This window comes from Promicromonospora sukumoe (assembly GCF_014137995.1).
GTDB classification, from domain to species: domain Bacteria; phylum Actinomycetota; class Actinomycetes; order Actinomycetales; family Cellulomonadaceae; genus Promicromonospora; species Promicromonospora sukumoe.
In genome coordinates this window covers 631,760-687,760 of the sequence record NZ_JACGWV010000003.1, presented here as the reverse complement: position 1 = coordinate 687,760, position 56,001 = coordinate 631,760, and the positions used below count along the sequence as shown (strand labels likewise).

The window sequence follows — 56,001 nt, the reverse complement described above, 5'->3', positions numbered from 1 at the left end:
CGACGACGGCATGGAAACCGTGTCGTGGTGCGCCGAGTTCGCGTTACGCAGACGGGTCAGCATGTCTGCGATCGGGTCGGTCATAGTCATCGGGCTCTTGCCCTTCCTCGCCGGGGTATCCGAACGACCTTGTTTGGCCGGACAGACCTACGGCGTAGTTGTGTTACCAGCTGCTCTTGGTGACGCCGGGAAGCTCGCCGCGGTGGGCCATCTCCCGCACGCAGATGCGGCACAGGCCGAACTTGCGGTAGACGGAGTGCGGACGACCGCACTTCTGGCACCGGGTGTAGGCGCGAACCGCGAACTTCGGCTTGCCGGCCGCCTTGTTGATCAGGGCCTTCTTCGCCATGTCAGTTCTCCTTGAAGGGGAAGCCGAGACGGCGCAGCAGGGAGCGGCCCTCGTCGTCGGTCGTCGCCGTCGTCACGACCGTGATGTCCATACCGCGGACGCGGTCGATCTTGTCCTGGTCGATCTCGTGGAACATCGACTGCTCCGTGAGACCGAAGGTGTAGTTGCCGTGCCCGTCGAACTGCTTGGGCGACAGGCCGCGGAAGTCGCGGATACGCGGCAGAGCGGTGGACAGCAGGCGGTCGAGGAACTCCCACATGCGGTCGCCGCGGAGCGTGACGTGCGCACCGATCGGCATGCCCTCGCGCAGCTTGAACTGAGCGATGGACTTGCGAGCCTTGGTGACCTGCGGCTTCTGACCGGTGATCGCCGAGAGGTCGCGGATCGCGCCCTCGATGAGCTTCGAGTCCTTGGCCGCGTCGCCGACACCCATGTTCACGACGATCTTCGTGAGACCGCCGGCCTGGTGCAGGTTCTTGTGGCCGAACTCCTCGATCAGCGCCGAGAGGATCTCCTCGCGGTACTTCTGCTTGAGGCGCGGCAGGGCCGGAGCCTCGATGGTCGTCTCGGTCATCAGATGTCCTTCCCGGAGCGCTTCGCGACGCGGATCCGGACGGTCTTGTTCCGACCGTCCCGCTCCACCTGCTCGAGGCGGTACCCGACGCGGGTGCCCTTCTTGGTCTCCGGGTCGACGATCATCACGTTGCTCACGTGGATCGGCGCCTCGACCGTCTCGATGCCACCGGTGCGGGTGCCGCGCTGCGACTGGCCCACCTTGGTGTGCTTCGTGACGCGCTGAACACCCTCGACCACGAGGCGGTCGGAGTCCTTGAGGACCTCGAGCACACGGCCGGTCTTGCCCTTGTCGCGACCCGAGATCACGATGACCTGGTCGCCCTTCTTGATCTTCGCCATGGTCAGAGCACCTCCGGAGCCAGCGAGATGATCTTCATGAACCGCTTGTCACGCAGCTCACGGCCGACCGGGCCGAAGATGCGGGTGCCGCGAGGCTCACCGTCGTTCTTCAGGATGACGGCGGCGTTCTCGTCGAACTTGATGTAGGAACCGTCGGGACGACGGCGCTCCTTGGCGGTCCGGACGACGACGGCCTTGATGACGTCGCCCTTCTTCACGTTGCCGCCCGGGATCGCATCCTTGACGGTGGCGACGATGGTGTCGCCGATTCCGGCGTAGCGACGGCCGGAGCCACCGAGAACGCGGATGCAGAGAATCTCCTTGGCACCCGTGTTGTCGGCGACCCGAAGTCGCGACTCCTGCTGGATCATTTGAGTGAACTCCTGTCGTCGAACTGGTTCTCGCGCGGACTGCTTCCGGCGAGCCTGGCCGAACGGATAGTTGCTGTGCTGGGGGCGCCACGCGTACGTGTGTCACGCACCGCCCCCAGCGGGAAGAGAAGTCTTACTTGGCCTTCTCGAGGATCTCCACGAGCCGGAACCGCTTGGTGGCGGACAGCGGGCGGGTCTCCATGATCAGAACGAGGTCGCCGATGCCGGCGTCGTTCTGCTCGTCGTGCACCTTGACCTTGGTGGTGCGACGGATGACCTTGGCGTAGAGCGGGTGCTTCACCCGGTCCTCGACCTCGATCACGATGGTCTTGTCCATCTTGTCGCTCACCACGTAGCCGCGGCGCACCTTACGCGTCGCGCGCTGGGCCTCGGGGGCCTCAGCGGCAGTCGTGTTGTCGCTCATTGCCTCACTCACTCACGCTCGGAGCCGTACGGATGCCGAGCTCGCGCTCGCGCAGGATCGTGTAGATCCGGGCGATGTCGCGACGCACGGCCTTGAGACGACCGTGGCTCTCGAGCTGGCCGGTCGCCGACTGGAAGCGGAGGTTGAACAGCTCCTCCTTGGCTTCCTTCAGCTTGGCAACGAGAGTCTCGTCGTCCATGCCGTCCAGATCGATCGGGGCGAGCCCCTGGGTACCGATAGCCATCAGACACCACCCTCGCGCACCACGAAACGGCACTTCATCGGGAGCTTGTGCATCGCGCGGCGCATGGCCTCGCGTGCAAGGGACTCGTCCACACCGGCCAGCTCGAAAACGATGCGGCCCGGCTTGACGTTGGCGACCCACCACTCCGGCGAACCCTTACCGGAACCCATGCGGGTCTCGGCAGGCTTCTTCGTCAGCGGACGGTCGGGGTAGATGTTGATCCACACCTTGCCGCCACGCTTGATGTGGCGGGTCATCGCGATACGCGCCGCCTCGATCTGGCGGTTGGTGACGTACGCCGGCTCCAGAGCCTGGATGCCGAAGTCGCCGAACGCGATCTGGGTGCCACCCTTGGCCGCGCCGGAGCGCGACGGGTGGTGCTGCTTGCGGTGCTTGACCCTGCGCGGGATCAGCATGGTCAGGCCTCCGTTCCGGTCTCTGCGGCCGGAGCTGCGGGCGCCTCGGCCGCGGGAGCGGACTCTGCGCTGCGCTCGGCCGGACGCTCGTTGCGACGGCCACCGCCACGACGGTCTCCGCCGCGCTCGCCACGCTCGGGGCGGTCGCCCCGGCCACGACCCTGACGGGGTGCGGCTGCAGCCTGCTGAGCGGCGAACTCCTTCTCGGTGGTCTCGCCCTTGTAGATCCACACCTTCACGCCGATACGGCCGAAGGTGGTGCGGGCCTCGTAGAAGCCGTAGTCGATGTACGCACGGAGCGTGTGCAGGGGCACGCGGCCCTCGCGGTAGAACTCCGAACGGCTCATCTCGGCGCCACCGAGGCGGCCGGCGACCTGGACGCGGATGCCCTTCGCACCGGCGCGCTGGGCTGACTGCATGCCCTTGCGCATGGCGCGACGGAACGAGACACGGCTGGCGAGCTGCTCGGCAATGCCCTGAGCAACGAGCTGCGCGTCGATCTCCGCGTTCTTGACCTCGAGGATGTTGAGCTGGACCTGCTTGCCCGTGAGCTTCTCGAGCTCACCGCGGATGCGGTCTGCCTCAGCACCCCGACGGCCGATGACGATGCCCGGACGCGCCGTGTGGATGTCCACGCGGACGCGGTCGCGGGTGCGCTCGATCTCGACCTTGGAGATGCCGGCACGCTCGAGGCCGGTGCCCATGAGCTTGCGGATCTGAACGTCCTCACGGACGTAGTCGCGGTACCGCTGACCAGGCTTGGTGCTGTCGGCGAACCAACGCGACCGGTGGTCGGTGGTGATACCGAGGCGGTACCCGTGCGGGTGAACCTTCTGTCCCACTATCGGGCCCCTTCCTTGTCGGCGAGCACCACGGTGATGTGGCTGGTGCGCTTGAGAATGCGCGTTGCACGTCCCTGAGCCCGCGGGCGGAACCGCTTGAGCGTCGGCCCCTCGTCGACGAGCGCGACGGAGACGAACAGGTCGCCCTCGTCGAAGCGCTCGCTGGCGCGGTCGGCCTTCACCCGAGCGTTGGCGATCGCGCTCTCCACAACCTTGCGGATCGGCTCGCTGGCGGCCTGCGGTGCGAACTTCAGCACCGCGACGGCCTCAGAGGCCTGCTTGCCACGGATGAGGTCCACGACGCGCCGGGCCTTCTGGGGCGTGACACGGACGAACCGCGCCTGCGCCTTGGCTTCCATTGCTGTCCTGCTTCCTTTTCTCAGACAGTCCAGATCATCACTGCTGTGGGTAGGGAGATCCCTACGCCTCAGCGGCGACGACCCTTCCTGTCGTCCTTCACGTGGCCGCGGAAGGTCCGCGTGGGAGCGAACTCGCCGAGCTTGTGGCCGACCATCGCCTCGGTCACGAAGACCGGGACGTGCTTACGACCGTCGTGCACGGCAAAGGTGTGACCGAGAAAGTCGGGCGTGACAACCGACCGACGGGACCAGGTCTTGATGACTGTCTTGGTCCCCTTCTCGTTCTGGACGTCCACCTTCTTCTGAAGGTGTCCGTCTACGAAGGGGCCCTTCTTCAGGCTACGAGGCATGTTTCAGGCTCCTATCAGCGCTTCTTGCCGGTACGACGACGACGGACGATCATCCGGTCGCTCGACTTGTTCGGACGGCGGGTACGACCCTCGGCCTGGCCCCAGGGGCTGACCGGGTGACGACCACCGGACGTCTTACCCTCACCACCACCGTGGGGGTGGTCGACCGGGTTCATGGCGACACCGCGGACGGTCGGGCGCTTGCCCTTCCAGCGCATACGGCCGGCCTTGCCCCAGTTGATGTTCGACTGCTCGGCGTTGCCCACCTCGCCGACCGTCGCGCGGCAGCGCAGGTCGACGTTGCGGATCTCACCGGACGGCATACGCAGCTGGGCGTAGGGGCCGTCCTTGGCGACGAGCTGCACCGACGCACCAGCCGAACGGGCGATCTTCGCACCGCCACCGGGCCGCAGCTCGATGGCGTGGATGACCGTACCGGTCGGGATGTTGCGCAGCGGCAGGTTGTTGCCGGGCTTGATGTCGGCGCCTGCACCGGCCTCGATGCGGTCGCCCTGCGACAGCTTGTTCGGCGCGATGATGTAGCGCTTCTCGCCGTCCGCGTAGTGCAGGAGCGCGATGCGTGCCGTGCGGTTGGGGTCGTACTCGATGTGAGCGACCTTCGCGGGCACGCCGTCCTTGTCGTGACGACGGAAGTCGATGACGCGGTAGGCGCGCTTGTGGCCGCCACCCTTGTGCCGCGTCGTGATGCGACCGGTGTTGTTACGGCCACCGGACTTGCTCAGCGGGCGGACCAGTGACTTCTCCGGCTGCGAGCGCGTGACCTCGACGAAGTCGGCGACGCTGGAGCCTCGACGGCCGGGCGTCGTCGGCTTGTACTTACGGATTCCCATGGAAACCTGTCCTCAATCGTCTCTCGTCAGCTCAGCCGACCGGACCGCCGAAGATGTCGATCGTTCCCTCGCGGAGGGTGACGATCGCACGCTTCGTGTCCTTACGCTTGCCGAGGCCGAAACGCGTGCGACGCGTCTTGCCCTTGCGGTTGATCGTGTTCACCGAGGCGACCTTGACGCTGAAGACCTTCTCGATCGCGATCTTGATCTCGGTCTTGTTGGCGCTCGGGTCCACGATGAAGGTGTACTTGCCCTCGTCGAGAAGGTTGTAGCTCTTCTCGGAGACGACCGGCGCGAGCAGGATGTCGCGCGGGTCCTTCACGGTGACGGTCACTTTGCGGTCTCCTCGGTCTCGGCCTCGGACTCCGTGGCGACAGCCTTCCCGGCCTTGGCCGGACCCTCGAGGAACGCGGCGAGCGCGCCCTCGGTGAAGATGACGTCGTCGGAGACGAGCACGTCGTAGGTGTTCAGCTGGTCAGCGACCAGGAGGTGCACCTCGGGCACGTTGCGAAGGGACTTGACCGTGGCCTCGTCGTCACGCTGCGTCACGATGAGCACGTGCTCACGCGTGGTCAGCTTCGTGATCGTCGAGAGCGCCGTCTTGGTCGACGGGACACCGTCGATGCCGAAGCCGGCGACGACGTGCACGCGACCCGCGCGAGCGCGGTCGGAGAGCGCACCGCGCAGGGCGGCGGCCTTCATCTTCTTCGGGGTGCGCTGGTCGTACTTGCGCGGCTGCGGGCCGTGGACGGTGCCACCACCGGCGAACTGCGGGGCGCGCGTCGAACCCTGGCGGGCGCGACCGGTGCCCTTCTGCTTGTACGGCTTGCGGCCACCACCGCGGACCTCGCCACGAGTCTTCGTGGAGGCGGTGCCCTGGCGGGCGGCTGCGCGCTGCGCAACGACCACCTGGTGGATCAGCGGGATGTTCACGGCGACGTCGAACACCTCAGCGGGGAGCTCGGCAGTGCCGGACTTCTTGCCCTGGGCGTCCAGGACGTCGACAGTCAGAGCGGTCATCGGGTTCACGCTCCCTTCGCGGCGTTACGCACGAGGACGACGCCACCCTTGGGGCCGGGAACCGCGCCCTTGACGAGCAGCAGACCCTTCTCGACGTCGACCGCGTGAACGGTCAGGTTCTGGGTGGTCTGACGGTCATTACCCATCCGACCGGCCATCCGCACGCCCTTGAAGACTCGCGACGGCGTCGAGGCGCCACCGATCGAGCCCGGCTTGCGGTGGTTGCGGTGCGCACCGTGCGAGGCGCCCACGCCGGAGAAGCCATGACGCTTCATCACACCGGCGGTGCCCTTGCCCTTGGTGGTACCGATGACGTCGACCAGGGCGCCGGCCTCGAAGGCCTCCGCGGTGATCTCCTGGCCGAGCGTGAACTCGGCGGCGTTCTCGGTACGAACCTCGGCCACGTGACGGCGCGGCGTCACGCCGGCCTTCTCGAAGTGGCCCTTGAGGGGCTTGGTGACCTTACGGGGGTCGACCTGGCCGGCCGCGAGCTGAACAGCCGCGTAGCCGTCGGCGTCCACCGTACGGATCTGGGTCACCACGTTGGTGCCCACGGAGACCACGGTCACCGGCACGAGGCGGCCTGCCTCGTCCCAGAGCTGGGTCATACCAAGCTTCGTGCCGAGCAACGCGGTCACGTTCTTCTGCTGGTTGGTCATGATGTCCTCCAGCCTCAGAGCTTGATCTCGATGTTCACGTCCGCCGGCAGGTCGAGTCGCATGAGCGAGTCGACGGCCTTGGGCGTGGGATCGATGATGTCGATGAGCCGCTTGTGCGTACGCATCTCGAAGTGCTCGCGGCTGTCCTTGTACTTGTGAGGCGACCGGATCACAACGAAGACGTTCTTCTCCGTCGGCAGCGGCACCGGACCCACGACCGTCGCACCAGCGCGAGTGACCGTGTCGACGATCTTGCGCGCCGAACTGTCGATCACCTCGTGGTCGTAGGACTTGAGCCGGATGCGGATCTTCTGTCCCGCCATGGCGTCGTCTGACTCTCTCTCTCGAACCGCTACTGTCCGACCCACGCACTCGGGCGTGTCGCTTAAAGCGGCACAGCCGGGCGCAGAACACCATTGCTGGTGCCGGGGCCGTTGGGAAGTGATCTGACCCAGCTCTGAAGCTGGACCGACCACGACGTTTGCCGAGCCTGCTCGGAACAGTGCCTCCGGAAAACCGGAGAACGTGTGCTCCGCGGGGCGCTCCATACGCATCGAATAGCAAGCGATAAACCCCGCGACCCCTCGTCCGGATTACCCCGGGAGGGTGACCGCTCCAGCCTCTGCCGGCCCCGAACGATCCGGGACCTGGGCTGCGGTTCTGCACACTGTTCGACACTTGAAAGAGCGCGCCTGTGACAGGCAACTATGCAATCTTGCCATACGTCTTGGCATGCGCCAAACGCAAGGCGGTGTGATGCCCACTACTCAAGCAACAGGGCCCGGGCGCCGAAGCGCCCGGGCCCCATCGTTCAGCTGACTTCCGTCAGATGAGTCCGTGCACCAGGATCACTTGATGATCTTGGTGACGCGGCCCGATCCGACCGTGCGGCCACCCTCGCGGATGGCGAAGCCCAGGCCCTCCTCCATGGCGATCGGCTGGATCAGCTCGACCGACATCTCGGTGTTGTCGCCCGGCATGACCATCTCGGTGCCCTCGGGCAGCGTGATGACGCCGGTGACGTCCGTGGTACGGAAGTAGAACTGCGGGCGGTAGTTCGAGTAGAACGGGTTGTGACGGCCACCCTCGTCCTTGCCCAGGATGTAGACCTGAGCCTCGAAGTTCGTGTGCGGGGTGATGGAACCCGGCTTCACGACGACCTGGCCACGCTCGACGTCCTCGCGCTTGATGCCACGCAGGAGGAGACCGGTGTTGTCGCCGGCCTGCGCCTGGTCCATCTGCTTGTGGAACGTCTCGATGCCCGTGACGGTGGTCTTCTGCGGGACGCGGATACCCACGATCTCGACATCGGAGTTGATGTCCAGGGTTCCACGCTCGACCTTGCCGGTGACGACGGTGCCACGACCGGTGATCGTGAAGACGTCCTCGATCGGCATGAGGAACGGCTTGTCGAGGTCGCGCTCCGGCTCCGGAACGTTCTCGTCGACGGCGTCCATCAGCTCGACGATCTTCTCGACCCACTCCGGGTCGCCCTCGAGAGCCTTGAGGCCCGAGACGCGAACGACCGGGGCGTTGTCGCCGTCGAACTCCTGCGACGACAGCAGCTCGCGGACCTCCATCTCGACGAGCTCGAGGATCTCCTCGTCGTCGACCATGTCGGACTTGTTGAGCGCGACGAGCAGGTAGGGCACGCCGACCTGACGGGCGAGCAGCACGTGCTCACGCGTCTGGGCCATCGGGCCGTCGGTCGCGGCGACCACCAGGATCGCGCCGTCCATCTGGGCGGCACCGGTGATCATGTTCTTGATGTAGTCGGCGTGACCCGGGGCGTCGACGTGCGCGTAGTGGCGCTTCGGCGTCTCGTACTCGATGTGCGCGATGTTGATCGTGATACCGCGCTGCTTCTCCTCCGGCGCGGCGTCGATCTCGTCGAAGTTGCGCTGCGTGTTCGCCGGGAGCTCCGGGTACTTGTCCGCAAGCGTCTTCGAGATCGCGGCGGTCAGCGTCGTCTTACCGTGGTCGACGTGACCGATCGTGCCGATGTTGACGTGCGGCTTGGTCCGCTCGAACTTGGCCTTAGCCACTGGGGTCCTCCTGGGACTTGGGTAGATGTTCCGAACGTTGCAGATGCTCGGCCAAGAAGCCTACAACTGCGGGGCGTGCGGTTTTTCCTACAGGTTGGTTGTGCGGGTCGACCTGTGGGGACTCACTCGCCCCGGGTCTTCTTGATGATCTCTTCGGCAACTGCCTTGGGAACCTCGGCGTAGCTGTCGAACTGCATCGAGTACACCGCGCGACCCTGGGTCTTCGACCGGAGGTCACCGATGTAGCCGAACATCTCGCTGAGCGGCACCTGGGCGCGAACGACCTTCACACCGGTCGCGTCCTCCATGGACTGGATCATGCCACGTCGAGAGTTGATGTCGCCGATCACGTCGCCCATGTACTCCTCGGGCGTACGCACCTCGACGGCCATGACCGGCTCGAGCAGGACAGGGTCGGCGCGCTTGACGCCTTCCTTGAAGACCATCGAACCGGCAATCTTGAACGCCATCTCCGAGGAGTCGACGTCGTGGTACGCACCGTCGATCAGCGACGCCTTGACGCCGACGACCGGGAAGCCCGCCAGCACACCCTGCTGCATGGCCGACTGGATACCGGCGTCGACCGACGGGATGTACTCGCGCGGGATGCGGCCACCGGTGACGGCGTTCTCGAACTCGTAGAGCTCGCCCTCCGACGTCTCCAGCGGCGCGAAGGTCACCTGGACCTTGGCGAACTGGCCGGAACCACCGGTCTGCTTCTTGTGCGTGTAGTCGACCTTCTCCGCGACGCGGCGAATGGTCTCGCGGTAGGCGACCTGCGGCTTGCCGACGTTCGCCTCGACCTTGAACTCGCGACGCATACGGTCGACGAGGATGTCGAGGTGGAGCTCGCCCATGCCGCCGATGACGGTCTGGCCGGTCTCGTCGTCCAGCTTCACGCGGAAGGTGGGGTCCTCCTGCGCGAGCTTCTGGATGGCGGTCGACAGCTTCTCCTGGTCGGCCTTCGTCTTCGGCTCGATCGCCACGTCGATGACGGGCTCCGGGAAGCTCATCGACTCGAGGATGACCTGGTTCTGCGGGTCCGACAGGGTGTCACCGGTGGTGACGTCCTTGAGCCCGATGAACGCGTAGATGTGGCCGGCGTGCGCCTCTTCGACCGGGTTCTCCTTGTTGGAGTGCATCTGGAAGAGCTTCCCGATGCGCTCCTTCTTGCCCTTGGTCGAGTTCTGCACCTGGGCGCCCTGCGCGACCTTGCCCGAGTAGACGCGGACGTAGGTCAGCTTGCCGAAGAACGGGTGCGTGGCGACCTTGAAGGCGAGAGCCGAGAACGGCTCCGACTCCTCGGGACGACGCACGACGACCTTCTCGGCGTCCTTGACGTCGTGGCCCTCGACGGCCGGCACGTCGAGCGGCGACGGCAGGTAGTCGATGACGGCGTCGAGCATGGGCTGCACGCCCTTGTTCTTGAACGCCGAGCCGCACAGGACCGGGAAGGCCGCGGACGAGATGACGAGCTTGCGGATGCCGCTCTTGATCTCGGCGATCGTGAGCTCCTCGCCACCGAGGAACTTCTCGAGCAGGTCGTCGTCGGCCTCGGCGACGGCCTCGATGAGCTCGGCACGGTACTGCTGCGCCTTCTCGACGAGGTCGGCCGGGATCTCCTCGACCTCGTACTCCTCGCCCATCTTGGTGTCGCCGCGCCAGGTCAGCGCCTTCATCTCGATGAGGTCGACAACGCCCTCGAAGTCGTTCTCAGCACCGATCGGGAGCTGGATGACGAGCGGCTTCGCCTTGAGGCGGTTGATGATCGTGTCGACGGTGAAGTAGAAGTCGGCGCCGAGCTTGTCCATCTTGTTGACGAAGCAGATGCGCGGGACGTCGTACTTGTCCGCCTGCCGCCACACCGTCTCGGACTGGGGCTCGACACCCTCCTTGCCGTCGAACACGGCAACCGCGCCGTCCAGCACGCGGAGCGACCGCTCCACCTCGACCGTGAAGTCGACGTGGCCCGGCGTGTCGATGATGTTGATCTGGTTGTTCTTCCAGTAGCAGGTCGTCGCGGCGGACGTGATCGTGATGCCGCGCTCCTGCTCCTGCTCCATCCAGTCCATCGTCGACGCACCGTCGTGCGTCTCACCGATCTTGTAGTTCACACCCGTGTAGAACAGGATGCGCTCGGTCGTCGTGGTCTTTCCGGCATCGATGTGGGCCATGATGCCGATGTTGCGGACCTTGTTCAGGTCGGTCAGCACGTCGAGTGCCACGGTGTCTTACCCCTTGGTCTAAAGGTGGGCTGGGGGCCGGCGGTCAAGCATCCACCGACGGCCCCGGGGGTGACCCGGGGCCGCTCGGAAGCTACTACCAGCGGTAGTGCGCGAAGGCCTTGTTGGAGTCGGCCATCTTGTGCATGTCCTCGCGGCGCTTGACCGCGGCACCGAGACCGTTCGACGCGTCGAGGATCTCGTTCATGAGACGCTCCGTCATCGTCTTCTCGCGGCGAGCGCGGGAGAAGTCGGTGAGCCAGCGCAGCGCGAGCGTGGTGGCGCGCGTCGGACGCACGTCGACCGGCACCTGGTAGGTGGCGCCACCGACGCGGCGGGAGCGCACCTCGAGGGCGGGGCGGACGTTGTCCAGCGCACGCTTCAGCACCACGACAGGGTCGCCGTCGGTCTTGGAGCGGACGCCCTCGAGGGCGCCGTAGACGATCGCCTCGGCGGTCGACTTCTTGCCGTCGAGCAGGACCTTGTTGATCAGCTGCGTGACAACCGGGGACCCGTAGACCGGGTCGACGATGAGCGGCCGCTTCGGGGCCGGACCCTTACGGGGCATTAGCTCTTCTCCTTCTTGGCGCCGTAACGAGACCGAGCCTGCTTGCGACCCTTGACACCCTGGGTGTCGAGCGCGCCGCGGACGATCTTGTAGCGAACGCCGGGAAGGTCCTTCACACGGCCGCCGCGCACGAGCACGATCGAGTGCTCCTGCAGGTTGTGACCGACACCGGGGATGTACGCGGTGACCTCGACCTGCGAGGAAAGCTTCACACGGGCGACCTTGCGGAGGGCCGAGTTCGGCTTCTTGGGGGTGGTGGTGTACACACGGGTGCACACGCCGCGCCGCTGGGGGGAACCCTTGAGGGCCGGAGTCTTCGACTTCACGGCCTTCGAGGTCCGCCCCTTGCGGACGAGCTGCTGGATCGTAGGCACTACGTCTCCGTCGTCTTCTTGAGCTTCGGCGACGCCCTGCCGGCGTCCCCGTCGATGGTTCTGGCTTGTGCGTGCCGATCGCATGCGGCACCCACAGCCCCGCACGGGGACTGCTACGCCACTTACCACCGGCTCGATGGCCCGGCTCCACCATCGGGGCACGTACGTGCTCCGGGAGGTTCTCGCCGGGGTGCCCACGCACTCACATCGGCCGCTTCCGAAGCCACCTTGCGGCGGCCTTCAAGAGGTGCGGCCTGACGGCGCAGGCACGGATTCCTAGGTTACCCGCGTGTCTACGGGGGGTCAAAACGAATCGGGTGTGAGATGCGCCCGAAGATCCGCCAAGCAGAGCGCCTGCCCGGCTCCCGCACGGGACGAACCCGTGCGGAGCAGGACAGGCGCTCTACCTCACGATCAGAGGATCAGGTCAGCGGAAGTCGCCGAGGTCCAGGTCCTCCAGCGGGATCGCCTCGCCCGAGCCCATACCCAGGGTCGGGAAGTCGATCTCGTCGTAGCCGAAGCTCGGGTAGAGCTCGGCCTTGGCCTGCTCGGTGGGCTCGACCTCGACGTTGCGGTAGCGGGGCAGACCCGTACCGGCCGGGATGAGCTTACCGATGATGACGTTCTCCTTGAGGCCCAGCAGCGGGTCACGGCGACCGCTCATCGACGCCTCGGTGAGCACTCGGGTGGTCTCCTGGAAGGAGGCCGCCGAGAGCCACGAGTCGGTGGCGAGCGAGGCCTTCGTGATACCCATCAGCTCCGGACGGCCGGCGGCCGGCTGGCCACCCTCCGACACGGCCTTGCGGTTGGCGTCCTCGAAGCGCATGCGCTCCGCGAGCTCACCCGGCAGCAGCTGCGAATCACCCGAGTCGAGCACGGTCACGCGCCGCAGCATCTGCCGCACGATGACCTCGATGTGCTTGTCGTGGATGTCCACACCCTGGCTGCGGTAGGTCTCCTGGACCTGGTCCACCAGGTGCGTCTGCGTGGCACGGGGGCCGAGGATGCGCAGCACCTTCTTCGGGTCGACAGCACCCTGGACGAGCTGGGTGCCCACGGTGACGTGGTCGCCGTCCGCGATCTTGAGGCGCGCACGCTTCGTGACCGGGTACTTGATCTCCTCGCCACCGTCGTCCGGCGTCAGCACGAGGTGACGCGTCCGCTCGGTGTCCTCGATCGTCACGCGACCCGTGTACTCCGCGATGGGCGCCTCACCCTTGGGGGTGCGGGCCTCGAAGAGCTCGGTGACACGCGGCAGACCCTGCGTGATGTCCTCGGCGGCGGCCACACCACCGGTGTGGAAGGTACGCATCGTCAGCTGCGTGCCCGGCTCACCGATCGACTGCGCCGCGATGATGCCGACGGCCTCGCCGATGTCCACGAGCAGGCCCGTGGCCAGGGAGCGGCCGTAGCACTTGGCGCAGGTACCGACGCGGGACTCGCAGGTCAGGACCGAACGGACCTTGACGCTCTCGATGCCCGCGGCGATCACCTGGTCGATGATGACGTCGCCCGCGTCCGAGCCGGCGGTCGCGATGACGTTGCCGTCGGCGTCCACCACGTCGGTCGCGAAGGTGCGCGAGTAGATGCTGGTCTCGACGCGGTCGTCCGGGACGAGCGAGCCGTCCGCGAGCTTCTCCGCCACCGGCAGCGTGAGGCCACGCTCGGTGCCGCAGTCCTCCTCGCGGATGATGACGTCCTGCGAGACGTCCACCAGACGACGGGTCAGGTAACCCGAGTCCGCCGTACGGAGGGCCGTGTCGGCCAGACCCTTACGGGCACCGTGCGTCGCGATGAAGTACTCGAGGACGGACAGGCCCTCACGGTAGTTGGACTTGATCGGGCGAGGGATGATCTCGCCCTTCGGGTTCGCCACCAGACCGCGCATACCGGCGATCTGACGAACCTGCATCCAGTTACCACGAGCACCCGAGCCCACCATGCGCATCACGGTGTTGCGCGCGTTGCTCTCGAGGTTGACCCGCATCGCCTGCGCGACCCGGTCGGTGGCCTGCGTCCAGATCTCGATGAGCTCCTGACGGCGCTCGTCGTCGGTGATCAGACCCTTGTCGAACTGCTGCTGGACCTTGAGGGCCCGAGCCTCGTGCTCGTCGAGGATCTCGCCCTTGACCGTCGGCGCGGCGACGTCCGAGATGGCGATCGTGACGCCCGAGCGCGTGGCCCAGCGGTAGCCGGCGTCCTTCAGCGCGTCCAGCGCCGCGGCCACCTCCACCTTCGGGTAGCGCTCGGCGAGGTCGTTGACGATCGTCGACAGACGCTTCTTGTCGGCGATCCCGTTCTCGTACGGGTAGTCGACGGGCAGCGTCTCGTTGAACAGGTACCGACCCAGGGTGGTGTCGAACAGGAGCTGCTGCCCCTGCTCCCAGCCCTCGGGCGCCTCGAAGTCCTTCAGCGGCGGAACCAGGTCCGACATCCGAAGCTTGATCTTGGCGTTGATGTCCAGCTCGCCACGGTCGAAGGCCATGATGGCCTCGGCCACGGAGCCGAACGCACGGCCCTCGCCCACGGCGCCCGGGCGGTCGCTCGTGAGGTGGTGCAGACCGATGATCATGTCCTGCGAGGGCATGGTCACCGGACGGCCGTCCGACGGCTTCAGGATGTTGTTGCTCGAGAGCATGAGGATGCGGGCCTCGGCCTGCGCCTCGGCGCTCAGGGGCAGGTGGACCGCCATCTGGTCACCGTCGAAGTCGGCGTTGAACGCGCCGCAGACGAGCGGGTGCAGGTGGATGGCCTTGCCCTCGACGAGCTGCGGCTCGAACGCCTGGATGCCCAGACGGTGCAGCGTCGGCGCACGGTTCAGGAGCACGGGGTGCTCCGTGATGACCTCTTCGAGCACGTCCCAGACCACGGGACGCGTGCGCTCGACCATGCGCTTGGCGCTCTTGATGTTCTGCGCGTGGTTGAGCTCGACGAGCCGCTTCATGACGAACGGCTTGAACAGCTCGAGTGCCATCTGCTTGGGCAGACCGCACTGGTGCAGCTTGAGCTGCGGGCCGACGACGATGACCGAACGGCCCGAGTAGTCGACGCGCTTGCCGAGCAGGTTCTGACGGAACCGGCCCTGCTTGCCCTTGAGCATGTCGGAGATCGACTTCAGCGGACGGTTGCCGGGGCCCGTCACCGGGCGACCACGACGGCCGTTGTCGAACAGCGAGTCGACGGCCTCCTGGAGCATCCGCTTCTCGTTGTTGACGATGATCTCCGGCGCGCCCAGGTCCAGGAGCCGCTTGAGGCGGTTGTTCCGGTTGATGACGCGGCGGTACAGGTCGTTCAGGTCCGACGTCGCGAACCGGCCACCGTCGAGCTGCACCATCGGGCGCAGGTCCGGCGGGATGACCGGGACGGCGTCGAGCACCATCGCCGTGGGCGAGTTGGTGGTCGTCAGGAACGCGTTCACGACCTTGAGGCGCTTCAGCGCACGGGTCTTGCGCTGGCCCTTGCCCGACCGGATGGTCTCGCGCAGCGACTCGGCCTCGGCGTCCAGGTCGAAGTTCTGCAGGCGCTGCTGGATCGCGTTCGCGCCCATCGCACCCTCGAAGTAGGTGCCGTAGCGGTCCTGGAGCTGGCGGTACAGCATCTCGTCGCCCTCGAGGTCGGCGACCTTGAGGTTCTTGAAGCGGTCCCAGACCTGCTCGAGGCGGTCCAGCTCCTGGTCCGCACGCTTGCGGAGCTGAGCCATCTCGCGCTCGGCGGAGTCGCGCACCTTGCGGCGCGCGTCAGCCTTGGCACCCTCGGCCTCGAGCTCGGCCAGGTCGGCCTCGAGCTTCTGGGCGCGGGTGTTGATGTCGTTGTCCCGGCGGTCGGAGATCTCCTTCTTCTCGAGATCGATCTCGTTCTGCAGGTTGGGGAGGTCCTCCTGGCGCGCCTCGTCGTCGACCGACGTGATCATGTAGGCCGCGAAGTAGATGACCTTCTCGAGGTCCTTCGGTGCCAGGTCCAGCAGGTAGCCCAGACGGGACGGCACGCCCTTGAAGAACCAGATGTGCGTGACGGGGGCGGCGAGCTCGATGTGGCCCATGCGCTCACGGCGCACCTTGGAGCGCGTGACCTCCACGCCACAACGCTCGCAGATGATGCCCTTGAAGCGCACGCGCTTGTACTTGCCGCAGTAGCACTCCCAGTCGCGGGTCGGACCGAAGATCTTCTCGCAGAAGAGCCCGTCCTTCTCCGGCTTGAGGGTGCGGTAGTTGATGGTCTCTGGCTTCTTGACCTCACCGTGCGACCAGGCACGGATGTCCTCGGCCGTGGCCAGGCCGATACGCAGCTCGTCGAAGACGTTGACGTCGAGCAAGGTGTCCTACTTCCTGAAGTTCTCGAAAATCCTCGGGTGTCCAGGCCCGCGCCCGCTCGCACGGGCGCGGCCTGGTATCAGATCTCGTCGACGCTGGAGGCGGCGTTCGGCCGCCGGGAGAGGTCGATGCCGAGCTCCTCAGCGGCGCGGTACACCTCGTCGTCGGACTCCTTCATCTCGATGGAGACACCGTCGCTCGAGAGCACCTCGACGTTCAGGCACAGCGACTGCATCTCCTTGAGAAGCACCTTGAAGGACTCCGGGATACCCGAGTCGGGGATGTTCTCGCCCTTGACGATCGCCTCGTAGACCTTGACACGGCCCGGGACGTCGTCGGACTTGATGGTGAGGAGCTCCTGGAGCGTGTACGCGGCGCCGTACGCCTCGAGTGCCCAGACCTCCATCTCACCGAAACGCTGACCACCGAACTGCGCCTTACCACCCAGCGGCTGCTGCGTGATCATCGAGTACGGGCCGGTCGAGCGCGCGTGGATCTTGTCGTCGACCAGGTGGTGCAGCTTCAGGATGTACATGTAGCCGGTGGAGACGGCCTCGGGGAACGGCTCGCCGGAGCGGCCGTCGAACAGCATCGCCTTGCCGTCGTGGTTGACCATGCGCTGGCCGTCACGGTTGGGCAGGGTGGCGCCGAAGAGACCGCGGAGCGCGACCTCCTCCAGGCCGTCGAACACCGGCGTGGCGACGGGGCGACCCGGCTCGCTCTGGTGAGCGACCGCGGGAAGGCTCTCGAGCCACTCGCCGCCCTTGTCCTCCGCCAGCGAGACGTCCCAACCCTGCTTGGCGATCCACCCGAGGTGGGTCTCCAGCACCTGGCCCACGTTCATGCGGCCCGGCACACCCAGCGGGTTCAGGATGACGTCGACCGGCGTGCCGTCCTCGAGGAACGGCATGTCCTCCTGCGGGAGGATCTTCGAGATGACGCCCTTGTTGCCGTGGCGGCCGGCCAGCTTGTCGCCGACGGTGATCTTGCGGCGCTGGGCGATGTAGACCCGCACCAGCTGGTTCACGCCGGCGGGCAGCTCGTCGCCGTCCTCCCGGTTGAACTCGCGCACCGCGATGACCGTGCCCTGCTCGCCGTGGGGCACCTTGAGCGAGGTGTCGCGCACCTCGCGCGCCTTCTCGCCGAAGATGGCGCGCAGCAGGCGCTCCTCCGGGGTCAGCTCGGTCTCACCCTTGGGGGTGACCTTGCCGACCAGGATGTCGCCCGCGCCGACCTCGGCACCGATGCGGATCACGCCGCGCTCGTCGAGGTCCGCGAGGACCTCCTCCGAGACGTTGGGGATGTCCCGCGTGATCTCCTCGGGGCCCAGCTTGGTGTCGCGCGCGTCGACCTCGTGCTCCTCGATGTGGATCGAGGAGAGGACGTCGTCCTCCACGAGGCGCTGCGACAGGATGATCGCGTCCTCGTAGTTGTGGCCCTCCCACGACATGAACGCGACCAGCAGGTTGCGGCCGAGCGCGAGCTCGCCCTCGTCCGTCGCCGGGCCGTCCGCGAGCACGGAGCCGACCTCGACCCGCGCACCCTCGTCGACCAGCACGCGCTGGTTGTAGCTCGTGCCCTGGTTGGAGCGCACGAACTTGTGCACGCGGTACGAGCCCGTCGTGCCGTCGTCGTTCGCCACGAGCACCAGGTCGGCCGAGACCTCGGTGACCACACCGGGCTTGGTCGCCACGATGACGTCGCCGGCGTCGACCGCCGCACGGCGCTCCATGCCGGTACCGACCACGGGGGCCTCGGACCGCACCAGCGGCACGGCCTGACGCTGCATGTTGGCACCCATGAGGGCGCGGTTGGCGTCGTCGTGCTCGAGGAACGGGATCAGGGCCGTCGCGACCGACACCATCTGGCGCGGCGAGATGTCCATGTAGTCGACCTCGGCACCCGGGATGTCGTTGGTCTCGCCACCCTTCGTGCGCACCAGGACGCGGTCGAGGACGAACGTGCCGTCCTCGAGCAGCGGCGTGTTGGCCTGCGCGATGATGTAGCGGTCCTCGTCATCGGCCGTGAGATAGTCGATGTTGTCGGTGACCTTGCCGTCCTCGACCCGGCGGTACGGCGTCTCGATGAAGCCGAACGGGTTGATGCGACCGAACGACGCGAGCGAACCGATCAGACCGATGTTCGGACCCTCAGGGGTCTCGATCGGGCACATGCGGCCGTAGTGCGACGGGTGGACGTCACGGACCTCCATGCCGGCGCGGTCACGGGACAGACCACCCGGGCCCAGCGCGTTCAGACGCCGCTTGTGCGTCAGACCGGCCAGCGGGTTGTTCTGGTCCATGAACTGCGACAGCTGCGAGGTACCGAAGAACTCGCGGATCGACGCCACGACCGGGCGGATGTTGATCAGCGTCTGCGGCGTGATGGCCTCGACGTCCTGCGTGGTCATGCGCTCGCGAACCACGCGCTCCATGCGGGACAGACCCGTACGCACCTGGTTCTGGATGAGCTCACCCACGGCGCGGATACGGCGGTTGCCGAAGTGGTCGATGTCGTCGGTCTCGACGCGCACCTCGACGGGCTGGCCGTTGCGGACGCCGTCCATGGTGGTCTTGTCCGCGTGCAGCGACGCAAGGTACTTGATCGTGTGGACCACGTCGGTCACCGACAGCGTGGACTCGGCCAGCTCCGCGTCGACACCGAGCTTCTTGTTCGCCTTGTAGCGGCCGACCTTGGCGAGGTCGTAGCGCTTCGGGTTGAAGTAGAAGTTCTCGAGCAGCGCGCGACCGGCCTCGACCGTGGGCGGCTCACCCGGGCGGATCTTGCGGTACAGGTCGACCAGGGCCTCGTCCTCGGTGTGGACGTGGTCCTTCTCCAGCGTGTCGAGCACCGACGGGAAGTCGGCGAACTGCTCGCGGATCTCCGACTCGGGCATGCCGAGCGCCTTGAGCAGCACCGTGACGGACTGCTTGCGCTTGCGGTCGACGCGCACGCCGACGGCGTCGCGCTTGTCGATCTCGAACTCGAGCCAGGCGCCACGCGAGGGGATGATCTTCGCGGAGAAGACGTCCTTGTCGCTGGTCTTGTCCGGGGTGCGCTCGAAGTACACGCCCGGGGAACGCACCAGCTGCGAGACGACGACGCGCTCGGTGCCGTTGATGATGAAGGTGCCGCGCGCCGTCATGAGCGGGAAGTCGCCCATGAAGACCGTCTGGCTCTTGATCTCACCGGTGGTGTAGTTGACGAACTCCGCGGTGACGAACAGCGGCGCCGCGTAGGTGAAGTCCTTCTCCTTGCACTCGTCCGCCGTGTACTTCGGCGGCTCGAAGCGGTGGTTCGAGAAGGAGAGGGACATCGAGGAGCCGAAGTCCTCGATCGGGGAGATCTCCTCGAAGATCTCTTCCAGTCCGGAGGTTTCCGGGACATCATTACGACCAGCCGCCTTGGCAGTTTCTACCCTGCCCTGCCAGGCTGGGTTACCAAGGAGCCAGTCGAAGCTCTCGGTCTGCAGGCCAAGCAGGTCGGGGACCTCGAGTGGCTCATAGATCTTTGCGAAGGAAACGCGACGGGAAGCGGTACGGTTCGCAATGGCTTCGGCGGACGGAGCTGAAGGGGTGCGCGAGGCAGCCAAGAGGGGTCCTTCCCTGCAGTTCGGGTGAACGCTGTACGCTCTGCGGTGCTGCAGGATGCTCTGCCGGATTCACCGGTCACCGGTGGGCATCCCCTGAGAGGGGATGCGACCAGGACTTTCGGGAAGCAGGGGGAGGCGTCGAGGGCACACGCGGGCGCAAAGCGCTAGCATACCTATCTGGTTCTAGTATGTCCAGTCGCCCCAAGGCGTGCACCTTGAGACCGTGGTAAACCTCGAATCGTTGCGTATCCGCACTGGCGCGGCGCGACGGCCGGACGAGCCGGCATGCGGGGGTTCAACGGGTGGGCCGCGGGTGATATTCCCGCCCGACCTCGCCGGACCACCCGCGCACGCGAGAGGCCCGCACCCCGAGGGGTGCGGGCCTCTGCAGTCGGCGGACGGTGCCCGGGACGAGCCCGGGCGACCGTCACACCAGCCCGAAGGCGGTGGAGCCTGAGGTCACTTGAGGGTGACGGTGGCGCCGGCGCCCTCCAGGGCGGCCTTCGCCTTCTCGGCGGCGTCCTTGTCGGCGCCCTCGAGAACCGGCTTCGGCGCGCCGTCGACCAGGTCCTTGGCCTCCTTGAGACCGAGGGACGTGAGCGCGCGCACCTCCTTGATGACCTGGATCTTCTTGTCGCCGGCAGCCTCGAGGATGACGTCGAACTCGGTCTTCTCCTCGGCGGCCTCGGCCGGCGCGCCACCCGCGGGGCCGGCAGCAACAGCGGCGACCGGAGCAGCGGCGGTGACGTCGAACTTCTCCTCGAAGGCCTTCACGAAGTCGGAGAGCTCGATGAGCGTGAGCTCCTCGAAGGCGGACAGGAGCTCGTCGGTGGAGAGCTTCGCCATGATGGCGTTCCTTTCAGTTGGCGCTTCGCGGGCCGGTGCGGACCCGCGAGAAGCAGGGGGTTGTGAACTGGTACTGCCACCTGGTCAGGCGGCAGCACCCTCCGATTCCTGCTTCTGACGCAGGGCATCGATGACACGGGCGACCTGGGCGGGCTTGGCGGTGAAGGCGTAAGCAGCACGCGTCAGCGTGGCCTTCAGACCGCCGGCCACCTTGGCCAGCAGAACCTCGCGGGACTCGAGGTCCGCGAGCTTCGTGATCTCTGCAGCGGACATCGCGGCGCCGTCCAGCACGCCGCCCTTGATGACCAGAGCAGGGTTCGCCTTGGCGAAGTCACGCAGACCCTTCGCAGCCTCGACCGGGTCCCCGGTCACGAATGCGATGGCGGAGGGGCCCTTCAGGTCGGCGTCGAGACCCTCGACACCGGCCTCCTTGGCCGCGATCCCCGTAAGCGTGTTCTTCACCACGGCGTAGGTTGCGTTGCCGCTGAGCGACCGACGCAGCTCCTTGAGCTGCGCGACGGTGAGCCCGCGGTACTCGGTCAGCACGGCCGCGTTGGAGTCACGGAACTTGTCCGCGAGCTCTGCGACAGCGGCTGCCTTGTCCGGCCTCGCCATGGCAATCCTTCCGGTGGTGGTACCACCGTCCCCTGGGGCACTGGGCCCCGGGCGTCGCCCCGGAACGAGAAAAAGAGCCCCGGCGCAGGTGCACGGGGCTCGGTTCGCGCGGCAGGGCCGCACTCGAGTTCGTCACCTGCGCAGGCCCCCGCTCTCAGCGGGACTTCGGTCTTCTTCCGTCCTGTGCTCGGAACGAGCGGGCGGCGTCGGACGACCGGCGGTCTTGGGTTACCCGAGAACTATACATGGTTCCGTGTGCGCCTACGCGCAACGGGCGGTGGCCTGTGCCACACGGGCCCTCCCCCACCCGGGCACCCGGTCGCGGGCCTCAGCGCTCCAGCCCCTCCAGGGACGCGAAGCAGACCAGCGGCACCGGCTCGGGCTCGTCCGCGAGCGCCGCGGCGAGGGCCGCCTCCGGGTCGTCCGTGGCGCGCAGGTGGGCGTGGAACCGGGGCATGACGCGGGCGGCGACGGCGTCGGACAAGGGTGCGACGGCGGCGACGACGGCGCGGGCACCGAGCCGCAGGAGCACGGACGACAGGCCGAGCACCTCGCCGCCGACCACCTGGGAGGAGCCGCCGACCTCGCACGCCGAGAGGACGAGCACCGATCCGGGCAGGCGGGTGCCGTCGAGCTCGTGGGCGTAGAGCGGGCCGTCGGCAAGGTCGACGAAGGCGAAGAGCGGGTTGTCGGCGTCGTGCCGGCCGTGGGTCGCCAGGTGCACGATGTCGTGAGTGGTGAGCACGGCCCGGACGGCCGCCGTGGTGGCCGCCGCGCCGGTGAGCACGGTGGCGCCCGGCCACACCTGGCCGACGGCCTGGACCTCGGTCGCGCCGAGGGTGACGCCGGGGCCGTAGGCGGCGAGGAGGCGGTGCCGGCAGCCCGGGCGGGGGTGCGCGCGGCCGCGCGCCATGTAGGACCGGACGGTGGTGCGGCGGCCGCGTCGTGACGGGAGCGCCGTCCACGGCACGCTCAGGACGGGCTCCCTACCCACGACGTACAGCGGGCCGTCCGCGGCCAGCGGCACGGCGAGGAGCCGGTCGAGCGCGTCGAGGTTGCGCCTCAGGGAGCGGCGGGCGGCGGTGCGCAGGACCGGGGGCACGTGCTCGTTGGCGCACGCCCCGAAGTCGGCGCGGACGCGCAGCGCCCGTTCGGTGACCTCGGCGAGGGAGCCGAGGACGACGGTGCGGGCTCCGTGCGCGTCCACGCGGACGCAGCGGAGGACGCCGTCGAGCACCAGGTAGTTGGCGACGACGGCACCGTCGTCGCGGGCGGTGAGCAGCTCCCGGACCTCGTCCGCGCTGGCGGGGCGGTCCTCGACCGCGCCCTGCTCGGCGCCGGTCCGGTGCCAGGCGCGCTCGCGCGCCGTGGCGAGCAGCCTGCGTGACCGCTCGAACAGGTGGGCGCGCTCGGCGGCGCTGTCCCGGTCGGTGAGGGTTCGGGCGCGGACGACGAGCCCGCGGGCCTCGGTGACGAGCGCGCCGACGGCGGGCTCGTCCGGGGCGACGGCGCCGCCCATCCCGGCGAACGTGGCCCGGCCGCGTTCGAGCGCCTCGAACAGCCAGTCGGGCCGGCCGGTACGTACCGCGGCCTCGACGTCGGTGCGCTGCAGGTCCACACCGTGCGCCGCGGCGGCGGTCACGGACTCGACCGAGCCGAGGCCCACGCGGTGGTCGGCGAGCAGCTCCAGGCCGGTGCGCACGGCGTCGACGCCCCCGGCGCGGTCGCCCGACGCGAACGCGAGCTGCGCGAGGACGGTCTGCCGCTGGATGCGGGTGGACAGCGGCGCGTCGGCCATGCCGTCGGGAAGGCTGTCGAGGACGGCGCGGGCGGCGGCGACGTCGTCGGCCAGGAGGTACCAGTGCGCGGCGACGAACCGCGCGGTCAGGCCGGGGTACTGCCCGAGCAGCGGGTCCACCTCGTCGCCGGCCTCGGCGGCCTGGATGGCCTGCTCGGCGCGCTCCCGGGCGTCGTCGGGCACGGGGGCCTCGCCGCGCCGGATCGGCAGGAGGATCGCCTCCAGCTCGGCGACCCGCGCGACGGCGGCGCGCTGCGGGTGCCCGACGCCGGCGTAGTACCGCCGGGCGAAGGCGGCGGCCGCCTGCGCCTCGGCCCAGCGGTGCAGGGCCATGAGGCAGCGCGCGCGGAAGTACTCGGCTTCCGCGCGGTGGTGGGCGCGGCCGGGGACCACCATGCGGGAGATCGCCTGGGTCAGGACCTGCTCGGCGTCCTCCAGCAGCCCGGCCTCGTAGAGGACGGCGCCGCGGCCGATGTCGAGCACGCCGTCGGCGCGTTCCGGGTCGACGGCGCGGGCGGCGGCCATGGCCTGCAGCGCGCCGGGCAGGTCGCCGAGCGCGTACCGCACGAAACCCGTGTTGTGCAGCGCGAGGGACGCGATGCCGGGCAGGTCGGCCCGTCCCGCGGCCTCGTGGCACGCGTCGAAGTCGGCGAGCGCCGCGTCCAGCCGGCCGAGCTCGATGGCGGCAGCGCCTCGGTTGAGCAGCGCCGTCGCGTGGTCGCGCGGGGAGATCTGGTCCACGACCGCGAGCACCTGGTCGAAGGCGGCCACGGCGTCGGTGAGCCGCCCGGAGCGTTGCAGCAGGAGTCCCCTGTGCCCGTCGACGACGGCGGCGAGCCGCCTGCGGACGCGCTGCGGTGCCGCGTCGGCGCGGGCGTCGGCGTCGCCGAGAAGGGCGAGCGGCTTCTCCAGCGTGTCCTCGACCGCGTGGACGGCGACGGCCTCCCCTGCCAGCGAGCGGACCATGCCCTCGGCCCAGCGTTCGCGGTCCACCGGGCCGAGACCCGCGAGGTCCACGACCCGGAGGCGGTCGAGCACGTCCCGGAACCGCAGCAGCGCGTCACCGGGCAGCGACCGGGAGCTGAGTTCCCGGGCAGCCGCCAGCTCCGCCTCCAGTTCCGGCCACATACCCGCGCCCCCTCGCCTCACCGGGCCCCACGGGGCGCCGGGCGGGCCACGATAGCGGGGTGCGGGGCGCCCTGTCATCGCCCGGCGCGACGGCGCAGGTCAGGGGTTCGGGCGCGACGCGGCGCCCGGGATCATCCCGCCGTCAGCCCTTCGACCGAGCTGAAGCAGACCAGCGGGACGGGCTCGGCGACGTCGCGGAGCGCGGCCGCGAGCGCCGCCTCGGGGTCGTCGGTCTCGCGGAGGTGCGCGTGGAGGCGGGGCATGACGCGGGCGGCGAGCTCGTCGGAGAGCTTGGCGACCGAGGCGATGACGGCACGGGCGCCCAGGCGCAGCAGGACCGACGTCAGGCCCAGGAGCTCTCCGCCCAGCACCTGGGAGGAGCCCCCGACCTCGCACGACGACAGGACCACGACCGAACCGGGCAGCGGGGTGCCGTCGAGCTCGTGGGCGAACAGGGGGCCGTCGGCGAGCTCGATCCTCGCGAACAGCGGGTTGTCGGCGTCGTGCCTGCCGTGGGTCGCGAGGTGGACGACGTCGTGGGTGGCGAGGGCCGTGCGCACCTCCTCGGTGACGGCGTCCTTGCCGGTCAGCACTGTCGCGCCGGGCCATTGCCGGCCGACGGCGTGCGCCTCGTCGGTGCCGTGCCGGACGCCCGGTCCGGCCGCGGCGAGCAGCCGGCGCTGCCCCGTGGGCCGCGCGTGGGTGCGACCGCGGGCCACGTACGAGTTCACGGAGGTGCGCAGGCCGCCGCGGGACGGGAGAGCCGCCCAGGGGACGCTGAGCAGCGGTTCGCGCGCGACGACGTAGAGGTCGCCGTCGGCGTGCAGCGGGGCGAGCAGGACGGCGTCGAGCGCCTTGAGGTTGCGCGCCAGCGAGGCCGACGCCGCGGCGCGCAGGGGCGCCGGGATGAGGTCGTTGGCGGCCATCGTGAAGTCGGCGTTCAGGCGCCGGACGTGCTCGATCACGTCGTCGGCCGAGCCGATGTCCACGGTGGTGACGCCGTCGGCGTCGACCCGGACGCAGCGCAGCACGCCGTCCATGGCCACGAAGTTGGCCACGACGACGTCCCGGCGGCTCTGGGCGAGGACGCCGCGCAGCTCGCGGACCGTGACGGGGCGCTGCACCGCGCCCGCGTTGCCGGCGTGCCGCCAGGAGCGTTCGCGCACCTCGTCCTGGATGCGGCTCGCACGGCGGGTGAGCCGTTCACGCTCCTTGGCGTCGGCCGCGCCGAGTTCCCGGGCCCGGACCAGGAGCCCGCGCGCCTCGGTCAGCAGCGCCGCCGCCTCCGGGTCGTCGGGCGGGGTGACCCGGCCCGTGCCCGCGAACGTGGCGCGACCGCGTTCCAGCGCGTCGAACAGCGCGGCGGGGCGGCCGGTGCGGACGGCCGCCTCGACGTCGACCCGCGTCAGGTCGACGCCGTGCGCGGCGGCGGCCGTGACGGACTCGACGGAGCCGAGCCTGCTGCGGTGGTCGGCGAGCAGACCCAGGCCCGCGCGCACGGCGCGCAGGCCCTTGGCTCGGTCGTCGGTCGCGAAGGCGAGCTCCGCCTGGACCGTGTAGTGCTGCACTCGCATGGTCAGCGGTGCGCCGGCCATGCCCCGGGGCAGCGCGGCGAGGGTGTCTCGTGCCTCGTCGAGATCGCCCGCCAGGACCGACCAGCGCGCGGCGACCAGCCGGGCCGCATGTCCCGGGTGGTAGCCGAGCGTGGGGCCGGCGGCGTCGCCCACCGCGGAGACGCTCCTGCCCTCTCGCGCACGACGGCGGGCGACCGCCCGGGACGGGGTCTCCGTGGACAGGAGCGTCTCCGAGAGCAGGGAGTCGAGCTCGAGGACCTGGGCGAGCGCGGCCATGGACCGCTGCCCGCCGCGCTCGAATCTCCGCCGCGCCTGGGCCGCCTGGGTGCGCGCGTCGTCGAAGCGCCGCAGACCCATCAGTGCGCGGGCCCGGAACCACTCGGCCTCGGCGTGCTCCAGCCGAAGCGCCGCGCGGGAGAGGCGTTCCGCGGCAATGGCGAGAAGTTGTTCGGCGTCCTCCAGAAGGCCGCTCTCGAAGAGCACCTCGGCCCGGCCGAGCTCCGGGATGCCGTCATCCTGGTCGGGGGCGGCGTCGACGGCCCGCTCCATCGACTCCAGGGCGCCGGGCAGGTTGCCCAGGGTGTACCGGGCGTACCCGATGTTGTGCAGCGCGAACGCGATGTACTGGGCGTGACCCAGGGCAGCGGCGTGCTCGTGGGCCGCCCGGTAGTCGCTCAGAGCCTCGGCGAAGTCGCCGAGCTCGCTGTAGACGGCCCCGCGGTTCAGCAAGGTCGTGGCGAGGTCCCGGTGCGCCGCGAGGCCCGGACCACGAAGCGCCTGCGTGAAGTTCGAGAGCGCCTGCCTGGGCTGGCCGGCTCGCGAGTGCAGGACCCCTCGCTGGACGAGCACGAGGCTCGCCATCGAGGGGTCCGGCACCCTCCGCTCGACCGCCGCCGCCCGGTCGCAGAGCGCGAGCGCGTCCCCGAGGGACCCGGCCAAGGCGTGGACCGGGTTCGACAGCCCCAGGAAGCTTCGCACCATGAGCTCGGCCCACTGCGCCCTGCCCAGGGGGTCGAGCTGGGCGGGGTCATGCTCCTGCAGGTCCGCCAGTAGCACGCGGAAGTCCGACTCCGCGGCCGACCACTTCGCTCGCGCGTGCAGGTCACGAGCGACCTCCAGCCGCTCGAACAGTCCCGCCCACGGTTCGCGGCGATCGGTCGCCTCCACGCTCATCCCATCGTCGTCAGTGCGGGATCGGCAGTCCCGTCGCCTGGTGTGCAGCCTCCCACGCCGCGGCAACCCGATTCGCGGGACTCTCCGTGACACGGCCGTCCAGCAGGTGCTGGGCCAGCTCGCCCGCCAGGATGGGCGACGAGAACGAGGTACCGCTCCACGTCGCGAACCCGCCGGTGAAGTCGTCCGGGTCGACCGACTCACGGCCGCCCGCGGACACCTCCTGCGGCTCCAGCGCCCCGTCGGCGGTCACCGGCATGGTGCTGTGCACCTTGGTCCCCGGCCGCACGCTGGTGACCCACGGTCCGTCGTTGGCGAAGTCGGCGAGCGTACCGTTCGGGTTCGCGGCCGTGACGACCAGCAACGGCGTGTAGTCGGCGCGCAGGTCTGAAGGCTCCAGCGGCTCCGCCCGTCCGCTGACCCGTTGCACGTGCGGCGCCCAGGCGGCGGGGAACACCGGCTGCTCGCCGCCGTCGTTGCCCGCCGACGCGACGACGAGCACCCCGGCGCGGCGCAGGTCGCGCAGGGACCCGCGCAGCACTCCCTCGTAGTCGTCGTCGAGGAGCTCCGGCTGGAAGCCGAGCGCCAGCACCACGATGTCGACGGGGGTGTGCCCCGGGACGCCCGCCACACCACGCAGGTGGTACTCGAGGAGCCGCTCCAGCGAACGGACGAGGTCCCACTCGCGAACCTCGCCGTCGGTGTACATGACGCGGACGGGCAGGATCGCGGCATCGGGGCACACCTGGTGCACCAGGCCCGCGATGAACGTGCCGTGCCCCAGGTAGGGGGCCAGCTCGGCGGCCGGCTCGTGGCCCGTCGCCGGCTCCTCCTCGGTGAAGGTGCCGATCGGGCCGCCGTCGACCTGGGCGTCCCTGATCACGACGTGCGAGCCGTCGAACCAGGGGTGCGCGCCGATCCCCGTGTCGACCAGGGCGACGACCGGCCGCTGCACGCCGTCGGCGGACAGCCACGGCACGGGACCCGCCCCGAGAGAGCGCCGGGGCTGCGGTCCGACGTGCAGGGACGGCTCCCGGTCCCCCGGGATGCCGACACCCGGCTTGTTGCGGTGACCCTGCAGCACGTGGTCCAGACCGATCCGCTTGCGGTCGTCCGCGCCCGCGCTGGACGCGACGTCGTCCAGCAGGTCCCACACGTCCGCGTTCTCGGTGCCGCCCGCGGCCACGTGCAGCGCGACCCCCGTGCGCGGTACGTCCGACCGCATGGGCGCCGGCGTGAGCTCCTCCATCTCCAGCGACAGACCGCGGTCGGCGGCGCGCTCCCGGAGCAGCTCCAGCAGGCCGTCGTCCTCCCCCGGCGTGCCCCGCACGATCAGGCGGTCTGCTACGTATCGGGTCGGCGCCAGCCGCACGTCACGGCGGCAGCGGGCCTCGGCCGGATCGAGCTCTCGGACGGGCCGCCAGCCTCCGGCGTGGTCCCGGACGCGGAGCTCCTCGGGCATGGGTTCAGTCACAGCAATACCTCTCCATCGACGACGATTGCTCGACAGATCCCGCCGCGCCCCTCGGCCAGATCACACACAGTGGTAGTTCGGTGGTGCGGTGGTTCAGCGGTTCACAGCTCGATGATGGGCGTGCTGACGGCACCGCCGCCGCCGTCGGTCCTGCGGACCACCAGGCTCGCCCGGCCGCGCTCGACGGCGTCGAAGGCGAACCGGCCGTCCTCGTCCGACGCGGTGGTGAGCATGTCGACGCCGGGCCGGTGCAGCTCCACGTCCAGGCCGGCCGCCGGGGCAGCCCAGCCGTCGATGCGGACCCGTCCGCCGCTGGACGGGGACAGCGTGATCATCACGGTCAGCGAGTCGTGCGTGAAGGTGATGGTCTTCGCCTCGGCGGGCGCGGTGTCGTCGGCCCGGGCCGCCGCGGCGGCCCCCCGGACGCCCGCGAACGGCGCGTCGAGATAGACGGCCTCCATCAGCTCGGCCTCGAGCCCCGCCAGCGTGATCGCGAACAACGACCGCTCGACGAGTCCTTCCGGCACCGGGTCCACCGCCCCGACGGCGCGGGCGAGGCGGGTCAGCACGGCCCCGTCCTCGGCGTCCAGCGCGCCCTTCGGGTCGAACGAGAGGTGCCCCACGACCTCGTCGTTCTTCTTGGGTTCCGGCGTCAGGTCCACGAGAAGTCCCCTTGCTCATCGAGGAGGGTGCGCAGCTTCGCCAGGCAGCGGCCGCGGGTCGAACCGATGGAGCCCATCGGCATACCGATCGCCGCCGAGATGTACCGGTAGTCCGGCCGGTCGGCGAGCGAGACAAGACGCAGCAGCTCCTGGCAGCGTCCGGGAAGTTTCTGGAGCGACGTCCACAGGATGCGGTCGCGCTCGTCGCGCAGGACCTCGGCATCGGGCGGCGGATCGTTCGCAGGGAGAGCCATCGGATGCTCGGGGCTGTCGTCCGGCAGCTCGGTGCGGCGCTTCTCGTCGTCACGGTGCTTGCGCACGGCCTCCCAGGCGGCGCGCTTCGCGGTCACCAGGAGCCACTTCAGCACGGCCTTCGGCTCGGCGATCGACTCGGCGTGGCGCACCAGCGCGACCCAGGTGCTCTGCACGACGTCGTCCGCGGCGTCGCGGTCGACCCCCTGTGCGCGGACCGTGTGCCACAGCAGCGGCGTCGCCTCGCGAACCAGGTCGCCGAGCGCCTGGTGGTTGCCCGCGCGGTACTCGGTCAGTGCGATCGCTGCACGATCGCCGAGAGTGAGACCGGAGCCGTCGACGTCGGGCAGGGCCTCCCTTGATCCTGTCATTGCACCACGGGATTCTCTGCTGGCGGATGTTTCCACGTCGCGAACCGGACGTGGAGCACTTGGACCAACCGAGTCTACGGCCGAGCTCGCGGATCGGGGGAGGTCGAAAATGGTGCCCACCAGGCACTCCCCTCTCCTCGCATCACGTCGGCTTCCTGCCGCCCATCAGACAAGAGGTGCCCGGACCGGGTTCGATACATCTTTCTGATGAAAATTCAAAAAGACCCGCACCCCGTGAGGGGTGCGGGTCTTCTTGCGCTCAGAAGGGCTCGGCTCAGGCCGGGAGCTCCTCCAGCAGCTTGGTGGTCTTGCTCTGGTCCAGCGGGATGCCGGGGCCCATCGTGGTGGTCATGGTCGCCTTGCTGATGTAGCGACCCTTCGACGACGACGGCTTGAGGCGCAGGACCTCGTCGAGCGCTGCGGCGTAGTTCTCCAGCAGCTGGGCCTCCGTGAAGGAGGACTTGCCGATGATGAAGTGCAGGTTCGCGTGCTTGTCGACACGGAACTCGATCTTGCCGCCCTTGATGTCGGACACGGCCTTGGTGACGTCCATGGTCACGGTGCCGGTCTTCGGGTTCGGCATGAGGCCACGGGGACCGAGCACCTTACCGAGACGACCGACCTTGCCCATCAGGTCCGGCGTGGCCACGGCCGCGTCGAAGTCGGTGTAGCCGGCGGCCACCTTCTCGATGAGCTCGTCGCCACCGACCTCGTCGGCACCGGCCGCACGGGCCTCCTCCGCCTTGGCGGCGTTGGCGAACACGATGACCTTGGCGGTCTTACCGGTGCCGTTCGGCAGGTTGACCGTGCCACGGACCATCTGGTCGGCCTTGCGGGGGTCCACGCTCAGGCGGAACGCGACCTCGACGGTCGCGTCGTACTTGACCGTGGCGGTCTCCTTGGCCAGACGGATCGCGTCCAGCGGGGCGTACAGCGTGTCGCTGTCGATCTTCTCGGCGGCGGCGAGGTACGCCTTGCTGCGCTTTGCCATGTTTCCACTCCTTGTGTGGTCGTAGCGGGCCCGGTCGGCCCTGCCACTGTGGTGTTTCGGTCCGGGGCGGGTGCCCCGGGTGGGATCACTCGGAAACGGTGATGCCCATGGAGCGGGCGGTGCCCGCGATGATCAGCGACGCGGCGTCGAGGTCGTTCGCGTTGAGGTCGGGCAGCTTGGTCGTGGCGATCTCGCGGACCTGGTCCTTGGTGATCGACGCGACCTTGACCGTGTGCGGCGTCGCGGAGCCCTTGGCCACACCGGCGGCCTTCTTGATGAGCTCGGCGGCCGGCGGGGTCTTGGTGATGAAGGTGAACGAGCGGTCCTCGTACACGGTGATCTCGACCGGGATGACGTTGCCGCGCTGCGACTCGGTCGCGGCGTTGTACGCCTTGCAGAACTCCATGATGTTCACGCCGTGCTGACCCAGGGCAGGGCCGATCGGCGGAGCCGGCGTCGCGGCGCCGGCCTGGATCTGCAGCTTGATGAGGCCGGAGACCTTCTTCTTCGGGGGCATGCGTTCACTACCTTCTGTCGACTGGGCCTACGCCGTGGGCGATGACCCGGTTGCAAGTGCTGGGGACGGACGAATCAGATCTTGGCGACCTGGTTGAACCCCAGCTCGACCGGGGTCTCCCGGCCGAAGATGGAGACGAGGACCTTGAGCTTCTGGGCCTCGACGTTGATCTCGGAGATCGAGGCGGGCAGCGTGTCGAACGGACCGTCGGTCACGGTCACCGACTCGCCCACCTCGAAGTCGACGTGGACCGGAGCCTTGCCACCGGAGGTGATCGTGCCGCCACCGGCGGTCTGCTGGCCCACCTGGGCGGGCTGCGGCAGCATCGACGGGGCGAGCATCGAGTAGATCTCGTCGAAGCTCAGCGGCACCGGCTGGTGCGTGTGCCCGACGAAGCCCGTGACACCGGGCGTGTGGCGCACGGCGCCCCACGACTCGTCGGTCAGGTCCATGCGCACGAGGACGTAGCCCGGGATGCGGACCCGGCTCACGATCTTCTTCTGCGCGTTCTTGATCTCGGCGACCTCTTCCATCGGAACCTCGACCTGGAAGATGTAGTCCTCCATGTTCAGGCTCTGGATGCGGTTCTCGAGGTTGGTCTTCACGCGCTTCTCGTAACCGGCGTACGAGTGGATGACGTACCAGTCGCCGAACTGGCCGCGGAGGGTTCGCTTGAACTCCTCGACCTCGTCCACGATGACGTCGCCGTCGGCGTCAGCGGGGCGCTCGTCGGTGGCGTCGTCCTCGACCTCGTCGTCGACGGTCTCGGCCGGGGTCTCGGCGTCCGCAGGCACGTCAGCGTTCTCGGCGTCCAGGGGCGCGTCGACAGCCGTCTCGTCGCCGTCGGCCGGCGAGACGTTCTCCGTCTGGTCCAGAGAGTCCTGGGACACGAACGAACCTGCTTTCTCTTCGTGCGCCGGGGCTGCGCCCGGCACGGGTGTGCGTACTTCTACGAGCTGTGTCCGGCCATTGTCGCGCGAAAGTACCGCGAAGGGACAATCAGCGACGGGCGAGAACCATCACAGCGAAGTACTGCGCAGCGTGCCCCATGAGCTCGTCCGGCGCACCCGGACCGGCGCGGACCCGCTTGACCGGGCCCCTCGACGGCTGTGTCAGCCGCCGTCTCCGCGAGGGAGGATCAGCCGAAGACCCAGCCCGCGAGCATGCCGAAGGCGTAGTCCAGGATCACCACGAAGATCATGACGACGACCAGGAAGACGAGCACGACGGTCGTGTACGTGAAGAGCTCGGAGCGCGTCGGCGAGACGACCTTCTTGAGCTCGGCCACCACCTGGCGCACGAAGAGCGCGATTCGGGCGAAGATGTTGCCGCCGCCCTTGCTCGGACGCTCCGCAGCGCTCTGGATCACCTCGGTGTCGCTCACTGCTACCCCACTCCTGTGGCCCGGCGCGCCGGGCGGCGCGGACTGCCGTTCCAGGTCCACTCACGTGGGCCCGCTGCGCGCGGCCCCGCTGGGGTTCACGCTGGCAGGGTAGACAGGACTCGAACCTGCAACCTGCGGTTTTGGAGACCGCTGCGCTACCAATTGCGCCACTACCCTTTGTGTCCGATGCCTGGTCGTGCAATGTCGCGGGCCCTGGAGAGGCACGCCACATCAGGTGAGCATCGATCACCGAGGCACAACTGTACGGTACCGGGCGCCGTAGGTCGAACTCGTTCCGGACCACCCGTCGCACGGCGTGCGACGGCCCTGTCCACCGGACGACGGACACCAGGTGCAGTCGAACGGGCGTCCCGCCGCGGGGCCCCCACGGAGCATGCTCGATACATGCAGACATCCGGCTCAGCGGCCGTGCGGGTACGCGGCCTCCGCAAGCGGTACGGCAACCCCCGTACCGGGTTCAAGGACGCCGTCGCAGGCCTGGACCTCGACGTCGCCCACGGCGAGATCGTGGCGGTGCTCGGCCCCAACGGCGCCGGCAAGACCACCACCGTCGAGATCCTCGAGGGGTTTCGCACCCGGGACGACGGCGACGTCGCCGTCCTCGGCGAGGACCCCGGCGAGGCCGGCCGCGCGTGGCGCGCCCGGATCGGCGTGGTCATGCAGGACTCCCGGGACCTGAGCGAGCTCACGGTCATCGAGAAGGTGCGCTCGACCGCCGCCGCCTACCCCCGCTCGCGCGACCCGGAGGAGGTCATCGCCGCCGTCGGGCTCGGGGAGAAAAGCAAGGCCCGGACGCGCGGGCTGTCCGGCGGCCAGCGGCGCCGGCTCGACGTGGCGCTCGGGATCGTCGGCCGGCCCGAGCTGCTCTTCCTCGACGAGCCCACCACCGGGTTCGACCCGGAGGCGCGCCGGTCCTTCTGGGACCTGGTGACCGGGCTGCGCGACGACGGGACCACGATCCTCCTGACGACCCACTACCTGGACGAGGCCGCGCAGCTCGCGGACCGCGTCCTCGTCGTGCGGGACGGCGTGGTGGTGGCCGAGGGCACCCCCGAGTCCCTGGGCGGGCCCGCCGCCCGCACCCCGGTCGTCGCGTGGGACGACGGCGGGGTACGCCGCACCGAGCGGACCGACCGGCCCACCGCCGCCGTCGCACGGCTGATCGCCGCGGCCGGGCCGGACGCCGAGGTGCCGGGCCTGTCCGTGACCCGCCCGACGCTCGAGGACGTGTACCTGTCCCTGATCGGCGAGACCCCGGCCCACGACACGGCCACCGCCACGACCCACGACAAGGAGGCGGCGTGATGAGCACGACTGCCGCGACGACCACGACGAGCCGTACGGCGACGAGCGTCGCTCGGAAGCTGCCCGGCACGATCAGGCTCGGCCTGGTGCGCGGCGGCGTCGAGCTGCTGCAGTTCGTCCGCGAGCGCGACTCGATGGTCTTCGGCTTCGCCTACCCGATCATCATGCTGGCGATCTTCTCGACCGTCTTCGGGGACGACGACCCGGCGGTCTCGGAGGGCGTCAGCGTCAGCTTCGCGCAGTACTTCCTGCCGGGGATGGTGGCGACCGGCGTCATGCTCTCGACCTACCAGACGCTCGCCATGTCGATCGCCGTGGAGCGGGACGACGGGACGCTCAAGCGGCTGCGGGCCACTCCCCTGCCCGCGACGTCGTACTTCCTGGGCAAGATCTTCCTGTCGCTGGTCACGGTGCTCGCGCAGACCGCCCTGCTGCTCGCGGTGGCCGCGCTCGCGTTCGACGTCCCCCTGCCCGACGACGCGGGCCGCTGGATCACGTTCGCCTGGGTGTTCGTGCTCGGGACGGCGGCCGGCGCGGTGTGCGGCGTCGCCTACTCGTCGGTGCCGCGTTCGGGGCGGTCCGCGAGCGCCGTCGTGGTCACGCCGCTCCTGGTGCTGCAGTTCACGTCCGGGGTGTTCTTCCCGGTGACCCAGCTGCCGGGCTGGATGCTCGACCTGTCCTCGATCTTCCCGCTGAAGTGGATCGCGCAGGGCATGCGGTCCGTGTTCCTGCCGGAGGCGTTCGCGACGGCGGAGCCGGCCGGGTCCTGGCAGCACGGTGCGACGGCTGCTGTACTGGCGGCATGGCTGGTGGTTGCGCTTGTGGTCGGCACCCGGACGTTCCGGTGGCGGCGGCACGATGACGGCTGACGGGACGGTTGACGGGACGACGGACGGGACGACGGGCGGGACGACAGGCGCGACTGTTGCCGGGACGGCGGGCGGCCCGCCCGCCGACGACGCGCGTGCCGTCGTCCTGAACGACGTGTGGGAGCAGCAGGTGCGGTGGTGGGACGCGGCGTTCGGCGTGATCGTCGCGCTGACCGCCGCCGCCCTGGTGGTGGAGGGCACGCGCGGCGTGCCGCTCCTGGTCGCGCTCGGTGCGCTGGCGGCGATCGTGGTGGCGTACGTGCTGTGGGGTGCGCGGGCGGCGCGGACCAGGGAGCGGCGGCTCGCCGTCGCCTACCTGGTGGTCCTGGTGCTCGGCACGGGTGTGGCGGTGTCGCAGGCCGGCATCGCGACGTTCCTGATGTTCATCGCGTTCGCCCAGGTGTGGATGCTGCTGGAGTCGATCCGGCAGGGGGTGGTCGGCTGCGTCGCGCTCACCGTGTCCGTCACCATCGGCATCGTGGCCGCGTACGGCTTCGACGCGGGCGTCGTGCTGAGCGTGGTGCCGCAGATGCTCGTGACGCTCCTGTTCGCGGTCGCGCTCGGGCTCTGGTTCCACCTGGCGATGCGGCGCGCCGAGGAGCACGCCCGCCTGCTCGACGAGCTGCGGGCCGCCCAGGCGGAGCTGGCGCGGACCAACCACGAGGCAGGCGTCGTGGCCGAGCGGGAGCGGCTCGCGCGGGAGATCCACGACACCCTCGCCCAGGGCTTCACGAGCGTGGTCATGCAGGCGCAGGCCGCGACGGCCGCCCTCGACCTCGGGCACGACGCCGCCGTGCGCGAGCGGCTGCGCCTCGTCGAGGACACGGCCCGCGACAACCTGGCCGAGGCCCGGGCGCTGGTCGCGGCCTTCGCCCCTGTGGCGCTGCAGGATGCCTCGCTGCCGCAGGCGCTGCGACGCCTCACGGAGCGGTTCGCCCTGGAGACGGAGCAGGTGGTGAGCTTCGAGGCCGACGGCGTCGGGCCGCTCCCGCCGGCCACGGAGGTCGTGCTGCTGCGGGCGGCCCAGGAGGCGCTGACGAACGTCCGGCGGCACGCGCGGGCGATGACCGTCGTCGTGCGCCTGGCTCAGGCCGACGGGGCGGTGACGCTCACCGTCGCCGACGACGGGCAGGGCTTCGGCCCGGACGTCGACGACGGGTTCGGGCTGGCGGGCATGCGCGACCGGGTGCGGTCGGTCGGTGGCACGCTGTCGGTGGAGTCCGGGGTCGGGACCGGCACGAGGTTGCGGGCCCGGGTGCCGGTCGAGGACGAGACACAGGGGGTGGCGGGATGATCCGGGTGCTGGTGGTGGACGACCATCCGGTGGTGCGGTCGGGGCTGGCGGGCATGCTCGCGGTCGAGGACGACCTCGAGGTCGTGGGCGAGGCCGCCGACGGGCAGGAGGCGGTGGCGCTGGCCGCGGAGCTCGGGCCCGACGTCGTGCTCATGGACCTGCGGATGCCCGTGCTCGACGGCGTCGCGGCGACCGCCGGGATCGTCGGCACGGGTCCGCGGGTGGTGGTCCTGACGACCTACGACACCGACGCCGACATCCTGCGGGCCGTCGAGGCCGGGGCCACGGGCTACCTGCTCAAGGACACGCCCCGCGCCGTGCTCGTCGCGGGCGTGCGGGCCGCGGCCCGGGGCGAGACCGTGCTGGCGCCGAGCGTGGCGACGCGCCTGGTCAGCTCGGTCCGCACGGCCGCGGAGCGGCCCTCCGCGCGGGAGGCCGAGGTCCTGGCGCTCGTGGCGCGAGGCCGGTCGAACGCGGAGGTCGGGCGCGAGCTGTCCATCACCGAGGCGACGGTCAAGACGCACCTGCTGCGGGCGTTCGCCAAGCTCGGCGTCGCGGACCGGACGGCGGCGGTCACGGTGGCGCGGGAGCGCGGCTGGATCACCTGACTTTTCGGGGACGCCGCCCGGTGCCGGCCGGTAGGTTGCCCGCATGAACAACTCCGACGAACTCGACATCACGGCACGCGTCGAGGCGGCGGTCGCCTCGGCGATCTACGACATGGTGCTGCCGATCGACACCATGGGCGTGACCTTCCACGACGGCGCGCTGGACGACGTCACCGAGGCCTACCGGTCGGCGCCGGAGGCCACCCTGGCGGCCGCGGACGAGCGGTTCGCGGCCCACATGGCGACGGTCGCGGAGGCGGCGTCGGACGAGGAGGCCGAGGGGCCGATGCTCCGGGCCCGCGCGGCGATGGCCCTGAAGGAGCGCCTCAAGGAACTGTGACCGCTCTGCTGTGAGCAGACGGCGGCGCCACGGCCTCGTGCCGTGGCGCCGCCGTCACGTCGTCAGCGGCTACCCGCGGGAAGCAAGGTGCCGCCCTCCGCCTGACCCGTCGGGTTGCCCGACGGCTCGACGGGAGGCGTCGGCTCGCCCGTCGGCTCGTCGGTCGGCTCGTCCGTCGGCTCGTCGGTGGGCTCGTCCGTCGGCTCGTCCGACGGCGTGGGCTTCGGCGTCGGGGTGGGGGTCGGCGTCGGCGTGGGCGTCGGAGTCGGCGTGGGGGTGGGCGTCGGCGACGGCGTCGGCGACGGCGTGAACTCCGGCGGCGGCGCCACCGTGTCGGTCTCGCTCGGCGTCGGCGACTGCGACGGCTTGCGCGTCGGCTCCTTCGTGGACGGGCTCTCGCTCGGCGTGACGCCCTGCGGCCCGTTGTCACCCATCAGGTTGGCGATCACCAGGCCCGCACCGCCGAACACGAGCAGCGCGAACACCACGATCGTGACCACGCGGCCGCGGCCGGTCGTCATCTTCTGCCAGAAGCTGCGCTTCTCCTCCGGCGGCTCGACCGGCGGCGGCACCTGGGGCGGCACGGAGGCCGCGGCCGTCTCCGCGCCGAGCGCGCCGGCGCCGACCGCCGCGGCGGCACCTGCGGCACCCACCGCGCCGACCATCGTGGTGCGGTCGCCGGGGTCGGACGCCTGGCCGAGGACCATCGTGCCGGAGCCGGCAGCACCGGTGACCGGGTCGATCACCTCGGTGCCGCCCGCGCCCACGCCGAGCTGCATGGTCTCGCCGCTGGTCCCGGGGCGCCCCGCGGGGCCGCCGAGCAGGACGGTGACGGTCTCGCGCATCGACTCGGCCGTCGGGAACCGGCGGTTCGGGTCCTTGGCCATGGCCCGGGACACGAGGCGGTCCACGGACGCCGGCACGGACGCGCGCCGGGCGGAGGCCGCGGGCACCGGGGCGTTCACGTGCGCCCGGAGCACGTCCTCGGCCTGCGCCCGCTCGAACGGGGCGTGCCCGGTCAGCGTGTAGTAGGCGAGTGCGCCGACGGCGTAGATGTCGCTGCGCGCGTCGAGCGGCTTGCCCCGGGCCTGCTCCGGCGACATGCCGATGACCGAGCCGGCCACAGTGGCGCCGTCGCCCTCGCCGCCGGCAGGCCGCGTGAGCCCGAGGTCCAGCAGGCCGACGGCGAACGTGCCGTCCGGGCGCCGGTCGACCATGACGTTGCGCGGCGCGATGTCGCGGTGCACCAGACCGGCCGCGTGCACGGCCGCGAGCCCCTCCAGCAGGCCGTCGATGATCGCGAGCGCGTCCCGCCAGGGCAGCCCGCTGTCACCTGCGTAGTCGGACAGGGAGACGCCCGGCACGCGGTTCATGACCGTCCAGGGCACGCTCGCGCCCGCGACGTCCTCCTCGCCGGAGTCGAGCACCTTCACGACGCCCGGGTGCGTCACGAGCTCCGACGCGTCCACCTCGCGCTGGAGCGAGGCCCGCGCGTTCTGGTCGTCCACCAGGTGCGGGTGCAGCACCTTGACCACGAGGGGCCCGTCGAAGGGGTCGGCCTCGGGCTCCGCGGGCTCGGCGATCTCCGCCGTCGCGTCGGGGTCGATGTCGGCCGCGGCCTCGGACGCGTCGTCAGCAGCAGCCTCGGCGTCGCCGTCCGCGACCGCCTCGCCGTCGCCGTCGCCCGGCTCGGCGCCGTCAGCCTTGGCGTCGCCGTCGCTCTCCGCGCCGTCAGTCTCCGCGTCGCCGGCCTTCGCGCCCTCGGCCTGAGCGTCAGACTTCGCCTCGTCGCCGTCCGCGTCCGACTCCGCGCCCTCGCCGGGCTCGGCGCCGTCGGCCGCGGCGTCCGCCGTCGTACCGCCCTCGCCCTCGGCATCGCCCTCAGCCGCGGCCTCGACGCCCGAAGCGTCCTCGTCGCCCGGCTCGGGCTCCGGGACCGCGATCCGCTGCGCGTCGTAGACCGTGAACGTTGCCCCAGTGCCGAGCACGTCGACGAGCTCGTACCTGCCGCCGAGGACGACGTGCACCGGGAGGTCGGATGCATCAGCTGCGCCAGCTGCGTCGGCCTCGCCCGTGGTGTTGTTCTCGTTCACTGGTTCACCGGTGTCCATGGTTGCGCATCGAGCAAATCAGTCATTTCGGCTATCTGGGGCATGTTCTTCTCAGGATACGTAGCGGAGCGCGCGCACACCAAAGATGAACGGCGGGATGTGTGAGTAGTGCGGAGTATCACGATCGCGGCTGCCACCGGACCACTGCTTTGCCACACTACGCAGATGCGCGACCTCGCACTTCTCCCCAAGGCGCACCTCCACCTGCACTTCACCGGATCCATGCGGGTGCCGACGCTCGTCGACATGGCAGCCGCGTACGGCGTCCGGCTCCCGGAGGCGCTCATCGACAACGACCCGCTGCGGCTACCGCCCACCGAGCGCGGGTGGTTCCGCTTCCAACGCCTGTACGACGCCGCCCGGGCCTGCGTGCGGTCCGAGGCGGACATGCGCCGCCTGGTCCACGAGGCGGCGGCCGACGACGCCGCCGAGGGTTCCGGCCGCCTGGAGATCCAGGTGGACCCCACCTCGTACGCGCCGTTCGTCGGCGGCATCACGCCGGCCGTCGAGATCGTCATCGACGCCGCCCGGGCCGCGAGCGCGGAGCACGGGATCGAGGTGGGCGTGATCATCGCTGCGTCCCGCATGAAGCACCCGCTCGACGCGCGCACGCTCGCCCGGCTCGCCGCCCGGTACGCGGGCGACGGCGTCGGGGAGGTCGTGGGCTTCGGGCTGTCGAACGACGAGCGCCGCGGGGACACGTCCCAGTTCGGGCCCGCGTTCGACATCGCGCGCCGGGCCGGGCTCGCCGCGGTGCCGCACGGCGGCGAGCTGCTGGGCCCCGACCACATCAGCGAGGTCATGCGCGAGCTGGTGCCGGACCGGATCGGGCACGGTGTCCGGGCGGCCGAGGACGAGCGCCTGCTGCGGGAGATCGTCGACCGCGGCGTGGCGCTGGAGGTGAACCCGGGCTCGAACATCGGTCTGGGCGTGTACGGCGAGGCGAGCGAGGTGCCGCTGCGCACCCTCGTGGACGCGGGCGCCGAGATCGCGCTCGGCGCCGACGACCCGCTGCTGTTCGGGACGCGGCTCGTGGACCAGTACGAGATCGCGCGGACGGCGCACGGGTTCACGGACGCCGAGCTCTCGCGGCTGGCGGCGTCGTCGATCCGGGCGAGCCGGGCGTCGTCGTCCACGAAGGCCCGCCTGCTGGCCGACGTCGACGCGTGGCTGGCCGCTCCCGACCCCGCCGACGCGTTCGGTGCGCTCTCCGCTGGCGGTACTGTCACGATTGGGTGACGATCGCCCGACCCAACCATCCTGGTCTGCCGCGCGTCGGTTACAGATACAGGACACTCACGGGGGGACGGCGTCGTCCCGTGTGTGCGGTATCGCGCCACCCCAGCGGGCGCGGTCGAGGAGGAGTCACGATGCGGGTTCTGCACGGTAGGTCGATCCACGGGGGCACGTCGGTCGTGGGCAGAAGAGTGGTGGGCACCCTGGGCGCGGTAGCACTGGCGGCGACCCTGCTGTCCGGGTGCGGCGAGGACCAGGAACCGCCCGCGGACGCGGACCGGACGACGAGCTCACCGAGCCCGTCCGCGACGCCGGAGGGCTCGCCGAGCCCGGAGCCGAGCGCGAGCGCGCCGTCCGAGGAGCCGGGGCTGAGCGCCTCGCCGTCCGAGAGCGCGAGCGAGGGTTCGGGCGACGACTCCGCCGACGGGTCGGACGGCGCGGGCGACGGCTCGGGCGCGGACGACGGCAAGGGTGACGGTAAGGGCGACGGCGACAAGGGCGAGTCGCAGGACGGCAAGGACGGCAAGGACGACCAGGGCAAGGGCTCGAAGGACGACGAGCCGGAGGAGCCCGACAACATCGAGTACGGCGAGGTCAGCAACCGCGTGGGCAAGCTGCAGCAGCGGCTGCAGGACCTCGGCTACTTCGTGAGCTCCGTCGACAAGTCCTACGGCGGCGAGACGCAGCAGGCCGTGTTCGCGCTGCAGAAGGCCGGGGGCCTGTACCGGGACGGCGTCGTCGGCGACGCCACGCAGGCCGCGGCGGACAAGGGCGTGGTGCCCAAGCCGCAGACGTCGTCGGGCAAGGTGCTGGAGATCGACATCGACCGGCAGCTCGTGCTCGCCGTCGAGAACGGCAAGGTCGTCAAGGTCATCAACGCGTCGTCCGGCAACGGGGAGACGTACGAGGCCAAGGGCAACACGTACACGGCGTACACGCCGCGCGGGTCGTTCGCGGTGTACCGCGAGGAGAACCGGATGTACGCGTCGGGCCTGGAGCTCGGCGACATGTGGCGCCCCAAGTTCTTCACGGGCGGCATCGCGGTGCACGGCTCGGCGTCGGTGCCGGCGTTCCCGGCGTCGCACGGCTGCGTGCGGGTGTCGAACGGCGCGATGGACTGGATCTGGGACACCTGGGGCGCGCCGTCGGGCACGCCGGTGGTCGTCTACTAGAACGTGTCAGACGCTCAGGTCCCCGGAGGGACCTGAGCGTCTGACACGTCGGGGATTGCTAGAGGGAGACGCCCACCAGGACGGTCTCCGGGACCAGGGTCACGCCGAACCGGTCGCGGACGCCGTCGCGCACCGCGCGGGCCAGCGCGATGACGTCCTCGGTGCGGGCGCCGCCGCGGTTGGTCATCGCCAGCGTGTGCTTGGTCGAGAGCCGGGCCGGGCTGTGCTCCCCCGCCAGGCCGAAGCCCTTGGCGAAGCCGGCGTGCTCGATCAGCCAGGCGGCGCTGGTCTTGACCAGGGCCGGGTCGATGGCGCCGAGGCTCGGGCCGGTGGTCGTCTCCGGCGTCGCGGAGCGCACCGGGTAGCGCGGGGCGTCCTCAGGCAGGTGCTCCAGGTGCTCCACGGGGATCACGGGGTTGGTGAAGAACGAGCCCGAGTTCCAGCGGTCGTGGTCCGGCTCGCCGGCGAAGCCCGGGCGGTCGAGCAGCATGCCCTTGCCGCCGCGCAGGCCCAGCACGGTCTCGCGGACGTCCTTCATCGGGGCGCGCTGCCCGACGTCGACGCCGAGGCGGCGGGCCAGCTCCCCGTAGCCGACCGGCGCGGACAGCGTGCCGAGCCGGAACTGGAACTGGACGCTGAGCACCACGTAGCGCGGCGACGGGTACCAGGGGGCCCGCGGGTCGCCCTCGCCCCGGATGCCCTCGCGCCCCTCGCTGTGCATGGACTTCTTGAGCAGCGACGTGCGGTACCCGAAGCCCAGCTCGCCGACGGCGAAGGTGCGCACCCTGCGGTCGCCGCGGTCCCAGGTGCGGACCAGCGAGACCACGCCCGAGAGCTCCTGGCCGTACGCGCCGATGTTCTGCACGGGGGCCGCGCCGACCGTCCCCGGGATGCCCGACAGGGACTCGACGCCCACCCAGCCCTCGTCGACGGCGCGCTCGACGAGCGCGTCCCAGTTCTGTCCGGCGGGGGCGCTCACGACGGCGCCGCCGCAGGTGTCGTCCGACTCGACGCTGATCCCGGTCCGGACGTCGCGCACGACGACGCCGTCGAAACCCTCGTCGGCCACCAGCAGGTTCGAGCCACCGCCCACGACGAGCAGCGGCACGCCGGCGTCGTCGGCGGCGGTCACCGCCTCGATCATCGTGGCCTCTTCCTCGGCCTCCACGTACGAGGCAGCCGGTCCACCCACTCGCAGAGTGGTGAGGTCGGCGAGGCTGGGGACCACCGCTTGTGCCTGGACGGTGTCTGCCGGGTATGGGCTCACCGTGCAAGCCTATCTACCCGCCGCGTGGGATTTGTGCACATCTTCGACATGGCGTGGGTGATGTCTGCCATTTCTGGAACCTTTTGGTGTCGGCGGACGTGTTCAGTGCCCGTTTTCCGCAGTCTGGCCTGCGCGAACCCGGCGCCGCAGTCCTCGCTACCTCTTCACACCTGCCGCCGTCGGCAGCGGCCGGACGGAGCGCGCGACGACGAGGCCGAGCACCATGGGGACCAGGAGCACGAGCACCGCCAGGCGGTAGCCCGTCGCGTGCGCGACGAACCCGATCAGCGGCGGCCCCACGAAGAACGCGGTGTACCCGATGGTCGAGACGGCGGCCACCCGCATCGCGGCCCGGCGCGGCTCGTCGGACGCAGCGCTCATGCCCATCGGGAAGCCCATCGCGGCGCCGAGACCCCACAGGCCCACGCCGACGAGCGCCAGCCACAGGACCGGGACCAGGGAGAACGTCAGCACTCCCACGAAGGCGAGCGTCGCCGAGAGCACGAGCACCGGCACCCGTCCGTAGCGGTCGATGGCGCGCGTCCCGGCGAGGCGGGCCGTCGTCATCGCGGTGAGGAAGACGGCGAGGCCGACGGCGCCCATGCCGTCGGAGGTGCCGAACCCGTCCACGACCGCGAGGCTCACCCAGTCGTTGGCGACACCCTCCGTGAGGGCCGCGCTGAGCACCACGAGGCCGATCGCCAGGGTGCGCGGCTCGCGCCAGGCGGCCAGCAGCCCGGCCAGGCCCGACGGCGGCGGCGTGACCTCGGCGGGGTCGGCGCCGTCCGCGCTGCCCGCCCCGGGTGCGCCGTCCGGCAGGGCCGCCACGACGGCGCGCGGCGTGAAGAACCGCGTGGCGATCACCACGGACACGAGCGCGACGAGCCCCGCGGCCACGATGTGCCAGACGACCGGGACGCCCGCGGTGGCCACCACGGCGCCGATGCCCGCGCCGATCACGGTGCCGAACGAGAACCCGGCGTGGAAGATCGGCATGACGGCGCGCCCGAGCCGCTGCTCCACGGCCGCGCCCTCCAGGTTCATCGCGGCGTCCCACACCCCGGCGCCGACGCCGAACAGGATCAGGCCGCTGCGCACCGCGAGGTGCTGGTCCGTGGCGACGCCGTACCCGGCGACGGCGAGGCCGGCCACCAGCAGGCCCGCGAACGTCAGGACGGTCCGCGCGGTGCCGAACCGCTCCGCGACCAGGCCCGACAGGGGGATCGCCGCGACCGAGCCGATGGAGCCCGTCAGCAGCAGGATGCCCATCTCCTGCTCGGAGAAACCGAGGCCGTCCCGGACCGCCGGGAGGCGCGACGCCCAGCTCGCGAACGCGAACCCGCTGGCCGCAAAGACGACGAAGACCGCGCGGGCGGCGGCGTGTGCAGTAGGCACGGAACTCCTTGGTGCGATTGAATCTCCCGACCGTAAGCCACAATCTGGGATCAGCCCAGCAGATTCCCGGGTCCTGCACCACCGGTGCCCGATGCGAGAAGAGGAACCGCGATGAACCGCCAGACCGTTGGCCGACCGACCCTCGCGAAGGTCGCCGAGCTGGCAGGTGTCTCCGTGTCCACCGCGTCGCTCGCCTTCTCCGGCGCCGGACCGATCACGCCCGAGACCCGGGAGAAGGTGCTCGCCGCCGCGCGCGAGCTCGAGTACTCCGGGCCCAACCCGCTGGGGCGGCAGCTCCGGTCGGGCCGCTCCGGCATCGTGGGCGTGGTGATCGGCGACCAGCTCGGCCGGTCGTTCCGCGACCCGGTCTCGACGCAGGTGCTGCACGGCCTGGTCTCCGCGATCGGCGAGCAGGGCCTCGGTGTGCTGCTCGTCCCCGGGATGCCGCAGGGCGCGACGGCGCAGTCCGTCGGCCTCGCCGCCGAGGCCGGGCTGCCGCCCGCCGTCGACCCGCTGGTCGAGGCCGCGGCGATGGACGTCGCCGTGCTGGTGTGGGGCATCCTGGAGGGCGACCCGAACCTCGCGGCGCTCCAGCGCCGGGGCGTGCCCGTGGTGATCGGCGAGGGGCACGAGGTGCCCGGCGTGCCCGTGGTCGGCGTCGACGACCGGCGAGGCGCCGCGGAGGCGGTGCGCCACCTCGTCGAGCTGGGCCACACGCGGATCGCCGAGATCGCGCTGCCGTTCGGGCGGGACGAGCGGTCCGGGCTCGTGGACGCCGAACGGCTCGCCGCCGCGGAGCGCACGCCCACCCGCAACCGCCTGGCCGGCGTGCGCGACGTCATCGAGCCGGTCATGTCGTGGGAGACGCCCGCCTCGCTCGTGGAGCACGGGCGCGACGCCGCGACCGAGATCCTCTCCGAGTGGGCGCCCGCGCGGGACCGGCCGACGGCGATCATCGCCCACTCCGACCTGCTCGCCGCCGGTGCCGTGATCGCCGCCCGCGAGCTCGGCCTGCGCGTGCCCGAGGACGTGTCGGTGGCCGGCTTCGACGGGCTCGACCTGCCCTGGCTCTCCCCCGACGTGCTCACCAGCGTGCACCAGCCGCTGGTCGAGAAGGGCCGTGCGCTCGGCCTCGCCGTCATCGCGCTGCTGGCCGGCGAGGAGCCCGAGTCGGTGAGCCTGCCCGTGAGCCTCGTCGAGGGCACGACGACGGGCCCGGTCCCGGACCTCAGCGCCCTGCCCTGACACTTTCGTACCCCCAGCTCGCTGAGTGCGGGATATTTGTGCCCGCACGGCGGCCGGACCAACAGATATCCCGCACTCAACGAGGAGCTGGCATGTCGATACGAAGAGGACTGCGGACCACGGTGTTCGCTCTGGCGGCGACGGGAGCACTTGTGGTGCAGGCAGGAGTCGCGGCGGGAGCCGCTCCGGCGGCGAGCACGCCCGGTCAGGGCGCGGCGTCGTCGGACAACCAGATCACGCTGACCACCTGGGACGGGGTGCGCGACTTCCGTGACGGGAAGACCTCGAACCTCCGGCCGGGCGCCAAGAGCGGGCTCGTGCTGCGCGGGGCCGGCGAGACCGTCGAGTACACGGACCCGTTCGGCGACGGCACGCCCGTCAGCTACGACACGGGCCGCTGGACCTCGCCCGTGATCGAGGCCGGGTACGCGATCGACGAGTCCATCAGCTCGTGGAACGCGGACACGCCCACGGGCACCTGGGTGGAGGTCGAGTTCCGGGGGCGCAAGGCCGACGGGACCTGGACCAAGTGGTTCGTGATGGCGCGCTGGGCGTCGGGCGACGAGTTCGCCCCCGCGAACGGCCGCGCGGGCGACATCCACCGCACCTCGGTGAACGGCCAGACCGACGCGGACGCGTACCTGTTCACCGACACGTTCGTCGCGAAGTCGGGGCACGAGCCGGACGCGTACCAGACCCGGGCCACGCTGTACCGGCCTGAGGGCGCACGGGTGTCGCCGCGGCTCGACGCCCTGAGCACGATGACCAACGAGTACCTGCCCGACGCGCACTACACGGGCACGAGCGACTTCACGCTCGGACGGGCGGTCGAGCTCGACGTGCCGCGGTTCAGCCAGAACATCCACCGCGGCGAGTACCCCGAGTTCGGGGGCGGCGGTCAGGTGTGGTGCTCGCCGACGTCGTCGTCCATGGTGCTCTACTTCTACGGGCGCGAGGTCCCGGACTCCGAGCTGGAGGGGATCGAGGCGCCGAACGGCGACCCGCAGGTCGACTACGCCGCGATGCGCACCTGGGACTACACGTACGAGGGCGCCGGCAACTGGCCGTTCAACGCGGCGTACGCGAGCACGTTCGGCCTGGAGTCCTTCGTCACGCGGCTCCGCTCGCTCGCCGAGGCCGAGAAGTTCGTCGCGGCCGGCATCCCGCTGATCATGTCGATCAGCTTCGAGGAGGAGGAGATGCCCGAGGCCGGGTACGGCACCAACGGGCACCTCGTCACCCTGGTCGGGTTCACGGCCGACGGCGACCCGATCATCAACGACCCGAACAAGGCGAGCAACGAGGCCGTGCGCTCGGTGTACACGCGGGAGAACTTCGAGCGTGTGTGGCAGACGTCGACCGACGGCATCACGTACGTCTACCACCCGAAGGACGTGAAGCTCCCCCGCAACCTCCCGGGAGCCACCCCGAACTGGTGACCAGCGTTCGCTGAGTGCGGGATCTTCGCCCTTTTCTGCTCGGCAGAAGGGCGAATATCCCGCACTCAGCGAGCGGTCTAGCGGCGGGGGACCGAGACGGGGTCGGAGGTGTACGACGCCGGGGTGTAGCCGTCCGCGGCTACCTTCACCTCGACCGTGAGGTCGGTGCCCCGGTCGCGGCCCGTGACCAGGTATCGCGGGCCGATCGCCCAGCGCACCGGCTCGCCGTCGCGCAGCCAGCGGTAGGACACGACGTCGACGTCGTCGGGCAGGTAGGTGCCGACCTCGGCGGTCAGCACGCGCCCCACCTTGGCCTTGCCCCTGGTCGACGGTCTGGTCACGTCGGCGACCACCGGGTCGTGCAGCTCGACGTCGGCCGCGTTGACGTACACGAGGCGGTGCGCCAGCCACACCTGGTAGTAGACGTCGTCGCCCCGCACGACCGTGCGGTCGCCCGGTCCCGAGCCGTCGAACGTGGTGGCTCGGTAGTAGTCGGCGGCCACGTGGTCGTCGGCCACGGCGTACGTCTGGCCGACGCCGACCGTGTACTCGATGGGCGTCACCTCCTGCACCGGCACGTCCGGGAACGCCTCGTAGGCGGCGGCCTCCGGGTAGGCCCGGCCGAAGACCGGCGCCGGGGCGTCGCCCGCGACGGTGACGGTCTGCGCCGTCGACGGCACGACCACCGGCCGGTCGGCCGGGTTGTGCAGCCAGACCAGCGAGCCGGCCCACCACACGCCGAGCCAGTCGCCCTCGACCCGGTCCACGACGAGCTTGTGCCCGGACTGCACGCGCGCGCTCACGTCGCTCGCGTACGTCGAGCCGTCGGCGCCGTCCGGCTTCCAGCCCGGGTCCTTGGCCAGCGCGGCGTCCTCCGCGGGCTCCTGGTACAGGTAGCGGAAGTTGGTGCCCGCGCCCTCGACGCAGTCGCCCGAGGTCGGCGACGCCTCCTCGCAGCCCGTCACCACGTTCGGGTTCTCGGCGTACCCGGTGCGCACCTCGACGACGTCGCCCGGCGCGACGTCCGTCGTCGCCTCCAGGTCGCCGCCGATCGGGGCGCCCAGCAGCTCGAAGTAGTGGTCCCAGTCCCAGTACGGGCCCGGGTCCCAGTGCACGTTCTTGGTGTAGCCCGGCAGGATGCCCGGCACCTGGTCGTGCCCCACGATATGGGCGCGGTCGAGCGGGATGTCGTGCTCCGCCGCGAGGTGCCGCACGAGCGCGGCCGACGACCGGTACATGGCCTCCGTGTACCAGCCGCCCGTGCCCGCCCAGCCCTCGTGCTCCAGGCCGATCGAGTGCATGTTCATGAACCAGTTGCCCGCGTGCCAGCCGACGTCGGCCGGGTCGAGGTGGTTGGCGACGTGCCCGTCCGAGGACCGCAGCGTGTAGTTCCACGCCAGGTAGGTCGGGTCCTGCACCAGGTTCACCGACGGCTGGTAGGCCGTCTCGGTGTCGTGGATCAGGATGTAGTCGATCGACGGGCCGCCCGCGCCGGTGCGGTCGGCCTGGTCGTGGTTGCCGTAGTCGCCCGTGTTCTCGGGGAGGTCCGGCGAGCCCTTCGCGTACGGGGCGGGGAGCCACTCGCAGCCCAGGTCGTCGGGGCAGTCCGCCTCGGGGTCGCTCGTTCCCGCCGTCTTCGGGACGACGACGTCCGGGTTGGCCGTGAGGATCACCGCGCCGTCCGCGGGGGTGGTGGTCCCCGCGCCGTCGCGCAGCGTCTTCCAGACGCCGGCCGCGAAGCCCTCGATGTCGCTCATGCGGGACACGGCGTCCTCCCAGGTGCTGAGGTCGTCAGGCGTGGTGGCGACGCTCTTGGCGCCGGCCGCTGCTGCAACGTCGGCCGGCTCGGTGGCCGCGCCGTCGCGCACCGACTGGGCTCGGTACGACGCCAGAAGGGCGGCGCCGCCGCAGACGTTGGCCCGCGCGTCGGTCCGCAGGGTCTCCTCGTCGAGGCCCGTCAGGGCCGCGGCCCGGGTGAGCTCGGCGGTGCCCTCGCGGGTGGGGCCCGACTTGTCGTTGATCGCGGACAGCGGCAGCCCGTCGCCGCGCGCGTGCGCGAGGCCCTCTCCACCGGCGAGGTTGAACACGCCGTAGCCGCCGTCGGCGCTGACCTGGCCGGCGTGCTGGTCCCAGCGGGACTCCAGGTACGACACGGCCTTGAGCAGGTCCTCGGGGACCGCCGTGACCTCGGCCGCCGCGGCGAACGCCTCGTCGAGGGAGCCGGCGGCCAGTACGGGAGCACAGGCGACGACGTCGTCGGCGGGCACGGTCACCGTGGGGGCGGCGGCCGCCGCCGAGAGCGGGATGAGCGGAAAGAGCACCCCGGCCGCCGTGGCCAGGGCTGTGATACGTCGTGATGACGTCACGCGGAGTTCCTCTCGTCGGGTCCGTACAACTCCGGACGAGAGAATCACACCCGATCAGGGTGCGCAGGAGAAGGCCTGGCGGGTTAAAAAATGGTTACCCGGGCAACCAGCTCCGGGTGCGCGCGGCCGGGACGGGGCAGCGACGTCGGCGTCAGAGCCGGACGAGCACCTGGGTGCGGCCCAGGACCTTGGCCCCGTCGACCGTGACGGCGAGGTCCACGCGGACCGTGCCGGCCTCGGCGTCGACCACGCCCACCGTGCCCACGACCTCGATCAGGGCGGTGCCCGGGTTGGGCACCTCGACGGGCTTGGTGAACCGCGTCTGGTAGTCGACGACGGCGCCCGGGTCGCCCGCCCAGTCCTCGACCAGGCCGACGACGGAGCCCATGGTGAGCATGCCGTGCGCGATGACGCCGGGCAGGCCCGCGGACTTCGCGAACTTGTCGTTCCAGTGGATCGGGTTCAGGTCGCCGCTGGCGCCCGCGTACCGGACCAGGGCCGCACGGTCGAAGGTGACGGTGCGGCTGCCGATCACGTCGCCGACGGAGAGCGTCGCGATGTCGGGGCGGCTCATGCGTCCTCACCTCGGATGGCCAGCGTGGAGACGACCGTGGCGACGTGCTCGCCCGGGGACTCCGCCTCGGGCGACGGCACCTCAACCTGCTGCGGCATCGCGTAGATCTCGCAGCGCGTGGTCACCATGCTGATCATCCCGCGGGAGACGACGCGGTCCACGTGCAGCACCGTCGTCAGCTCGTCGCCGGCGACGATCGGGCGGTGGTGCGTGAAGCGCTCGTCCGCGTGGACCACGCGGGAGAAGTCGATGTCGGCCTCGGGGTCGCTGATGTACTGCGACTCGGTGCGCTGCGCCACGACCACGGCGAACGTGGGCGGGGCGACCAGGTCCGGATAGCCCAAACCCCGCGCCGCCACGAGTTCGTGGTGCGCGGGGTGCTTGGCACCGACGGCAACGGCGAACTCGCGGATCTTCTCGCGACCTACGGAGTAGGGGGCGTCGGCCGGGTAGACCCGGCCCTCGAAATCAGCGTTCGCCACGTCGGTGTGAGCTCGCTACGAGACTCAGCGAGTCTCGCGGTGCGACGTGTGCTTGCCGCAGCGCGGGCAGAACTTCGCCAGCTCCAGGCGGTCCGGGTCGTTACGCCGGTTCTTCTTCGTGATGTAGTTCCGCTCCTTGCAGTCCACGCATGCCAGCGTGATCTTCGGGCGGACATCCGCGCTCTTGCTTGCCATGGCTCTCACCTCCGCGCCTCGAGAGGGAGGCGCCATGTGTCTTCTCGTCGTCCGGCACAGGACGCCGAACGGATGTACTTGCTTCGGTAGCGAGGGCGGGGCTCGAACCCGCGACCTCACGATTATGAGTCGTGCGCTCTGACCAGCTGAGCTACCCCGCCGCGCGTGACTGAACGCGAGGCCGTCCGCCGTTGCTCCCCTGCCGGCGAACCGGTGAGGTGGGCGGACGACCCCGCGTCGATCACAGAGCCCCGAAAGGGAATCGAACCCTTGACCTTCTCCTTACCATGGAGACGCTCTGCCGACTGAGCTATCGGGGCGGCGAGGAAGACTCTACATGCCCTCCGGCCTGGCGTGAAATCGAATCGGGTGTGAGGTGCGCCGCGCGGGTCGCGAGCCTCGTCCGGACCTGGTGGTCGGGCCGAAAACCGGGCCGATCTCCCCTGCTCGACACCCCGTGCACCGACGCGAGGCCGGGAACGAAACAGGGCGTGACCGGCGAATCGCCGGTCACGCCCTGCTGTGCTTCACGTGGCTGGTGAGGGATTCGAACCCCCGAAGGCTGAGCCGTCTGATTTACAGTCAGATCCCTTTGGCCGCTCGGGCAACCAGCCGTGAACGGAGCCGAGCATAGCCTCCCGACGGCGTCAGCGAGAAATCGAAAACGGGTCCCGCCTGGTGACGAGCCCCACAGCACATCCGCGGCCCGCACGAGCGCCCGAGATCTATCGTGACGCCGTGACACAACAACAGGATCGCTGGGGCCTCCCCCTCGGCATCGGCGCCTACCTGCTCTGGGGCGGGATGCCGTTGTTCTTCCCGCTGCTGGAGCCGGCAGGGCCCCTGGAGATCGTGGCCCACCGCATCGTGTGGAGCCTGCTCTTCTGCCTGATCGCGCTGGCGGCCCGGCGCCAGCTGCGCGACTTCCGCACGGCACTGCGGTCGCCGCGCCTCCTGGGCACGTTCGCCGTCGCGGCGGCCCTGATCGTCGTCAACTGGGTCGTGTACGTGTACGCCGTGCTCAGCGACCGCGTGCTCGACGCCGCTCTGGGCTACTTCATCAACCCGATCGTCACCGTGCTGCTCGGCGTGCTGGTGCTGCGCGAGCGGCTGCGGCCCGTGCAGTGGGTCGCGATCGCGTGCGGCGCGGCGTCCGTCGTCGTGCTGTCCACCGGGCTCGGCGGACTGCCGTGGATCTCGCTGTGCCTGGCGCTCTCGTTCGGCCTCTACGGGCTCGTGAAGAACCGCGTGGGCCGCACCGTCCCGGCGCTGCCCGGCCTGGCCGTCGAGACGGCGGTCGCCACCCCGTTCGCTCTGGCCTACCTCGTCTGGCTCGGCAGCTCGGGCACGTTCACGAGCGAGGGCGGCGGGCACGCGCTGCTGCTCATGTCGGCCGGCATCGTGACCGCGCTGCCCCTGCTCCTGTTCGGCGCCGCCGCCCGGCGCCTGCCCCTGTCCGTGGTCGGCATGCTGCAGTACCTCGCGCCGGTCCTGCAGTTCCTCGTGGGCCTGCTCGTCTTCGCGGAACACATGCCGCCCGCCCGCTGGGCCGGTTTCGCGCTGGTCTGGCTCGCGCTGATCCTGCTCACGGTCGACGGCGTCCGCCAGGCCCGCAGGGCCCCGCGCCTGGGCCAGGCCTGACCCCGCGACCCGACCACCCCGCCTGCCCGGCCAGGCTCGCCCGCCTACCCCGCCAGGCTCGTTGAGTGCTGGGTATTCGCCCTTCTCGCGCACGAAAAAGGGCGAATACCCAGCACTCAACGAGGGGTTACCAGGTGCCCGGGATCTGGCGGACGGCCACGTTCAGTCGGTTGAACACGTTGGTGACGCCGATGTGCAGGACCAGGGCCGCGAGCGCCTCCTCGTCCCAGTGCTCCGCGGCGCGGGCCCAGACGGCGTCGGGCACCCCCTCGGCGCTGTCGGCCAGGCGGGTCATCGCCTCGGCGAGCTCGAGCGCCGCGCACTCGGCCTCGCTGAGGTAGGGCGACTCGCGCCAGGCGGCGACGGACGCGAGGCGGTCCTCCGACTCCCCGGCCTTGCGGGCCTGCCGCATGCCGTACTCGATGCACCAGCCGCAGCCGTTGATCTGGCTGACGCGCAGGTGCACCACCTCGAGCGTGCTCGCGGGGACGCCCTGCCCCTGGGCCATCTGTCCCAGCTCGGCGAGCGCCTTGGCGGCGCCCGGCACGATCAGCGCCGGGTTCTTCATGCGGGACGTCACGGTGCGCAGGTGCGGCGTACCGGAGGCCTGGAGGTCGAGGTGCTGGGTCGCGTCCTGGGCGGCTGTCTCAGTGGTCATCGCGGTCCTCTCGTCGTGGCCGGGGCCCGGCCTGTCACATCGGCGCTCTGCGCGCCGTCACACCGTTGACGACCCCCGGAACGAGGATGTGACTGATGACCCCCGACGAGCTCGCCCTCGCCTTCGAGCAGCACCGGCCCCGACTGCGGGCGGTGGCCTACCGCATGCTGGGCAACCCCGACGACGCCGACGACGCGCTGCAGGAGGCCTGGCTGCGCCTGAACCGGACCGGCGACGAGGGGATCGACAACCTGGCCGGCTGGCTGACAACGGTCACCGGCCGGATCTGCCTCGACATGCTCCGCTCGCGGTCGACCCGCCGGGAGGACCCGCTGCCGTCCGGCCGGCCCGACGACACGGCGCCGGAGATCCTCGACGACGCCTCCCCCGACCCGGTCCGCGAGGCCGAGCTGGCCGACGTCGTCGGGGTGGCGATGCAGGTGGTCCTGGAGAGCCTGGACCCGGCCGAGCGGCTCGCGTTCATGCTGCACGACCTGTTCGCGGTGCCGTACGAGCAGATCGCGCCCGTGCTGGGCCGGTCGGTCGTGGCGGCACGGCAGCTCGCGAGCCGCGGCCGGCGCCGGGTGCAGTCCGGCCCGGCGGCCCGCGCGGCGGCGGGCGCCGACGCCGGGGCTGACGTCGGCCCGCGGGCCGACGTCAGGAATCGGACGGACCGGCAGGTCGTCGAGGCCTTCCTCCTGGCCTCCCGCACGGGCGACCTCGCGGGGCTGCTGGCGGTGCTCGCGCCGGACGTGGTGCTGCGCGCCGACCAGGCCGCCCTCGCGGCGGCGGCCGAGGCCGCGGACCGGGGCGCTCCTCTGCTGGCCCGCGAGGTGCGCGGGGCGGCGGCCGTGGCCCAGGCGTTCCGCGGCCGGGCGGGCGGGGCGGTGCCCGCACTCATCGACGGCTCCATCGGGTTCGCGTACGCGCCGGACGGCACGCCGCGCGGCCTGTTCGCCGTCGTCGTGCACGACGGGCACATCGCGGCCGTCGACATGATGGGCGACCCGGCCACGGTCGCCGGGGCGCACGTGCTGCTGCTCGGCTGAGCCGGAGGCGCAGCGCGGGGTGGGAGCCGAGGCACGACCTGGCAGGGTGTGCGCATGACCTCTCCTCGCACCGTGGTGGCCGGGCCGGCGTCGTGGAACACGATGGTCCGGCTCGACCACCTGCCCGACCCGCGGCCGCACACCCTGTTCGCCCGCGGGTCGGTCCGCACGCTGGGCGGCACGAGCGCCGGCAAGGCCCTGCACCTGGCCGACCTCGGGGTGGCGGGCACGCTCGTGGCCGACGTCGGGACCGACCCGGAGGCGGACCTGATCCTCGGCGCGCTCGGGCACGCGGGCGGCACCGAGGTGCTGGCGCGCCGGGTGGCCGGACCGTCGGAGCAGCACCTCAACCTCATGACCAACGCCGGCGAGCGCCTCTCGATCTACCTCGCCGTCCCCGAGACGTCGCCGGAGCCGGACCCCGCGGCGGTCGAGCGCGTGACCGCCGCGGACCACGTGGTGCTGGACCTGAGCGCCGTCGGGCAGGGGCTCCTGCCTGCGGCCGTGGCGGGCGGCGCCACGCTCTGGACCGACCTGCACGACTACGACGGCGTCGCCGAGTTCCACCGGCCGTTCGCCGACGCGTGCTCGTACGTCTTCCTGAACGACGACGGCACGGACGACCACCGCGCCCTGATGACGGCGCTGCTGGAGCGGGGCGCGACCACCGTGGTGTGCACGCTGGGTGCCCGCGGCGCGGTGGCGCGGACGGCGGAGGGCTGGTTCGAGACGCCGGCGGAGCCCACGGAGGTGCTGGACACCAACGGCGCGGGCGACGCGTTCTTCGCGGGCTTCTTCGCGGCGCACCTGGGCGGCGCGGGGACGGCGGAGTGCCTCCGGGCCGGGGCACGCCAGGCGACGCGCGCCCTGGGCACGCGCCACCTGAGCCCGCTGCTGGACGGGAAGGTCTAGACCCGGACCCGAAGGTCTAGACGCGGGTGAGGAGCGTCGCGAGCTCCTCGGCGACGCCGTCGGCGTCGTGGTGGCCGACCACGGCGTCGGCGCAGGCCAGCACGTCGGTGTGGGCGTTGGCGACCGCGATGCCGCGGCCCGCCCAGGTGAGCATCGGGAGGTCGTTGGGCATGTCGCCGAAGGCCCAGACGTCGGCGGCGTCGACGCCGAGGCGCGCGCACCAGCGGGCCAGCGCGGCGGCCTTGTCGACGCCGGGCGGCATGAGCTCGGCGAGGCCGACGGCGCCCGAGTACGCCAGGTGCGCGTGCTCCCCGACGGCGGTACGCACGGCCGCGAAGAACTCCTCCTGCGCCAGCCGGATCTCCTCCGGCGGGTCGGTGAAGACGCCCGGCGGCGGCACGTGCGCGGGGTCGAGCGCGAGGATCTTGGACACCGGGCCGCGAGCGCCGAGGGTGTCCTCGACGGGCACCGACCAGAGGCCGGGGTCGAGCGCGGGCTCGCGCTTGGGGTAGCCGGGGTCGAAGGCGACGCCGTCGGTCCGCTCGAACGCGAGCGCGGCGTGCGGCAGCACGGCGCGGATGCCGCCGACGACGGCGCGGACGGCGTCGTCGTCGAAGCCGCAGGTCTCCAGGGTCTCGCCGGAGGCGAGGTCGAGCACGCACGCCCCGCCGATGCAGATGACGCGGCCGTGGCCGCCGACGGTGTCGGCGAGGTGGTCGAGCCAGCGCGGCGGGCGGGCGGTCACGAAGACGACCTCGACGCCCGCGGCGTCGAGGTCGGCGAGGACCTGGCGGGTGCGGTCGGAGACCTTGCCGTCGCTGCGCAGGAGGGTGCCGTCGAGGTCGGTCGCGACGACCCGGGGCAGGCGGGTCATGGCTCGGCCCGGATGCCGGCGGCGGGCAGGATGACCTTGTCGATGTTCTCGACGAGGAGGTCGCGGTCCACGGGCCGGCCCAGCATGAGCACGTTGTACGAGACGAGCGCGGGGCCGATGATGCAGAGCTTCTCGACGTCGACGTCTGCCGGGATCTCGCCGCGGTCGATGGCGCGGCGGAAGAAGATGCGGTTGGCCCGGGCGCGCGGCTCGACGAGGGCCTCCTGCGCGGCGGCGGCGAGCTCGGGGCTG

Annotated in this window: 55 protein-coding genes and 4 tRNA genes (2 of these 59 only partly in view); 12 read left to right on the top strand and 47 right to left on the bottom strand. The window is 70.6% G+C overall.

From position 1 onward, the window contains the following. The 34 genes from rpsH to FHX71_RS26930 form a co-directional block, all read right to left on the bottom strand. A protein-coding gene (gene rpsH, locus FHX71_RS27095) for a 30S ribosomal protein S8 (protein WP_182620569.1) crosses the window boundary here: on the bottom strand, positions 1-90 show its beginning. It extends 309 nt beyond the left edge of the window; the window shows 90 of its 399 coding nt (coding positions 1-90); it begins with the start codon at positions 88-90; its stop codon lies beyond the left edge, outside the window. A 73-nt stretch (positions 91-163) separates the two neighbouring features. Beyond that, the gene (locus FHX71_RS27090) at positions 164-349 is read right to left on the bottom strand and encodes a type Z 30S ribosomal protein S14 (RefSeq protein ID WP_020016126.1); all 186 of its coding nucleotides are present in this window, start codon (positions 347-349) and stop codon (positions 164-166) included. A gap of 1 nt (position 350) precedes the next feature. Continuing rightward, positions 351-923 carry a 50S ribosomal protein L5 gene (gene rplE, locus FHX71_RS27085; RefSeq protein ID WP_182620568.1) on the bottom strand — a complete coding sequence of 191 codons (573 nt, stop codon included), beginning with the start codon at positions 921-923 and terminating at the stop codon, positions 351-353. Further along, the gene (gene rplX, locus FHX71_RS27080) at positions 923-1,264 is read right to left on the bottom strand and encodes a 50S ribosomal protein L24 (RefSeq protein ID WP_182620567.1); all 342 of its coding nucleotides are present in this window, start codon (positions 1,262-1,264) and stop codon (positions 923-925) included. Before rplX ends, rplE begins: the two co-directional genes overlap by 1 nt. A 2-nt stretch (positions 1,265-1,266) precedes the next feature. After that, positions 1,267-1,635 carry a 50S ribosomal protein L14 gene (rplN, locus tag FHX71_RS27075; protein ID WP_020016123.1) on the bottom strand — a complete coding sequence of 123 codons (369 nt, stop codon included), beginning with the start codon at positions 1,633-1,635 and terminating at the stop codon, positions 1,267-1,269. Between the two features lie 133 nt (positions 1,636-1,768). Next, positions 1,769-2,059 carry a 30S ribosomal protein S17 gene (gene rpsQ, locus FHX71_RS27070; RefSeq protein ID WP_182620566.1) on the bottom strand — a complete coding sequence of 97 codons (291 nt, stop codon included), beginning with the start codon at positions 2,057-2,059 and terminating at the stop codon, positions 1,769-1,771. Between the two features lie 4 nt (positions 2,060-2,063). After that, entirely contained in the window at positions 2,064-2,303 is a 240-nt protein-coding gene (gene rpmC / locus FHX71_RS27065) for a 50S ribosomal protein L29 (protein ID WP_116673593.1), read from the bottom strand. Continuing rightward, positions 2,303-2,719 carry a 50S ribosomal protein L16 gene (gene rplP / locus FHX71_RS27060; protein WP_020016120.1) on the bottom strand — a complete coding sequence of 139 codons (417 nt, stop codon included), beginning with the start codon at positions 2,717-2,719 and terminating at the stop codon, positions 2,303-2,305. The genes rpmC and rplP overlap by 1 nt, the downstream gene beginning before the upstream one ends. A gap of 2 nt (positions 2,720-2,721) precedes the next feature. Further along, positions 2,722-3,561 (bottom strand): 30S ribosomal protein S3, encoded by an 840-nt coding sequence (gene rpsC / locus FHX71_RS27055; RefSeq protein ID WP_182620565.1) that lies wholly within the window; start codon positions 3,559-3,561, stop codon positions 2,722-2,724. After that, positions 3,561-3,920, bottom strand: a complete 360-nt coding sequence (rplV, locus tag FHX71_RS27050) for a 50S ribosomal protein L22 (protein WP_108492299.1) — start codon at positions 3,918-3,920, stop codon at positions 3,561-3,563. Before rplV ends, rpsC begins: the two co-directional genes overlap by 1 nt. A 68-nt stretch (positions 3,921-3,988) precedes the next feature. Further along, positions 3,989-4,270: a 30S ribosomal protein S19 gene (gene rpsS / locus FHX71_RS27045; protein ID WP_116673590.1), complete on the bottom strand. Its 282-nt coding sequence runs from the start codon at positions 4,268-4,270 to the stop codon at positions 3,989-3,991. A 14-nt stretch (positions 4,271-4,284) separates the two neighbouring features. Beyond that, entirely contained in the window at positions 4,285-5,121 is an 837-nt protein-coding gene (rplB, locus tag FHX71_RS27040) for a 50S ribosomal protein L2 (RefSeq protein ID WP_182620564.1), read from the bottom strand. A 31-nt stretch (positions 5,122-5,152) separates the two neighbouring features. Further along, complete coding sequence (gene rplW / locus FHX71_RS27035) at positions 5,153-5,455, bottom strand: 50S ribosomal protein L23 (RefSeq protein WP_182620563.1); 303 nt, start codon at positions 5,453-5,455, stop codon at positions 5,153-5,155. Further along, positions 5,452-6,141, bottom strand: a complete 690-nt coding sequence (rplD, locus tag FHX71_RS27030) for a 50S ribosomal protein L4 (protein ID WP_182620562.1) — start codon at positions 6,139-6,141, stop codon at positions 5,452-5,454. Before rplD ends, rplW begins: the two co-directional genes overlap by 4 nt. A gap of 5 nt (positions 6,142-6,146) precedes the next feature. Continuing rightward, positions 6,147-6,800 carry a 50S ribosomal protein L3 gene (rplC, locus tag FHX71_RS27025; RefSeq protein WP_182620561.1) on the bottom strand — a complete coding sequence of 218 codons (654 nt, stop codon included), beginning with the start codon at positions 6,798-6,800 and terminating at the stop codon, positions 6,147-6,149. Between the two features lie 14 nt (positions 6,801-6,814). Further along, positions 6,815-7,123, bottom strand: a complete 309-nt coding sequence (gene rpsJ, locus FHX71_RS27020) for a 30S ribosomal protein S10 (RefSeq protein WP_019146773.1) — start codon at positions 7,121-7,123, stop codon at positions 6,815-6,817. 525 nt (positions 7,124-7,648) lie between these two features. Further along, entirely contained in the window at positions 7,649-8,845 is a 1,197-nt protein-coding gene (gene tuf, locus FHX71_RS27015) for an elongation factor Tu (protein WP_182620560.1), read from the bottom strand. Positions 8,846-8,967: 122 nt separating this feature from the next. Next, a complete protein-coding gene (gene fusA / locus FHX71_RS27010) occupies positions 8,968-11,070 on the bottom strand; it encodes an elongation factor G (RefSeq protein ID WP_182620559.1) in 2,103 nt (700 codons plus the stop codon). 94 nt (positions 11,071-11,164) lie between these two features. Beyond that, positions 11,165-11,635 (bottom strand): 30S ribosomal protein S7, encoded by a 471-nt coding sequence (gene rpsG, locus FHX71_RS27005; protein ID WP_182620558.1) that lies wholly within the window; start codon positions 11,633-11,635, stop codon positions 11,165-11,167. After that, the gene (rpsL, locus tag FHX71_RS27000; protein WP_182620557.1) at positions 11,635-12,009 is read right to left on the bottom strand and encodes a 30S ribosomal protein S12; all 375 of its coding nucleotides are present in this window, start codon (positions 12,007-12,009) and stop codon (positions 11,635-11,637) included. Before rpsL ends, rpsG begins: the two co-directional genes overlap by 1 nt. 427 nt (positions 12,010-12,436) lie before the next feature. Next, positions 12,437-16,321: a DNA-directed RNA polymerase subunit beta' gene (locus FHX71_RS26995; protein ID WP_182620556.1), complete on the bottom strand. Its 3,885-nt coding sequence runs from the start codon at positions 16,319-16,321 to the stop codon at positions 12,437-12,439. A gap of 77 nt (positions 16,322-16,398) precedes the next feature. Continuing rightward, complete coding sequence (rpoB, locus tag FHX71_RS26990; RefSeq protein WP_182620555.1) at positions 16,399-19,911, bottom strand: DNA-directed RNA polymerase subunit beta; 3,513 nt, start codon at positions 19,909-19,911, stop codon at positions 16,399-16,401. 459 nt (positions 19,912-20,370) lie between these two features. Beyond that, entirely contained in the window at positions 20,371-20,757 is a 387-nt protein-coding gene (gene rplL, locus FHX71_RS26985; RefSeq protein ID WP_182620554.1) for a 50S ribosomal protein L7/L12, read from the bottom strand. Positions 20,758-20,841: 84 nt separating this feature from the next. Further along, entirely contained in the window at positions 20,842-21,372 is a 531-nt protein-coding gene (gene rplJ / locus FHX71_RS26980) for a 50S ribosomal protein L10 (protein ID WP_121385091.1), read from the bottom strand. Between the two features lie 328 nt (positions 21,373-21,700). Next, positions 21,701-24,298, bottom strand: a complete 2,598-nt coding sequence (locus FHX71_RS26975) for a CHAT domain-containing protein (protein WP_182620553.1) — start codon at positions 24,296-24,298, stop codon at positions 21,701-21,703. A gap of 131 nt (positions 24,299-24,429) precedes the next feature. After that, positions 24,430-27,039: a CHAT domain-containing protein gene (locus tag FHX71_RS26970; RefSeq protein ID WP_312877236.1), complete on the bottom strand. Its 2,610-nt coding sequence runs from the start codon at positions 27,037-27,039 to the stop codon at positions 24,430-24,432. A 16-nt stretch (positions 27,040-27,055) separates the two neighbouring features. Continuing rightward, positions 27,056-28,519: a S8 family peptidase gene (locus FHX71_RS26965; RefSeq protein WP_182620551.1), complete on the bottom strand. Its 1,464-nt coding sequence runs from the start codon at positions 28,517-28,519 to the stop codon at positions 27,056-27,058. A gap of 101 nt (positions 28,520-28,620) precedes the next feature. Next, on the bottom strand, positions 28,621-29,181 hold the full coding sequence (locus tag FHX71_RS26960) for a hypothetical protein (protein WP_182620550.1): 561 nt from the start codon (positions 29,179-29,181) through the stop codon (positions 28,621-28,623). Continuing rightward, positions 29,172-29,804 carry an RNA polymerase sigma factor gene (locus FHX71_RS26955; protein ID WP_182620549.1) on the bottom strand — a complete coding sequence of 211 codons (633 nt, stop codon included), beginning with the start codon at positions 29,802-29,804 and terminating at the stop codon, positions 29,172-29,174. The genes FHX71_RS26960 and FHX71_RS26955 overlap by 10 nt, the downstream gene beginning before the upstream one ends. A gap of 274 nt (positions 29,805-30,078) precedes the next feature. Then, the gene (gene rplA / locus FHX71_RS26950) at positions 30,079-30,795 is read right to left on the bottom strand and encodes a 50S ribosomal protein L1 (RefSeq protein WP_182620548.1); all 717 of its coding nucleotides are present in this window, start codon (positions 30,793-30,795) and stop codon (positions 30,079-30,081) included. An 85-nt stretch (positions 30,796-30,880) separates the two neighbouring features. After that, positions 30,881-31,312 carry a 50S ribosomal protein L11 gene (gene rplK, locus FHX71_RS26945; protein ID WP_020016098.1) on the bottom strand — a complete coding sequence of 144 codons (432 nt, stop codon included), beginning with the start codon at positions 31,310-31,312 and terminating at the stop codon, positions 30,881-30,883. A gap of 74 nt (positions 31,313-31,386) precedes the next feature. Then, positions 31,387-32,202 (bottom strand): transcription termination/antitermination protein NusG, encoded by an 816-nt coding sequence (gene nusG, locus FHX71_RS26940; RefSeq protein ID WP_182620547.1) that lies wholly within the window; start codon positions 32,200-32,202, stop codon positions 31,387-31,389. Positions 32,203-32,450: 248 nt separating this feature from the next. Further along, positions 32,451-32,696, bottom strand: coding sequence for a preprotein translocase subunit SecE (secE, locus tag FHX71_RS26935; RefSeq protein WP_182620546.1), 246 nt, complete (start codon positions 32,694-32,696; stop codon positions 32,451-32,453). 101 nt (positions 32,697-32,797) lie between these two features. Next, a tRNA-Trp gene (locus tag FHX71_RS26930) sits at positions 32,798-32,873 on the bottom strand. 228 nt (positions 32,874-33,101) lie between these two features. Between FHX71_RS26930 and FHX71_RS26925 the strand changes: the two genes are divergently transcribed. The 5 genes from FHX71_RS26925 to FHX71_RS26905 are packed head-to-tail and all read left to right on the top strand — an operon-like array spanning position 33,102 to position 37,133. After that, a complete protein-coding gene (locus FHX71_RS26925; RefSeq protein WP_182620545.1) occupies positions 33,102-34,022 on the top strand; it encodes an ABC transporter ATP-binding protein in 921 nt (306 codons plus the stop codon). After that, positions 34,022-34,891 (top strand): ABC transporter permease, encoded by an 870-nt coding sequence (locus FHX71_RS26920; protein WP_182620544.1) that lies wholly within the window; start codon positions 34,022-34,024, stop codon positions 34,889-34,891. The genes FHX71_RS26925 and FHX71_RS26920 overlap by 1 nt, the downstream gene beginning before the upstream one ends. Next, positions 34,881-36,185: a sensor histidine kinase gene (locus FHX71_RS29885; protein WP_182620543.1), complete on the top strand. Its 1,305-nt coding sequence runs from the start codon at positions 34,881-34,883 to the stop codon at positions 36,183-36,185. The genes FHX71_RS26920 and FHX71_RS29885 overlap by 11 nt, the downstream gene beginning before the upstream one ends. Then, positions 36,182-36,793 (top strand): response regulator, encoded by a 612-nt coding sequence (locus FHX71_RS26910; protein ID WP_182620542.1) that lies wholly within the window; start codon positions 36,182-36,184, stop codon positions 36,791-36,793. The genes FHX71_RS29885 and FHX71_RS26910 overlap by 4 nt, the downstream gene beginning before the upstream one ends. Before the next feature lie 43 nt (positions 36,794-36,836). Next, entirely contained in the window at positions 36,837-37,133 is a 297-nt protein-coding gene (locus tag FHX71_RS26905) for a hypothetical protein (RefSeq protein WP_182620541.1), read from the top strand. 62 nt (positions 37,134-37,195) lie between these two features. Here FHX71_RS26905 and FHX71_RS26900 read toward each other — a convergent pair whose 3' ends face one another. After that, positions 37,196-39,226 carry a protein kinase domain-containing protein gene (locus tag FHX71_RS26900; RefSeq protein WP_182620540.1) on the bottom strand — a complete coding sequence of 677 codons (2,031 nt, stop codon included), beginning with the start codon at positions 39,224-39,226 and terminating at the stop codon, positions 37,196-37,198. A 183-nt stretch (positions 39,227-39,409) separates the two neighbouring features. Here FHX71_RS26900 and FHX71_RS26895 point away from each other — a divergent pair, with 183 nt between their 5' ends. After that, complete coding sequence (locus FHX71_RS26895; RefSeq protein ID WP_182620539.1) at positions 39,410-40,483, top strand: adenosine deaminase; 1,074 nt, start codon at positions 39,410-39,412, stop codon at positions 40,481-40,483. A gap of 131 nt (positions 40,484-40,614) precedes the next feature. Beyond that, positions 40,615-41,652 carry a L,D-transpeptidase family protein gene (locus FHX71_RS26890; RefSeq protein WP_246403564.1) on the top strand — a complete coding sequence of 346 codons (1,038 nt, stop codon included), beginning with the start codon at positions 40,615-40,617 and terminating at the stop codon, positions 41,650-41,652. A gap of 58 nt (positions 41,653-41,710) precedes the next feature. Here the strand turns inward: FHX71_RS26890 and FHX71_RS26885 are convergent, their stop codons facing one another. Both FHX71_RS26885 and FHX71_RS26880 read right to left on the bottom strand, forming a co-directional pair. Beyond that, positions 41,711-42,919: a UDP-N-acetylmuramate dehydrogenase gene (locus tag FHX71_RS26885; RefSeq protein WP_182620538.1), complete on the bottom strand. Its 1,209-nt coding sequence runs from the start codon at positions 42,917-42,919 to the stop codon at positions 41,711-41,713. 156 nt (positions 42,920-43,075) lie between these two features. Continuing rightward, positions 43,076-44,314 carry an MFS transporter gene (locus FHX71_RS26880; RefSeq protein WP_182620537.1) on the bottom strand — a complete coding sequence of 413 codons (1,239 nt, stop codon included), beginning with the start codon at positions 44,312-44,314 and terminating at the stop codon, positions 43,076-43,078. A gap of 111 nt (positions 44,315-44,425) precedes the next feature. On the opposite strand from FHX71_RS26880, the gene FHX71_RS26875 reads away from it, so the two are divergent. Then, positions 44,426-45,559: a LacI family DNA-binding transcriptional regulator gene (locus tag FHX71_RS26875; protein WP_182620536.1), complete on the top strand. Its 1,134-nt coding sequence runs from the start codon at positions 44,426-44,428 to the stop codon at positions 45,557-45,559. A gap of 92 nt (positions 45,560-45,651) precedes the next feature. After that, the gene (locus FHX71_RS26870) at positions 45,652-46,998 is read left to right on the top strand and encodes a C39 family peptidase (protein WP_220490492.1); all 1,347 of its coding nucleotides are present in this window, start codon (positions 45,652-45,654) and stop codon (positions 46,996-46,998) included. A 77-nt stretch (positions 46,999-47,075) separates the two neighbouring features. Here the strand turns inward: FHX71_RS26870 and FHX71_RS26865 are convergent, their stop codons facing one another. The 7 genes from FHX71_RS26865 to FHX71_RS26835 all read right to left on the bottom strand — a co-directional run bounded on the left by FHX71_RS26865 (position 47,076) and on the right by FHX71_RS26835 (position 51,229). After that, a complete protein-coding gene (locus FHX71_RS26865) occupies positions 47,076-49,364 on the bottom strand; it encodes an N-acetylmuramoyl-L-alanine amidase (protein ID WP_182620535.1) in 2,289 nt (762 codons plus the stop codon). A 151-nt stretch (positions 49,365-49,515) separates the two neighbouring features. Continuing rightward, on the bottom strand, positions 49,516-49,938 hold the full coding sequence (locus FHX71_RS26860) for a MaoC family dehydratase (protein ID WP_182620534.1): 423 nt from the start codon (positions 49,936-49,938) through the stop codon (positions 49,516-49,518). Then, positions 49,935-50,420 carry an FAS1-like dehydratase domain-containing protein gene (locus tag FHX71_RS26855; protein ID WP_182620533.1) on the bottom strand — a complete coding sequence of 162 codons (486 nt, stop codon included), beginning with the start codon at positions 50,418-50,420 and terminating at the stop codon, positions 49,935-49,937. The genes FHX71_RS26860 and FHX71_RS26855 overlap by 4 nt, the downstream gene beginning before the upstream one ends. A 24-nt stretch (positions 50,421-50,444) precedes the next feature. Next, a complete protein-coding gene (rpmG, locus tag FHX71_RS26850; RefSeq protein WP_013837798.1) occupies positions 50,445-50,615 on the bottom strand; it encodes a 50S ribosomal protein L33 in 171 nt (56 codons plus the stop codon). Between the two features lie 87 nt (positions 50,616-50,702). Continuing rightward, positions 50,703-50,776 (bottom strand) — tRNA-Met (locus FHX71_RS26845). 86 nt (positions 50,777-50,862) lie between these two features. Continuing rightward, positions 50,863-50,935, bottom strand: a tRNA-Thr gene (locus FHX71_RS26840). A gap of 212 nt (positions 50,936-51,147) precedes the next feature. Beyond that, positions 51,148-51,229 (bottom strand) — tRNA-Tyr (locus tag FHX71_RS26835). Between the two features lie 124 nt (positions 51,230-51,353). On the opposite strand from FHX71_RS26835, the gene rarD reads away from it, so the two are divergent. Beyond that, entirely contained in the window at positions 51,354-52,256 is a 903-nt protein-coding gene (rarD, locus tag FHX71_RS26830) for an EamA family transporter RarD (protein WP_182620532.1), read from the top strand. A 127-nt stretch (positions 52,257-52,383) separates the two neighbouring features. On the opposite strand, the gene FHX71_RS26825 is transcribed toward rarD, so the two are convergent. Then, positions 52,384-52,914 carry a carboxymuconolactone decarboxylase family protein gene (locus tag FHX71_RS26825; RefSeq protein WP_220490491.1) on the bottom strand — a complete coding sequence of 177 codons (531 nt, stop codon included), beginning with the start codon at positions 52,912-52,914 and terminating at the stop codon, positions 52,384-52,386. 95 nt (positions 52,915-53,009) lie between these two features. On the opposite strand from FHX71_RS26825, the gene FHX71_RS26820 reads away from it, so the two are divergent. Both FHX71_RS26820 and FHX71_RS26815 read left to right on the top strand, forming a co-directional pair. Beyond that, positions 53,010-53,963, top strand: a complete 954-nt coding sequence (locus tag FHX71_RS26820; RefSeq protein WP_182620531.1) for a sigma-70 family RNA polymerase sigma factor — start codon at positions 53,010-53,012, stop codon at positions 53,961-53,963. 54 nt (positions 53,964-54,017) lie between these two features. Further along, entirely contained in the window at positions 54,018-54,875 is an 858-nt protein-coding gene (locus FHX71_RS26815; RefSeq protein WP_182620530.1) for a carbohydrate kinase family protein, read from the top strand. 16 nt (positions 54,876-54,891) lie between these two features. Here FHX71_RS26815 and FHX71_RS26810 read toward each other — a convergent pair whose 3' ends face one another. After that, entirely contained in the window at positions 54,892-55,749 is an 858-nt protein-coding gene (locus tag FHX71_RS26810) for an HAD family hydrolase (protein ID WP_182620529.1), read from the bottom strand. Beyond that, a protein-coding gene (locus tag FHX71_RS26805) for a TetR/AcrR family transcriptional regulator (protein ID WP_182620528.1) crosses the window boundary here: on the bottom strand, positions 55,746-56,001 show its 3' portion. Its footprint extends 368 nt past the window's final position; the window shows 256 of its 624 coding nt (coding positions 369-624); its start codon lies beyond the right edge, outside the window; it ends in the stop codon at positions 55,746-55,748. Before FHX71_RS26805 ends, FHX71_RS26810 begins: the two co-directional genes overlap by 4 nt.

Bases quoted from the DNA above. Each gene is read 5' to 3' on its own strand.
- rpsJ (WP_019146773.1), bottom strand. From the start codon at position 7,123: ATGGCGGGACAGAAGATCCGCATCCGGCTCAAGTCCTACGACCACGAG.
- rplB (WP_182620564.1), bottom strand. From the start codon at position 5,121: ATGGGAATCCGTAAGTACAAGCCGACGACGCCCGGCCGTCGAGGCTCC.
- rpsS (WP_116673590.1), bottom strand. From the start codon at position 4,270: ATGCCTCGTAGCCTGAAGAAGGGCCCCTTCGTAGACGGACACCTTCAG.
- rplN (WP_020016123.1), bottom strand. From the start codon at position 1,635: ATGATCCAGCAGGAGTCGCGACTTCGGGTCGCCGACAACACGGGTGCC.
- rplP (WP_020016120.1), bottom strand. From the start codon at position 2,719: ATGCTGATCCCGCGCAGGGTCAAGCACCGCAAGCAGCACCACCCGTCG.
- rplE (WP_182620568.1), bottom strand. From the start codon at position 923: ATGACCGAGACGACCATCGAGGCTCCGGCCCTGCCGCGCCTCAAGCAG.
- rpmC (WP_116673593.1), bottom strand. From the start codon at position 2,303: ATGGCTATCGGTACCCAGGGGCTCGCCCCGATCGATCTGGACGGCATG.
- FHX71_RS26860 (WP_182620534.1), bottom strand. From the start codon at position 49,938: ATGAGCCGCCCCGACATCGCGACGCTCTCCGTCGGCGACGTGATCGGC.
- rplX (WP_182620567.1), bottom strand. From the start codon at position 1,264: ATGGCGAAGATCAAGAAGGGCGACCAGGTCATCGTGATCTCGGGTCGC.
- FHX71_RS26820 (WP_182620531.1), top strand. From the start codon at position 53,010: ATGACCCCCGACGAGCTCGCCCTCGCCTTCGAGCAGCACCGGCCCCGA.
- rplA (WP_182620548.1), bottom strand. From the start codon at position 30,795: ATGGCAAAGCGCAGCAAGGCGTACCTCGCCGCCGCCGAGAAGATCGAC.
- FHX71_RS29885 (WP_182620543.1), top strand. From the start codon at position 34,881: ATGACGGCTGACGGGACGGTTGACGGGACGACGGACGGGACGACGGGC.
- FHX71_RS26920 (WP_182620544.1), top strand. From the start codon at position 34,022: ATGAGCACGACTGCCGCGACGACCACGACGAGCCGTACGGCGACGAGC.
- rplD (WP_182620562.1), bottom strand. From the start codon at position 6,141: ATGACCGCTCTGACTGTCGACGTCCTGGACGCCCAGGGCAAGAAGTCC.
- rpsG (WP_182620558.1), bottom strand. From the start codon at position 11,635: ATGCCCCGTAAGGGTCCGGCCCCGAAGCGGCCGCTCATCGTCGACCCG.
- rpsQ (WP_182620566.1), bottom strand. From the start codon at position 2,059: ATGAGCGACAACACGACTGCCGCTGAGGCCCCCGAGGCCCAGCGCGCG.
- FHX71_RS27090 (WP_020016126.1), bottom strand. From the start codon at position 349: ATGGCGAAGAAGGCCCTGATCAACAAGGCGGCCGGCAAGCCGAAGTTC.
- FHX71_RS26890 (WP_246403564.1), top strand. From the start codon at position 40,615: ATGCGGGTTCTGCACGGTAGGTCGATCCACGGGGGCACGTCGGTCGTG.
- FHX71_RS26955 (WP_182620549.1), bottom strand. From the start codon at position 29,804: ATGACAGGATCAAGGGAGGCCCTGCCCGACGTCGACGGCTCCGGTCTC.
- FHX71_RS26975 (WP_182620553.1), bottom strand. From the start codon at position 24,298: ATGTGGCCGGAACTGGAGGCGGAGCTGGCGGCTGCCCGGGAACTCAGC.
- FHX71_RS26875 (WP_182620536.1), top strand. From the start codon at position 44,426: ATGAACCGCCAGACCGTTGGCCGACCGACCCTCGCGAAGGTCGCCGAG.
- FHX71_RS26905 (WP_182620541.1), top strand. From the start codon at position 36,837: ATGAACAACTCCGACGAACTCGACATCACGGCACGCGTCGAGGCGGCG.
- rplJ (WP_121385091.1), bottom strand. From the start codon at position 21,372: ATGGCGAGGCCGGACAAGGCAGCCGCTGTCGCAGAGCTCGCGGACAAG.
- rplV (WP_108492299.1), bottom strand. From the start codon at position 3,920: ATGGAAGCCAAGGCGCAGGCGCGGTTCGTCCGTGTCACGCCCCAGAAG.
- rplL (WP_182620554.1), bottom strand. From the start codon at position 20,757: ATGGCGAAGCTCTCCACCGACGAGCTCCTGTCCGCCTTCGAGGAGCTC.
- FHX71_RS26910 (WP_182620542.1), top strand. From the start codon at position 36,182: ATGATCCGGGTGCTGGTGGTGGACGACCATCCGGTGGTGCGGTCGGGG.
- FHX71_RS26925 (WP_182620545.1), top strand. From the start codon at position 33,102: ATGCAGACATCCGGCTCAGCGGCCGTGCGGGTACGCGGCCTCCGCAAG.
- FHX71_RS26810 (WP_182620529.1), bottom strand. From the start codon at position 55,749: ATGACCCGCCTGCCCCGGGTCGTCGCGACCGACCTCGACGGCACCCTC.
- rplC (WP_182620561.1), bottom strand. From the start codon at position 6,800: ATGACCAACCAGCAGAAGAACGTGACCGCGTTGCTCGGCACGAAGCTT.
- FHX71_RS26895 (WP_182620539.1), top strand. From the start codon at position 39,410: ATGCGCGACCTCGCACTTCTCCCCAAGGCGCACCTCCACCTGCACTTC.
- rplK (WP_020016098.1), bottom strand. From the start codon at position 31,312: ATGCCCCCGAAGAAGAAGGTCTCCGGCCTCATCAAGCTGCAGATCCAG.
- FHX71_RS26870 (WP_220490492.1), top strand. From the start codon at position 45,652: ATGTCGATACGAAGAGGACTGCGGACCACGGTGTTCGCTCTGGCGGCG.
- FHX71_RS26815 (WP_182620530.1), top strand. From the start codon at position 54,018: ATGACCTCTCCTCGCACCGTGGTGGCCGGGCCGGCGTCGTGGAACACG.
- rpmG (WP_013837798.1), bottom strand. From the start codon at position 50,615: ATGGCAAGCAAGAGCGCGGATGTCCGCCCGAAGATCACGCTGGCATGC.
- FHX71_RS26825 (WP_220490491.1), bottom strand. From the start codon at position 52,914: ATGACCACTGAGACAGCCGCCCAGGACGCGACCCAGCACCTCGACCTC.